Origin of the sequence: Hydrogenophaga sedimenti (assembly GCF_051857515.1) — a bacterium.
In the GTDB taxonomy this organism is placed as follows: Bacteria; Pseudomonadota; Gammaproteobacteria; order Burkholderiales; family Burkholderiaceae_C; genus Hydrogenophaga.
In genome coordinates, this window is record NZ_JBPZHA010000001.1 from 1 (window position 1) to 54,443 (window position 54,443).

58 protein-coding genes (1 of these 58 running past the window's edge) are annotated in these 54,443 nt (G+C 67.7%); 26 read left to right on the plus strand and 32 right to left on the minus strand.

Annotation, left to right across the window (positions count from 1 at the left end; genetic code table 11):
* Window positions 1-155 precede the first annotated feature (155 nt).
* Window positions 156-521 carry a hypothetical protein gene (locus ACS5NL_RS00005; protein WP_439351444.1) on the plus strand — a complete coding sequence of 122 codons (366 nt, stop codon included), beginning with the start codon at window positions 156-158 and terminating at the stop codon, window positions 519-521.
* A 25-nt stretch (window positions 522-546) separates the two neighbouring features.
* Here ACS5NL_RS00005 and ACS5NL_RS00010 read toward each other — a convergent pair whose 3' ends face one another.
* From ACS5NL_RS00010 to ACS5NL_RS00020, 3 genes are all read right to left on the minus strand, one after another.
* Complete coding sequence (locus ACS5NL_RS00010; protein WP_439351445.1) at window positions 547-1,086, minus strand: NADPH-dependent FMN reductase; 540 nt, start codon at window positions 1,084-1,086, stop codon at window positions 547-549.
* 9 nt (window positions 1,087-1,095) lie between these two features.
* Complete coding sequence (locus ACS5NL_RS00015) at window positions 1,096-1,617, minus strand: DUF1993 domain-containing protein (RefSeq protein WP_439351446.1); 522 nt, start codon at window positions 1,615-1,617, stop codon at window positions 1,096-1,098.
* 68 nt (window positions 1,618-1,685) lie between these two features.
* On the minus strand, window positions 1,686-1,877 hold the full coding sequence (locus tag ACS5NL_RS00020; RefSeq protein WP_439351447.1) for a hypothetical protein: 192 nt from the start codon (window positions 1,875-1,877) through the stop codon (window positions 1,686-1,688).
* Between the two features lie 287 nt (window positions 1,878-2,164).
* Here ACS5NL_RS00020 and ACS5NL_RS00025 point away from each other — a divergent pair, with 287 nt between their 5' ends.
* Window positions 2,165-3,250 carry a helix-turn-helix transcriptional regulator gene (locus ACS5NL_RS00025; protein ID WP_439351448.1) on the plus strand — a complete coding sequence of 362 codons (1,086 nt, stop codon included), beginning with the start codon at window positions 2,165-2,167 and terminating at the stop codon, window positions 3,248-3,250.
* Between the two features lie 87 nt (window positions 3,251-3,337).
* Complete coding sequence (locus ACS5NL_RS00030) at window positions 3,338-5,014, plus strand: DUF1566 domain-containing protein (RefSeq protein WP_439351449.1); 1,677 nt, start codon at window positions 3,338-3,340, stop codon at window positions 5,012-5,014.
* Window positions 5,015-5,031: 17 nt separating this feature from the next.
* On the opposite strand, the gene ACS5NL_RS00035 is transcribed toward ACS5NL_RS00030, so the two are convergent.
* On the minus strand, window positions 5,032-7,134 hold the full coding sequence (locus ACS5NL_RS00035; protein ID WP_439351450.1) for an acetoacetate--CoA ligase: 2,103 nt from the start codon (window positions 7,132-7,134) through the stop codon (window positions 5,032-5,034).
* 128 nt (window positions 7,135-7,262) lie between these two features.
* On the opposite strand from ACS5NL_RS00035, the gene ACS5NL_RS00040 reads away from it, so the two are divergent.
* The 9 genes from ACS5NL_RS00040 (at window position 7,263) to ACS5NL_RS00080 (ending at window position 15,224) form a co-directional block, all read left to right on the plus strand.
* Window positions 7,263-7,982, plus strand: a complete 720-nt coding sequence (locus ACS5NL_RS00040) for a TetR/AcrR family transcriptional regulator (protein WP_439351451.1) — start codon at window positions 7,263-7,265, stop codon at window positions 7,980-7,982.
* Entirely contained in the window at window positions 7,979-8,920 is a 942-nt protein-coding gene (locus tag ACS5NL_RS00045; protein WP_439351452.1) for an ABC transporter substrate-binding protein, read from the plus strand. Before ACS5NL_RS00040 ends, ACS5NL_RS00045 begins: the two co-directional genes overlap by 4 nt.
* A 7-nt stretch (window positions 8,921-8,927) precedes the next feature.
* On the plus strand, window positions 8,928-9,698 hold the full coding sequence (locus tag ACS5NL_RS00050) for an ABC transporter ATP-binding protein (RefSeq protein ID WP_439351453.1): 771 nt from the start codon (window positions 8,928-8,930) through the stop codon (window positions 9,696-9,698).
* Window position 9,699: 1 nt separating this feature from the next.
* Window positions 9,700-10,455, plus strand: a complete 756-nt coding sequence (locus ACS5NL_RS00055) for an ABC transporter permease (protein ID WP_439351454.1) — start codon at window positions 9,700-9,702, stop codon at window positions 10,453-10,455.
* Window positions 10,456-10,460: 5 nt separating this feature from the next.
* A complete protein-coding gene (locus tag ACS5NL_RS00060) occupies window positions 10,461-11,231 on the plus strand; it encodes an ABC transporter permease (protein ID WP_439352028.1) in 771 nt (256 codons plus the stop codon).
* A gap of 27 nt (window positions 11,232-11,258) precedes the next feature.
* Window positions 11,259-12,065, plus strand: coding sequence for a cyclase family protein (locus ACS5NL_RS00065; RefSeq protein ID WP_439351455.1), 807 nt, complete (start codon window positions 11,259-11,261; stop codon window positions 12,063-12,065).
* A 14-nt stretch (window positions 12,066-12,079) separates the two neighbouring features.
* Complete coding sequence (fahA, locus tag ACS5NL_RS00070) at window positions 12,080-13,405, plus strand: fumarylacetoacetase (protein WP_439351456.1); 1,326 nt, start codon at window positions 12,080-12,082, stop codon at window positions 13,403-13,405.
* A gap of 107 nt (window positions 13,406-13,512) precedes the next feature.
* Window positions 13,513-14,802, plus strand: coding sequence for a solute carrier family 23 protein (locus ACS5NL_RS00075; protein WP_439351457.1), 1,290 nt, complete (start codon window positions 13,513-13,515; stop codon window positions 14,800-14,802).
* Window positions 14,799-15,224 carry a hotdog fold thioesterase gene (locus ACS5NL_RS00080; RefSeq protein ID WP_439351458.1) on the plus strand — a complete coding sequence of 142 codons (426 nt, stop codon included), beginning with the start codon at window positions 14,799-14,801 and terminating at the stop codon, window positions 15,222-15,224. Before ACS5NL_RS00075 ends, ACS5NL_RS00080 begins: the two co-directional genes overlap by 4 nt.
* A gap of 28 nt (window positions 15,225-15,252) precedes the next feature.
* Here ACS5NL_RS00080 and ACS5NL_RS00085 read toward each other — a convergent pair whose 3' ends face one another.
* The 3 genes from ACS5NL_RS00085 to ACS5NL_RS00095 all read right to left on the minus strand — a co-directional run bounded on the left by ACS5NL_RS00085 (window position 15,253) and on the right by ACS5NL_RS00095 (window position 16,488).
* Window positions 15,253-15,855 carry a DJ-1/PfpI family protein gene (locus ACS5NL_RS00085; RefSeq protein ID WP_439351459.1) on the minus strand — a complete coding sequence of 201 codons (603 nt, stop codon included), beginning with the start codon at window positions 15,853-15,855 and terminating at the stop codon, window positions 15,253-15,255.
* A complete protein-coding gene (locus ACS5NL_RS00090; protein WP_439352029.1) occupies window positions 15,804-16,097 on the minus strand; it encodes a DUF3079 domain-containing protein in 294 nt (97 codons plus the stop codon). The genes ACS5NL_RS00085 and ACS5NL_RS00090 overlap by 52 nt, the downstream gene beginning before the upstream one ends.
* A 112-nt stretch (window positions 16,098-16,209) precedes the next feature.
* Window positions 16,210-16,488 carry a hypothetical protein gene (locus ACS5NL_RS00095; protein ID WP_439351460.1) on the minus strand — a complete coding sequence of 93 codons (279 nt, stop codon included), beginning with the start codon at window positions 16,486-16,488 and terminating at the stop codon, window positions 16,210-16,212.
* A gap of 256 nt (window positions 16,489-16,744) precedes the next feature.
* On the opposite strand from ACS5NL_RS00095, the gene ACS5NL_RS00100 reads away from it, so the two are divergent.
* On the plus strand, window positions 16,745-17,332 hold the full coding sequence (locus ACS5NL_RS00100) for an OmpA family protein (RefSeq protein WP_439351461.1): 588 nt from the start codon (window positions 16,745-16,747) through the stop codon (window positions 17,330-17,332).
* A 2-nt stretch (window positions 17,333-17,334) separates the two neighbouring features.
* On the plus strand, window positions 17,335-18,228 hold the full coding sequence (locus tag ACS5NL_RS00105) for a patatin-like phospholipase family protein (protein WP_439351462.1): 894 nt from the start codon (window positions 17,335-17,337) through the stop codon (window positions 18,226-18,228).
* A gap of 112 nt (window positions 18,229-18,340) precedes the next feature.
* Here ACS5NL_RS00105 and boxB read toward each other — a convergent pair whose 3' ends face one another.
* The 3 genes from boxB to ACS5NL_RS00120 all read right to left on the minus strand — a co-directional run bounded on the left by boxB (window position 18,341) and on the right by ACS5NL_RS00120 (window position 20,873).
* The gene (gene boxB / locus ACS5NL_RS00110; protein ID WP_439352030.1) at window positions 18,341-19,831 is read right to left on the minus strand and encodes a benzoyl-CoA 2,3-epoxidase subunit BoxB; all 1,491 of its coding nucleotides are present in this window, start codon (window positions 19,829-19,831) and stop codon (window positions 18,341-18,343) included.
* 143 nt (window positions 19,832-19,974) lie between these two features.
* Window positions 19,975-20,310, minus strand: a complete 336-nt coding sequence (locus tag ACS5NL_RS00115) for a hypothetical protein (RefSeq protein WP_439351463.1) — start codon at window positions 20,308-20,310, stop codon at window positions 19,975-19,977.
* On the minus strand, window positions 20,307-20,873 hold the full coding sequence (locus ACS5NL_RS00120) for a cob(I)yrinic acid a,c-diamide adenosyltransferase (RefSeq protein WP_439351464.1): 567 nt from the start codon (window positions 20,871-20,873) through the stop codon (window positions 20,307-20,309). The genes ACS5NL_RS00115 and ACS5NL_RS00120 overlap by 4 nt, the downstream gene beginning before the upstream one ends.
* Window positions 20,874-21,092: 219 nt before the next feature.
* On the opposite strand from ACS5NL_RS00120, the gene ACS5NL_RS00125 reads away from it, so the two are divergent.
* The 6 genes from ACS5NL_RS00125 (at window position 21,093) to ACS5NL_RS00150 (ending at window position 27,602) form a co-directional block, all read left to right on the plus strand.
* Window positions 21,093-21,428 (plus strand): EF-hand domain-containing protein, encoded by a 336-nt coding sequence (locus tag ACS5NL_RS00125; RefSeq protein WP_439351465.1) that lies wholly within the window; start codon window positions 21,093-21,095, stop codon window positions 21,426-21,428.
* 118 nt (window positions 21,429-21,546) lie between these two features.
* A complete protein-coding gene (locus tag ACS5NL_RS00130; protein WP_439351466.1) occupies window positions 21,547-22,971 on the plus strand; it encodes an FAD-binding oxidoreductase in 1,425 nt (474 codons plus the stop codon).
* A gap of 134 nt (window positions 22,972-23,105) precedes the next feature.
* Window positions 23,106-24,854, plus strand: a complete 1,749-nt coding sequence (locus ACS5NL_RS00135; RefSeq protein WP_439351467.1) for a DUF1566 domain-containing protein — start codon at window positions 23,106-23,108, stop codon at window positions 24,852-24,854.
* An 84-nt stretch (window positions 24,855-24,938) separates the two neighbouring features.
* Window positions 24,939-25,994, plus strand: a complete 1,056-nt coding sequence (locus tag ACS5NL_RS00140; protein WP_439351468.1) for a 3-oxoacyl-ACP synthase III — start codon at window positions 24,939-24,941, stop codon at window positions 25,992-25,994.
* A 129-nt stretch (window positions 25,995-26,123) separates the two neighbouring features.
* Window positions 26,124-26,702 carry a tetratricopeptide repeat protein gene (locus tag ACS5NL_RS00145; protein ID WP_439351469.1) on the plus strand — a complete coding sequence of 193 codons (579 nt, stop codon included), beginning with the start codon at window positions 26,124-26,126 and terminating at the stop codon, window positions 26,700-26,702.
* Window positions 26,703-26,768: 66 nt separating this feature from the next.
* On the plus strand, window positions 26,769-27,602 hold the full coding sequence (locus ACS5NL_RS00150) for a hypothetical protein (RefSeq protein ID WP_439351470.1): 834 nt from the start codon (window positions 26,769-26,771) through the stop codon (window positions 27,600-27,602).
* A gap of 215 nt (window positions 27,603-27,817) precedes the next feature.
* Here ACS5NL_RS00150 and ACS5NL_RS00155 read toward each other — a convergent pair whose 3' ends face one another.
* The 8 genes from ACS5NL_RS00155 to mnmG all read right to left on the minus strand — a co-directional run bounded on the left by ACS5NL_RS00155 (window position 27,818) and on the right by mnmG (window position 35,892).
* On the minus strand, window positions 27,818-28,744 hold the full coding sequence (locus ACS5NL_RS00155) for a ParB/RepB/Spo0J family partition protein (protein ID WP_439351471.1): 927 nt from the start codon (window positions 28,742-28,744) through the stop codon (window positions 27,818-27,820).
* A 142-nt stretch (window positions 28,745-28,886) separates the two neighbouring features.
* Window positions 28,887-29,549 carry a DUF4276 family protein gene (locus ACS5NL_RS00160; protein WP_439351472.1) on the minus strand — a complete coding sequence of 221 codons (663 nt, stop codon included), beginning with the start codon at window positions 29,547-29,549 and terminating at the stop codon, window positions 28,887-28,889.
* A complete protein-coding gene (locus ACS5NL_RS00165) occupies window positions 29,546-30,646 on the minus strand; it encodes an AAA family ATPase (RefSeq protein WP_439351473.1) in 1,101 nt (366 codons plus the stop codon). The genes ACS5NL_RS00160 and ACS5NL_RS00165 overlap by 4 nt, the downstream gene beginning before the upstream one ends.
* 73 nt (window positions 30,647-30,719) lie before the next feature.
* Window positions 30,720-31,271, minus strand: a complete 552-nt coding sequence (locus ACS5NL_RS00170; RefSeq protein ID WP_439351474.1) for an RBBP9/YdeN family alpha/beta hydrolase — start codon at window positions 31,269-31,271, stop codon at window positions 30,720-30,722.
* A gap of 24 nt (window positions 31,272-31,295) precedes the next feature.
* On the minus strand, window positions 31,296-32,066 hold the full coding sequence (locus tag ACS5NL_RS00175; protein WP_439351475.1) for a ParA family protein: 771 nt from the start codon (window positions 32,064-32,066) through the stop codon (window positions 31,296-31,298).
* A gap of 18 nt (window positions 32,067-32,084) precedes the next feature.
* Window positions 32,085-32,699: a LysE family transporter gene (locus tag ACS5NL_RS00180; RefSeq protein WP_439351476.1), complete on the minus strand. Its 615-nt coding sequence runs from the start codon at window positions 32,697-32,699 to the stop codon at window positions 32,085-32,087.
* A 536-nt stretch (window positions 32,700-33,235) separates the two neighbouring features.
* Complete coding sequence (gene rsmG / locus ACS5NL_RS00185; protein ID WP_439351477.1) at window positions 33,236-33,898, minus strand: 16S rRNA (guanine(527)-N(7))-methyltransferase RsmG; 663 nt, start codon at window positions 33,896-33,898, stop codon at window positions 33,236-33,238.
* A complete protein-coding gene (mnmG, locus tag ACS5NL_RS00190; protein ID WP_439351478.1) occupies window positions 33,895-35,892 on the minus strand; it encodes a tRNA uridine-5-carboxymethylaminomethyl(34) synthesis enzyme MnmG in 1,998 nt (665 codons plus the stop codon). Before mnmG ends, rsmG begins: the two co-directional genes overlap by 4 nt.
* A gap of 131 nt (window positions 35,893-36,023) precedes the next feature.
* Between mnmG and ACS5NL_RS00195 the strand changes: the two genes are divergently transcribed.
* The 3 genes from ACS5NL_RS00195 to ACS5NL_RS00205 are packed head-to-tail and all read left to right on the plus strand — an operon-like array spanning window position 36,024 to window position 37,216.
* Complete coding sequence (locus tag ACS5NL_RS00195) at window positions 36,024-36,305, plus strand: TfoX/Sxy family protein (RefSeq protein WP_439351479.1); 282 nt, start codon at window positions 36,024-36,026, stop codon at window positions 36,303-36,305.
* Between the two features lie 48 nt (window positions 36,306-36,353).
* Window positions 36,354-36,944, plus strand: coding sequence for an NADPH-dependent FMN reductase (locus tag ACS5NL_RS00200; RefSeq protein WP_439351480.1), 591 nt, complete (start codon window positions 36,354-36,356; stop codon window positions 36,942-36,944).
* A 5-nt stretch (window positions 36,945-36,949) separates the two neighbouring features.
* Window positions 36,950-37,216, plus strand: coding sequence for a YkgJ family cysteine cluster protein (locus tag ACS5NL_RS00205; protein ID WP_439351481.1), 267 nt, complete (start codon window positions 36,950-36,952; stop codon window positions 37,214-37,216).
* On the opposite strand, the gene ACS5NL_RS00210 is transcribed toward ACS5NL_RS00205, so the two are convergent.
* The 4 genes from ACS5NL_RS00210 to ACS5NL_RS00225 all read right to left on the minus strand — a co-directional run bounded on the left by ACS5NL_RS00210 (window position 37,191) and on the right by ACS5NL_RS00225 (window position 39,960).
* Entirely contained in the window at window positions 37,191-38,096 is a 906-nt protein-coding gene (locus tag ACS5NL_RS00210; protein WP_439351482.1) for an alpha/beta fold hydrolase, read from the minus strand. The two genes, ACS5NL_RS00205 and ACS5NL_RS00210, sit on opposite strands and share 26 nt — an antisense overlap.
* 102 nt (window positions 38,097-38,198) lie before the next feature.
* Window positions 38,199-38,771, minus strand: coding sequence for a YceI family protein (locus ACS5NL_RS00215; RefSeq protein ID WP_439351483.1), 573 nt, complete (start codon window positions 38,769-38,771; stop codon window positions 38,199-38,201).
* 47 nt (window positions 38,772-38,818) lie between these two features.
* Window positions 38,819-39,382, minus strand: a complete 564-nt coding sequence (locus ACS5NL_RS00220; RefSeq protein ID WP_439351484.1) for a YceI family protein — start codon at window positions 39,380-39,382, stop codon at window positions 38,819-38,821.
* Window positions 39,383-39,402: 20 nt separating this feature from the next.
* Entirely contained in the window at window positions 39,403-39,960 is a 558-nt protein-coding gene (locus ACS5NL_RS00225; RefSeq protein ID WP_439351485.1) for a cytochrome b, read from the minus strand.
* A 137-nt stretch (window positions 39,961-40,097) separates the two neighbouring features.
* Between ACS5NL_RS00225 and ACS5NL_RS00230 the strand changes: the two genes are divergently transcribed.
* From ACS5NL_RS00230 to ACS5NL_RS00240, 3 genes are all read left to right on the plus strand, one after another.
* Window positions 40,098-40,751, plus strand: a complete 654-nt coding sequence (locus tag ACS5NL_RS00230; RefSeq protein WP_439351486.1) for a Crp/Fnr family transcriptional regulator — start codon at window positions 40,098-40,100, stop codon at window positions 40,749-40,751.
* Between the two features lie 113 nt (window positions 40,752-40,864).
* A complete protein-coding gene (locus tag ACS5NL_RS00235; protein ID WP_439351487.1) occupies window positions 40,865-41,056 on the plus strand; it encodes a YgaP family membrane protein in 192 nt (63 codons plus the stop codon).
* Window positions 41,057-41,251: 195 nt separating this feature from the next.
* The gene (locus ACS5NL_RS00240; protein ID WP_439351488.1) at window positions 41,252-42,025 is read left to right on the plus strand and encodes a class II aldolase/adducin family protein; all 774 of its coding nucleotides are present in this window, start codon (window positions 41,252-41,254) and stop codon (window positions 42,023-42,025) included.
* A 6-nt stretch (window positions 42,026-42,031) separates the two neighbouring features.
* On the opposite strand, the gene ACS5NL_RS00245 is transcribed toward ACS5NL_RS00240, so the two are convergent.
* The 10 genes from ACS5NL_RS00245 to ACS5NL_RS00290 all read right to left on the minus strand — a co-directional run.
* Window positions 42,032-43,360 carry a type III glutamate--ammonia ligase gene (locus tag ACS5NL_RS00245; protein WP_439351489.1) on the minus strand — a complete coding sequence of 443 codons (1,329 nt, stop codon included), beginning with the start codon at window positions 43,358-43,360 and terminating at the stop codon, window positions 42,032-42,034.
* Window positions 43,357-44,652 (minus strand): 4-aminobutyrate--2-oxoglutarate transaminase, encoded by a 1,296-nt coding sequence (gene gabT / locus ACS5NL_RS00250; protein WP_439351491.1) that lies wholly within the window; start codon window positions 44,650-44,652, stop codon window positions 43,357-43,359. The genes ACS5NL_RS00245 and gabT overlap by 4 nt, the downstream gene beginning before the upstream one ends.
* An 11-nt stretch (window positions 44,653-44,663) precedes the next feature.
* Window positions 44,664-46,142 (minus strand): aldehyde dehydrogenase, encoded by a 1,479-nt coding sequence (locus ACS5NL_RS00255; RefSeq protein ID WP_439351493.1) that lies wholly within the window; start codon window positions 46,140-46,142, stop codon window positions 44,664-44,666.
* 119 nt (window positions 46,143-46,261) lie between these two features.
* Window positions 46,262-47,611, minus strand: a complete 1,350-nt coding sequence (locus ACS5NL_RS00260) for a hypothetical protein (RefSeq protein WP_439351495.1) — start codon at window positions 47,609-47,611, stop codon at window positions 46,262-46,264.
* A gap of 112 nt (window positions 47,612-47,723) precedes the next feature.
* Window positions 47,724-48,584 (minus strand): ABC transporter permease, encoded by an 861-nt coding sequence (locus ACS5NL_RS00265; protein WP_439351496.1) that lies wholly within the window; start codon window positions 48,582-48,584, stop codon window positions 47,724-47,726.
* Window positions 48,584-49,489, minus strand: a complete 906-nt coding sequence (locus ACS5NL_RS00270; RefSeq protein WP_439351498.1) for an ABC transporter permease — start codon at window positions 49,487-49,489, stop codon at window positions 48,584-48,586. The genes ACS5NL_RS00265 and ACS5NL_RS00270 overlap by 1 nt, the downstream gene beginning before the upstream one ends.
* Before the next feature lie 21 nt (window positions 49,490-49,510).
* On the minus strand, window positions 49,511-50,614 hold the full coding sequence (locus ACS5NL_RS00275; protein WP_439351500.1) for an ABC transporter ATP-binding protein: 1,104 nt from the start codon (window positions 50,612-50,614) through the stop codon (window positions 49,511-49,513).
* Between the two features lie 111 nt (window positions 50,615-50,725).
* Complete coding sequence (locus ACS5NL_RS00280) at window positions 50,726-51,907, minus strand: extracellular solute-binding protein (protein WP_439351502.1); 1,182 nt, start codon at window positions 51,905-51,907, stop codon at window positions 50,726-50,728.
* A 153-nt stretch (window positions 51,908-52,060) separates the two neighbouring features.
* Window positions 52,061-53,500: an aspartate aminotransferase family protein gene (locus ACS5NL_RS00285; RefSeq protein WP_439351504.1), complete on the minus strand. Its 1,440-nt coding sequence runs from the start codon at window positions 53,498-53,500 to the stop codon at window positions 52,061-52,063.
* 21 nt (window positions 53,501-53,521) lie between these two features.
* Window positions 53,522-54,443, minus strand: partial view of a glutamine synthetase family protein gene (locus ACS5NL_RS00290; protein ID WP_439351506.1) — the 3' portion only. Its footprint extends 440 nt past the window's final position; 922 of the gene's 1,362 nt are visible here — the last part of the coding sequence; the start codon falls outside the window, past its right edge; the stop codon is at window positions 53,522-53,524.

Sequence of the window (54,443 nt, forward strand, 5' to 3'; positions counted from 1 at the left end):
ACCGAAAACGGGCGGTGCAAACGCAGAAACTGCGTTGAATTCGCTGATTCCGAGTCGCGCTGTTTCATGTCGTGGCAAGCCGCCCGCTATCGGCTGGCGCTAAACGTGTTTTGAACACCATCCCTAACTGATCGAAAAATCACAAAGGAGAGGAAATGCATTTCAAGAAAACAAACCGCCGCCAACTCATCATCGGTACATTGAGCCTGATGACCTTGACGGCCTGCGGCGGGGGGTCAAACGAGGCCCCCACATCGAACAGCCATCTCTACCAGTCCCTGCAGCAACTGCGGGTGGGCATGACGGTGCAGGATGCGTCGAACATCATTGGTCGTTGGCCAGACGAATCGGGGTCGCGGATGTTCCGTTGGCTCGAAGGCGATGAACGTCTGATCTTGACGAATGTGGTGGATTCCAGTTCGCCCTTGTCCTATCTGCAATGGACATGGGCCGGGGGCTCGGCCACCTATATTTTCAAAGGTGACTCCGGTTCCAAGCCCACGCTACTGACGACCATGTGAGAGCCCGGCCTGTGAACGCAGGATCTCAACCCGCCTGCTCGCCCGCGAGATGAGTTTCAAGCCCATCCAGGGCACTCCGTATCGCCCGGCTCACACCCGGGTCACCGAGCATGGCCTCTTCGGTGGTGCAGCCCCCGAGCAGTGGCAGGGTGGGCGACGCCGAGGAAACGACCGTCGCGGACATGGTCTTCAAGACCTCCCGCAGCGCCTCGTCCGCGTGACGGGCCCGTGGCGAGGCATTGAAGAGCGCGACCGGCTTGCCCACCGTGCCTTCGAAGCTGACCAGCCAGTCCAGGGCATTCTTCATCGGTCCCGCGATGCCGTGGGCGTACTCGGGGCTGGCAATGAGCAGCGCGTGCGCGCGCCCGACGGCGGAGCGCAATGCCTGCACTGGCCGTGGTGGGTCCGCTTCAAGGTCGGGGTTGAACAGCGGCAGGCCGCCCAGCCCGGGAAACACGGTCACGCGCAGGCCCGGCGGCGCCAGCCGCACCGCGGCCCGGCACAGCGCCGCGTTGATCGAGGCCGCACGCAGACTGCCTGCGAGGGCCAGCACCTCGAAGGTCATCGGACGCGATCAGGCCGCCGCCTGCTCGCCCGCCAGGTAGTCCGTCTTGCCGATGTCCACGCCGTTGTGGCGCAGCAGGGCGTAGGCGGTGGTGACGTGGAAGAACAGGTTGGGGATCGCCCAGTGCTTCAGGTAGGCCTCGCCCCGCATGGTGCGGGTCTTGTCGCGGCCGACCGGGAAGGTGATCTCGGCTTCTTCGCGGCCGTCGATGGACGCGGCGGGCACGGTGGCCAGCCAGTCCAGCGTCTTGCTGATGCGGGCCTGCAGCTCGGCGAAGGTGGTTTCGTTGTCTTCGAACTTCGGTGCCTCGATGCCGGCCAGGCGCGCGGTGCCGTTCTTGGCGGCGTCGCAGGCGATGCGGATCTGCGCCGCGAAGGGCAGCATGTCGGGCGCGAGGCGCATCGTGACGAACACGTTGGGGTCGAACTTGCGCGCGGCCGCGTTGGCCTCGGCCTTCTTCAGGCAGTGCAGCAGGTTGGACAGGGCGGTCTGGAAAACGGGCAGGCTGGCGGACGAGAGGGTGATGGACATGGGTGCGCAGTCGGGCAGTGATGGAGGAGCGTCATGCTACGCCACACCCCACGCCTCCGGGGGCGCCCTCAGGCCGCGAGGTCTGAGACGATCGGGCCGACTTGCTGGACCGCCACCGCGGTGTCCAGCCACTCTCCGTCGTCCAGGGTCTGCCAGTCGCTGGTCAGCAGGTCCATCAACGCATGGTCCAGGGTGTCCAGGTCGATGTCCAGGGGCTCCATCAGGTCTTGAGGCTGGACAAGAGAAGTACCGCGGTTCATCTGGGTCCTCCGATCTGATCGACGGCCGCCCGCCGGACGGGGCGAACAGCGACACGATCACCGTGAAGTGTTCAGCAAATCGGGCGCGTTGAACGTATCAAACGGTGTCAACATGTGCACGACCGGAGCGGCCCAGGCGGACTGCACAAGCACGAGGGACGCGAGGGCCTGCGCGATGGATCGGACCGGCGACATGAAAGCTTCTTGAGGGTGGGTACGGATGGTGGCGGATGCCAGGGCGGCGTTACATTCGCCACATCCTTCACATGAATGAAAGGCGCTGGCGCATGAGCACCTCGGTGGAGGACACCCTGCTGCTGCAGACCTACGACGCGGTGGGCGATCCCGCGGGCTGGGATGCGCTGCTGGGGCGCTGGGCCGCTGCGCTGGAAGCCGACTCTGGCCTGCTGTTCACCCCGGGTGACCAGTTCAGCCACCAGCCGATGCACGGCCATCGCTACGACTTCGAGACCGCGCAGGCCTATGGCGAGTACTACCACCTGCACGACGTGTGGACCCACAACGGGCGCGACCAGGGCCTGTTCGAATCCGGCCACGTGGGTTGCGGCGAGATGCTGGCCCCGCAGCAGCGCCTGCGGCAATCGCTGTTCTACAACGACTTCCTGCGCCGCATGGGGCAGGAGTGGCTGCTGTGCACCGTGCTGTTCAACCACGGCAACTCGGTCGCCGTGCCCGAGACCGTGCTCTCGTTCTACCGAGGCCCGCAGCGGCGCGCGTTCGGCCGCGGCGCCATGGCGACGCTGCAAAGGGCCGTGCCGCACCTGCAGCGCAGCCTGAAGCTGCACCACGAGTTGCTGCGCGCGCGCGCCGACCGGTCGCTGTTCGAGTCGGGCCTGGACCAGATCGGCATCGGCATGCTGCTGCTGGGCGCCGACGGCCGCGTGAGCTTCGCCAACCGGCGCGCCGAAGCGCTGCTGCAGCCCGCTGCGTCATCGCAGCCCCCGCTGCTGCCCGCCCTGCAGCAACTGGACCGCCAGGCCCGCCAGGGCCGCTACACCGGGCAGCGGATCGCCACGGCGCAAGGGCCGCTCTATGCGATGGCCACGCCCAACAACCGCCTGACCGCCAGCACCACCCACGTTCGCGGGCACGGTGCCGTGATCTGGCTGATCGACACGCAGCGCCACGGCGGCGGCGCGGTCGCGCTGGCGGCCAGCCTGTTCGGACTGACACGGGCCGAACAGAAGGTGCTGTCGCTGCTGATGGAAGACCAGGCGCCCAAGCAGATCGCGCACGCGCTGGGGGTCGGCCTGAGCACCGTGCGCTCGCAACTGTCGTCGCTGCTGCAGAAGACCGGTGTGCGCCGGCAGCAGGAACTGCTGCGCCTGATGGCGGCGTTTCCCCAGGGCTGAGCGCCGCGACCGCGCAGGCCCTCTCATTCGCACATCTCCTTCACATGAAGGATGCCGCGGGCAGGGGCGGTGCCTAGCATCGCCGGCATGTCATCACCCTCGATCTGCCGCCCCATGCTCGTGACCCTCCCCACCACGCGAGCGCGCTGGCGAATGCTGTGGTGTGCCCTGGTGATCGGTGCCCTGACGGCGTGTGGCGGCGGTGAGAACAGCGACAAGGTCGCTGCGGACCCGGCGACCACGGCCACCATCACCAACAAGAGCGCCGAAGTGCCGGTCACCAAGAGCGCGGCCTCGCGCGTGCCGGTCTACCGCTTCTTCAACACCCTGACCAGCGCGCACTTCTTCACCACCAGCGAGGCCGAGAAGGCCAGCGTGCAGGCGACGAAGCCGTTCATGACCTACGAAGGCCCGGCCTTCTACGCCAGCAGCACCGCCATCGCGGGCCTCAGCCCCGTGTACCGCCTCTACAACACGGCCACCGGCGTGCACTTCTACACCATCAGCGAGGCCGAGAAGAACAGCATCGTCGCGACCCTGCCGCAGTTCAGCTACGAAGGCGTCGCCTACTACGCCAGCACCCTGAGCGGCACCGGCTACACGCCGCTCTACCGCTTCTTCTACACGGCCAAGGGATTCCACTTCTATTCCAACAGCAGCACCGAGCGCGACAGCATCATCGCCACGCTGCCGCAGTACCACTACGAGGGCATCGGCTACTACGTGCTGGGCAGCGACTGGCAGACACCGGCAGTGCCACACACCGGCATCACCGGCGCGCAGTGTTACCAGGGGGGCGGCAATTTCACCCTGGGCAGCTGCGGCACCACCGGCGCGATCAACCTCAATCCGCAGCAGGACGGCCACCGGGCTGCCGTCAACCCGATGAGCTACGGCAGCGTCACTGTCGGCGCCACCACCTACCCCAACACCAGCTGCGTGAAGGACAACGTGACCGGGCTCATCTGGGAAGGCAAGGAGAGTGCTGCGCTGGCCCTTCGCTCCGGGTTCAAGCTCTACACGAATCTGGGCGGCAACAGCAGCAGCACCGACGCCAGCGCCTATGTCGTCGCCGTCAACGCCTTCAAGCTCTGCGGGTTCAACGACTGGCGCCTTCCCAACGTCGAGGAGCTTCAGGGGCTGGTGGACTACGGTCGCGCGGTGGGCGCCCGGTACAACACCACGGTGTTCCCGAATTCCCAGGGGGCGTACTACTGGACCAGCATGCCGAACGCAAACCCGGCCCTGGCCGCGGAAGCCTGGGTGGTCAACTTCTACAACGGCGCGGTTTTTCGTGCGCTTCGCGCCGATAGCCACTACGTCCGCCTCGTCCGGGGCGCTGCGTGGACCGGGCAGCGCCATCTCGTCACCACCCAGCCCTACCCCGGCGACAGCGCCAACAACGCCGTCATCGATCGCAAGACGGGGCTGACCTGGCGGCGTTGCCAGCAAGGGCGGACCTGGAACGGCAGCACCTGCACCGGTACGGCCAGCAGCTTCTTTCTGGAGGCCGCCCTGAGCCATGCCAGGAGCCAGGCCGGCTGGCGCATGCCCAACGTCAAGGAATTGAACAGCATCACCGACTATTCCAGGTACGTCCCCGCCCTGGACACCACCCTCTTTCCGGGCGACAACGGCCTCAACGTGTCATCCACGCCCTGGCTGGACAACAGCTCCTACACCTTCTACGTCCAGTCGATCGACGGCTACGTCGGATTCGGCGGTGGCGCCTCCACGCTGCGGCTGGTGGCGACCAGCCCCTGACCGGCACACCAGCCGGTTCAGCCCGCGGCCTGGCCGAGGTGCGCCGCCGCCAGCGCCACGTACCAGTCCAGGCAGCCCGGATTCGCCATCGCCTCGCGGTTGATCACCTTCTCCAGCGGCTGGCCGAGCATGAGCTTCTTGATCGGCAGCTCCTGCTTCTTGCCCGAGAGCGTGCGCGGGATCTCGGCGACCTGGAACACCTCGTTGGGCAGGAAACGCGGCGAGAGCGCGGTGCGGATCGCGTCGCTGATCTTCGCCTTCATCGGATCGTCGAGCGTCAGGCCTGGACGCAGCACGACGAACAGCGGCATGTAGCTCTCGCGCCCTAGGTATTCGAGGTCGACCACCATCGAGTCCAGCACCTCGGGCAAGGCCTCGACCGCGCTGTAGAGCTCGCTGGTGCCCATGCGCAGGCCGTGGCGGTTGATGGTGGCGTCGGAGCGGCCGTAGATCACGCACGAACCATCGGGATGGATGCGCAGCCAGTCGCCGTGGCGCCAGACCGCGCCGGCCTCGGCGGGAAGGTCGCCGCCACCGGGCTGGCGGCCGTGGCCCGGCGGGTACATGTCGAAGTAGCTGCCGAGCAGGCGCTCGTGGTTTTTGTCGCCGATGAAGTACAGCGGCATCGACGGAATCGGCTGCGCGCAGACCAGCTCGCCCACCGCGTCGATGACCGGCCGGCCCTGCTCGTCCCAGGACTCGACCGCGCAGCCCATGAGGCGGCACTGCATGCGGCCGGGCGTCTGCGGCAGTTCGCGGTTGCCGCCGATGAAGGCCCCGGCAAAGTCGGTGCCGCCGGAAATGTTGCACCACCAGATGTCTTTCTGGGCGTCGCTCTTTGCGATGGCCGCGAACTGAGCAGTTCCCCAGCGCTGCGCGTCTTCCGACAGCGGTGAGCCGGTCGTGCCGAGCGCGCGCACCGACGACAGGTCACCACAGGTCGACAGGTCCACACCCGACTTCAGACAGTTCGCAAAGAACGCTGCGCCCGCGCCGAAGAAGGTCACGCCTTCGCGCGCCGCGAAGCGCCAGAGCACGGTCCAGTCGGGCCGCTCCTTGCTGCCACCGGGGTTGCCGTCGTAGATCACGCAGGTGGTGCCGTTGAGCAGGCCGCTGGTCTGCGCGTTCCACATCACCCAGCCGGTCGAGCTGTACCAGTGGAAGCGTTCGCCGAAGCTGTTGGGCGCGTAGCTGCAGCCCACGTCGTTGTGCAGGATCTTGAGCGCCAGCGCGACGATGACGGTGCCGCCGTGGCCGTGCACGATGGGCTTGGGCAGGCCGGTGGTGCCGCTGCTGTAGACGATCCACAGCGGGTGGTCGAAGGGCAGCCACACCGGTTCGAAGGCCTGCACGGCGGCGTCGTGGCGGGCGATGGCGGTGCTGAACGCGGCACAAGGTTGCGCGGTCTCCAGCGCATGGTCCACGTCCGCCGGGTCCTGCGCGAGGTTGGCGTGCAGCACCACGTGGCGCACCGTCGGCAGCGCCGCGCGCAGCTCGGCCACCACGGCCAGGCGGTCGAAGTCCTTGCCGCCGTAGGTCACGCCGTCGCAGGCGATCAGCACCACCGGTTCGATCTGCTTGAAGCGGTCGAGCACGGCGTTGGTTCCCATGTCGGGCGCGCACACGCTCCAGACCGCGCCGATGCTGACCACCGCGAGGAACGCGACCATGGTCTCGGGAATGTTGGGCAGGTAGGCCGCGACGCGGTCACCGGGTTGCACGCCCTGCGCCTGCAGGTGCAGCGCGAGCGAGGCCACCTGTCGCCGCAGCTCGGGCCAGGACAGCTCGCGCCGCTGGCCCTTCTCGTTGTCGGCGATCACGGCCGGCAGACCCGCCGCGTGCGCCGCGTCGACGTGGCGGAACACCTGGTGCGCGTAGTTGGCCTGCGCGCCGGGAAACCAGCGCGCGCCCGGCATCACGTTGCGCTCCAGCACCGCCGTGTGCGGCGTCGGCGAGCGCAGGTCGAAGTAGGTCCAGATGCTCTGCCAGAACGCGTCGAGGTCGTTGACCGACCAGCGCCAGAGCGCGTCGTAGCTGTCGAAGTGCAGCCCGTGCCGCTCGGCCAGCCACTGCTGGTACAGACGGATCTGTGGCGTGAAGGGGGGCGTTTGTTCTGCCATGTCTTGTCTCCTGCGACGCAGGGTAGCAGCGCTCCCGCGGCGGCGCCTATCGCGCAGTTGTCAGCGCCGACCGCGCAAGGGTTTGCACGGATGTTCAAGTTTTTTGTACAACCGTTCAATACCGGTCCATGGTCACCAGCACCTCCCGTCCCCGCGCCGCCAAGGCCTCGCCACGCGCGGCATCGCGCCCCGACCGCCAGCAGGCCATCCTGCTGGCGGCCGAGAAGCTGTTCTCGCAGCACGGCTACCACGGCGTGACGATCCGGCAGATCGCCGAAGAAGCCGGCGTGCCGCTGGCGCTGGTGGGCTACTACTACGGCCCCAAACACGAGCTGTTCCACGCCATCTTTGCGCACTGGAACCAGACCATCGAGGAACGCCTGGCCGCGCTGGACGCGGCGGCGGTGGACCCGCAAGACCCGCAGACGCTGACCCGCATCGTCGAAGCCTTCGTCAAGCCGGTGATCCGCCTGCGGCACAGCGAAGAGGGCGCCTATTACGCGCAACTGGTGGGCCGCGAGCTGGCCTACGGCAGCGCCGAAGCCGACCGCGTGCTGCGCGAGTTCTTCGACCCGATGGCGCACCGCTTCATCGCCGCCATGCACGCCGCCCTGCCGCACGCCAGCCTGGGCGACGTGGCCTGGGGCTACCAGTTCGCGCTCGGCGCCCTGCTGCACCACCTGGTCGACGACCGGGTGACGCGGCTGTCGCAGAACCAGAACCGCGCCGGCGACCCCGAAGCCTCGGACCGTCTCGTGCGATTCATCGTGGGCGGCCTGCGCGCCGCCCTGCCCGCTCCCGCCCCGACCAGAAAACCAGCCATTCCATCCCGAAGGAGACAAGCATGAAAAGACGCACCGCCCTGGCCGCACTGGCCGCCATTCCCGCCGCCGCCAGCCTGCCCGCCCTCGGCCAGTCGTTGCCCAAGGTGGTGTTCGGCTACACCGCCGTGACCGACTTCGCCTCGGTGTTCGTCGCCATGGAGCAGGGCTTCTTCCAGAAGCGCGGGCTGGAGGTCGAGGCCAAGTTCATCCCGATCAACTCCACCATCCCCGCCGCGGTGCAGGCCGACTCGCTGCAGATCGGCGGCCCCACGCCCAGCGTGTTCCTGCAGTCGGTCGACGGCGGGCTGGACCATGTGGTGGTGGCCGGTGGCGGCGCCACCTCCAAGACCATCACCGGCTTCGGCCTGGTGGCCAAGGCGGGCAGCGGCATCCGTACCGCGCAGGACTGCCTGGGCAAGAAGATCGGCGTGCCGGGTCTGGGCGCCTTCCTGCACGTGACCTTCCGCGCCTGGCTCAAGTCGCAGGGCGTGGACTTCAAGAAGGTCAACTTCGTCGAGGCCTCGTTCCCGCAGCACGGCGACCTGCTGCGCGGCGGCTCGGTCGACGCGGTCGTCAGCGCCGACCCGTTCATGAGCCGCATCACCGATTCGGGCGCGGGCTACGTGGCCAGCTACTACTCGACCTTCCTGCCCGAGAACCAGCCGACCATCATCCACACCGCGCGGCGCGACTGGGCCGAGAAGAACCCCGGCGCGGTCAAGGCCTTCCGCGACGGCGTGCAGGAGGGTGCGGCCTTCATGCTGCAGCCCAAGAACAACGACGCCGTGCGCGCGGCCATCGGCAAGTACATCAAGCTGCCGCCCGAGGTGCTGGCCAAGGTGCAGATCTCGCCACCCTCCCCCATCGTCACCGAGAAGCAGCTGAACTACTGGGTCGGCCTGATGAAGGACCAGGAGATGCTCAAGACCACGCCCAACGTGGCCAAGCTGATCGTGAAGTGAGGCCCGGGTGTCCGAAACCGTCCTGCATTTCGACCGCGTCGCCATCACGCTCGGCGGCCGCGAGATCCTCTCGCCGACCGAGCTGAGAGTGCGCCGCGGCGAGTTCGTCTGCGTCATCGGCCCCTCGGGCTGCGGCAAGACCACGCTGCTGCGCGCGGCCGCCGGTTTCGTGGCGCCCAGCCGCGGCGCCGTGATGCGCCAGGGCAAGCCCATCACCGGCCCGAGCCGCGAGGTCGCCTTCGTGTTCCAGGACTATGGCCGTGCCCTGCTGCCCTGGCGCAGCGTGGCGGCCAACGTGAGCCTGGCGCTGGAGGCGGCGAAGGTGCCCGAGGCCGAGCGCCCGGCGCGCATCGCGAAGGTGCTCGACACCGTGGGCCTGGGCGCGCACGCGGGCAAGTACCCGGCCCAGCTCTCGGGCGGCATGCAGCAACGCGTGCAGATCGCGCGCTGCCTGGCGCAGCGGCCGGACGTGATGATGATGGACGAGCCCTTCGGCGCACTCGACGCGATGACGCGCGAGACGCTGCAGGACGAGCTGGCGCGGCTGGTGCGCGAGGAAGGGCTGACGGTCATGTTCGTCACCCACGACCTGGAGGAGGCGCTGTACCTGGGCGACCGCGTGATCGCGCTGCGCAGCAACCCGACCCCGGAGCGCCCCAGCCTGGCGGCCGTGATCGACGTGCCGCTGCCGCAGCCGCGCGAGCAGATCGGCACCAAGGAGCACCCGGAGTTCCTGCGCCTGCGCCGCGAGCTCTACCACTACCTGGGACATCACTGAGATGGCCTTCTCCCTCAAACCGCTGGTGTTTCCCGCCGTGCTGCTGGGCGCGCTGGAGCTGTGGACCCGCACCGCGGGCCAGGGCAGCGACGCCATCGCGCCGCCCACCGCGGCGCTGAAGGCGCTGGCCGGCGCGGCCACCGACGGTTCGCTCTGGAGCGCGACCGCCTTCACGCTCGGCAGCGCGGCGCTGGGCCTGCTGATCGGCGCGCTCGCCGGCGTGCTGCTGGGGACGCTGCTCGGCCTGTCGCGCCGCGCCGCGCGGGCGGCCTACCTGAGCGTGGAAGTCGCGCGGCCCATTCCGTCGGTCGCGCTGATTCCGCTGGCGATGCTGGTGTTCGGCTTCGGTCTGCGCATGGAGGTCAGCGTGGTCGCGTTCGCCTGCCTGTGGCCGATGCTGGTGCTGACGCAGGCGGCGGTGCAGCAGGTCGAGCCGCGGCTGCTGGAGGTGGCGCGCGCGCTGCAGCTCTCGCCGTGGCAGCGCTTCGTCTGGATCATCGGCCCGGCCATTGTGCCGCGCCTGTTCGTGGCGCTGCGACTGGGCGTGGCGATCGCGCTGGTGGTGGCGGTCACGGTGGAGATCGCGGCCAACCCCAACGGCATGGGCTACGCGATGATGATTGCGCAACAGAGCCTGGACCCGGCGCTGATGCTGGGCTGGCTGGCCTGGATCGGCGTGGTCGGCTACGCCATCAACGTCGGCGCGTCGGCGCTGCAGCAGCAGGTGGCACGCCGCATGGGGGAACAGACCGCATGAGCCGCATGAACCTGCGCCGCCTCGACGCCGCCACCGGCGCGCTGTCGTCGTTGTCCCTGCTGGCGGCCTTCATCGCCCTGTGGTGGTTCGCCAGCCGCAGCGGCTGGGTCAACCGCGCCTTCCTGCCCTCGCCGGCCGACACCGCCGCCAGCCTGGTCCAGGGCCTCGCCGGTGGCGAGCTGCTGGGCTACACCGGCGCCACGCTGGGCCGCATGCTGGCCGGCTGGGTGCTGGCCAGCGCGCTGGGCATCGCCCTGGGCGCGCTGATCGGCAGCTCGCAGCGCGCCCGCACCTGGATCGCGCCGACGCTGGAATTCATCCGCCCGCTGCCGGCCTCGGCGGTGATGCCGCTGGCCATCGCGCTGTTCGGCCTCTCGGGCGGCATGGTGCTGGCGGTGGTCGCCTTCGGCTCGATGTGGCCGGTGCTGCTGGCCACGCTGCACGGCCTGGCCGCCGTGCACCCGCGGCTGCGCGAGGTGGCGCAGGCGCTGCAGATGGGCCGCCTGTCCTTCATCACGCAAATCGGACTGCCCAACGCGATGCCCGACATCCTCTCGGGCATGCGGCTGTCGATGACGGTCTCGCTGATCGTCTCGGTGGTCGGCGAAATGATCGCCTCGCAGAACGGCCTGGGCCAGGCCATCCTGCTGGCCGCGCGCTCGTTCCAGGCCAGCGAGCTGTTCGCCGGCATCGTGCTGCTGGGCGCCATCGGCTTTGCGAGCAACGCCGTGCTGGCCCTGGCCGAACGCCGCCTGCTGCGCTGGCAGCGCCCCTGACCGTCCCACGCTTTCAAGGAGACCACCATGCCCCGCCAATTCGTCGACCTGTCGATCTTTCTCGAAAACGACGTCATCTCGGACCCACCCGCGTTCGCGCCCAAGATCCAGTACTTCGACCACAAGAACTCGTTCGAGCAGATGGCACCGTTCTTCCCCGGCCTGAAGCAGGAAGACCTGCCCGACGGCGACGTGTGGGCGGTCGAGATGATCCAGCTCTCGACCCACAACGGCACCCACCTGGACGCGCCCTACCACTTCCACAGCACCATGGACAAGGCGCTGGGCGAGAAGAAGAAGGCCTGGACCATCGACGAGGTGCCGCTGGAGTGGTGCTTCCAGCCCGGCGTGAAGCTGGACTTCCGCCACATGGCCGACGGCTACGTGGTGACCGCCGCCGACGTCGAGGCCGAGCTGGCGCGCATCGGCCACACGCTCTCGCCGCTGGAGATCGTGGTCGTCAACACCCGCGCCGGCAGCCGCTACGGCCACAACGACTTCGTCAGCGCCGGCTGCGGCATGGGCTACGACGCCACCATGTACCTGCTCGAACGCGGTGTGCGCCTGACCGGCACCGACGCCTGGAGCTGGGACGCGCCCTTCGTCTACACCGCGCAGAAGTACGCCGCCACGCAGGACGCCAGCCTGATCTGGGAAGGCCACAAGGCCGGCCGCGACATCGGCTACTGCCACCTGGAGAAGCTGCACAACCTCGAGGCCCTGCCGAGCAGCGGTTTCTACATCAGCTGCTTCCCGCACAAGATCCGTGGCGCCTCGGCCGGCTGGACGCGCGCGGTCGCCATTTTTGATGATTCGCTCATGGCCCCGAAGTGACCGGACCCCACACCATGGAACTGAACCACACCCACGACGCCAGCGTGAAGAGCTGGCTGGCCTCGGCCAACGAAGCCGGCGCCGACTTCCCGATCCAGAACCTGCCCTTCGGCGTGTTCCGCCGCCGGGGTTCCAGCGAGGCCTTCCGCGGCGGTGTCGCCATCGGCGACCAGATCGTCGATCTGGCGGCCGTGGCGGCGGCCGGGCTGTTCGAGGGCTTGCCGCAGGTGGCCGCGCAGGCCGGCGCCGCGCCGGTGCTCAACGAGCTGCTCGCCATGGGCCCGGTGGCCTGGCGCGCGCTGCGTCATGCGCTGTTCGCCGCGCTGCGCCACGACGCCGATGCGCGCACCGTCGGCACGCTGCACGGCTGCATGCTGCCGCAGGCCGAAGCGGAACACGCCGTGCCCACCCGCGTGGCCAACTACACCGACTTCTACACCTCGATCCACCACGCCCGCAACGTCGGCCGCGTGATGCGGCCCGACGACCCGCTCACGCCCAACTTCCAGTGGCTGCCGATCGCGTACCACGGCCGCGCCTCCAGCGTGGTGGTCAGCGGCACGCCGTTCCACCGCCCCATGGGCCAGGCCCTGCCGCCCGGCGCCACGGCCCCGGTCTACGGGCCCTGCGCGCGGCTGGACTTCGAGCTGGAGATGGGCTTCTACATCGGCCCGGGCAACGCCATGGGCGCACCGATCGCGCTGGACAAGGCGGAGGAGCACATCTTCGGCATGTGCCTGCTCAACGACTGGTCGGCGCGCGACCACCAGTTCTGGGAGATGGCGCCGCTGGGCCCCTTCCTGGGCAAGAACTTCTGCACCAGCGTCTCGCCCTGGATCGTGACCATGGAAGCGCTGGCGCCCTACCGCGTGCCCTTCGCGCACCCGGCCGACGAGCCGCAGCCGCTGGCCTACCTCGACAGCGCCGCCAACCGCGACCACGGCGGCGTGGACGTGCAGCTCGAAGTGCTGCTGGACACCGCCACGCACCGCGCGAAGGGCGTGGCGCCCGACCGGATCTCGGCCACCAGCTTTCGCCACCAGTACTGGACCATCGCGCAGATGGTCACGCAGCACACGGTCGGCGGCTGCAACCTCACGACCGGCGACCTGCTGGGCACGGGCACCATCTCGGGCCCGACCCCGCCGGAGGCCGGCGCCATCGTCGAACTGAGCCGCGGCGGCACGGTCGCGATCGATCTGCCCGGCACCGGCGAGCAGCGCCGCTTCCTGGAAGACGGCGACACGGTGGTGCTGCACGGCTGGTGCGAGAAGCCCGGCGCGGCGCGCATCGGCTTCGGCCGCTGCAGCGGCCAGGTGCTGCCGGCGATCGCCGCCTGAGACCGGGGTCCGGGACCGGCACCGCGGCCTTGTCCCGCACCGGATCGGTGCGAACGCCGATTTGCGCGCAGAATGCCGGCCCATCGACCACCACAGAAGGAGATCACATGGGCCTGTTGAACTGGACCGAAAAATCCCCCACCACCCTCGCCAACGGCGGCGTCATCGGCCCCGATGAACGCCTGCCCTGGCCGCAGACCGCCGTGATGGGCGTGCAGCACCTGATCGCCATGTTCGGCGCCACGGTGCTCGCCCCCATTCTCATGGGCTTCGACCCCAACGTCGCCATCCTCATGAGCGGCATCGGCACCCTGATCTTCTTCCTCATCACCGGCGGCAAGGTGCCCAGCTACCTGGGTTCGAGCTTCGCCTTCATCGGCGTGGTGATCGCGGCCAGCGGCTACGCCGGCCAGGGCCCGAACGCCAACATCGGCGTGGCGCTGGGCGGCATCATCGCCTGCGGCATCGTCTACACCCTGATCGGCGTGGTGGTGCAGGCCATCGGCACCGGCTGGATCGAGCGCTTCATGCCGCCGGTCGTCACCGGCGCGGTGGTGGCCGTGATCGGCCTGAACCTGGCCGGCATCCCGATCAAGAACATGGCGCCGACCGACTTCGACAAGTGGATGCAGGGCATCACCTTCGTCTGCGTCGCCCTGGTCGCGGTGTTCAGCAGCGGCATGGTGCAGCGCCTGCTGATCCTGGTCGGCCTGATCGTCGCCAGCATCGTCTACGCCGTGCTGACCAACGGCCTCGGGTTCGGCAAGCCGCTGGACCTCTCGGGCATCGCCAACGCCGCCTGGTTCGGTGCGCCGCACTTCACCTCGCCGGTGTTCAGCGGCAGCGCCATGCTGCTGATCGCGCCGGTCGCGATCATCCTGGTGGCCGAGAACCTGGGCCACATCAAGGCCGTGACCGCCATGACCGGCAAGAACCTGGACCAGTACATGGGCCGCGCCTTCATCGGCGACGGCGTCGCCACCATCGTGGCCGGCAGCGCGGGCGGCACCGGCGTGACCACCTACGCCGAGAACATCGGCGTCATGGCCGCGACCAAGATCTACTCGACCGCCGTGTTCCTGGTGGCCGGGCTGATGGCCGTGCTGCTGGGCTTTTCGCCCAAGTTCGGCGCGCTGATCCAGGCGATCCCGCTGCCGGTGATGGGCGGCGTGTCCATCGTGGTGTTCGGCCTGATCGCGATCGCCGGCGCCAAGATCTGGGTCGACAACAAGGTCGACTTCTCGGAGAACCGCAACCTGCTGGTCGCCGCCATCACCCTGGTGCTGGGCACCGGCGACTACACGCTCAAGTTCGGCGGCTTCGCGCTGGGTGGCATCGGTACCGCGACCTTCGGCGCGATCCTGCTGTGGGCCCTGATCGGAGGCAGGAAGTCGTGAGCCGCGTCTGGACGCAGGACATCTCGGTGCAGGTGCTGACGGACATCCACGTCGGCACCGCCGTGCAGCACCTGGGCATGGAGTTCCTGGAGGTCGGCGACGACTTCATCACCGCGCGCGTGCCGGTGGACACCCGCACGAAACAGCCCTATGGCCTGCTGCATGGCGGCGTGAGCGTGGTGCTGGCGGAGACGCTGGGCAGCTGCGGCGCCGCCTTCAGCTGCCCGCCCGGCCACCGCGCGGTGGGCCTGGACATCAACGCCAACCACCTCAAGGGCGCGACCAGCGGCTGGGTCACCGGCACCACGCGCCCGGTGCACATCGGCCGCACCACCCAGGTCTGGCAGATCGACCTGAAGAACGACGCGGGCGAACTGACCTGCGTCTCGCGCATCACGATGGCGGTGCTGGCGCCCAGATAGCCCGCGCGCGCCGGCGCCTGCGTCAGACTCAGGCCGGCAGGTAGGGCGTGATGCGGCCAAGCGCGTTGGCGACGAAGCTTTCCTTCTCGCCCACCGGCGCCACGTAGTGCAGCGCCGACGCGGCGGCTTCCAGGCCTTCGGTGCGCGCAATCACCCAGGCGGCCAGGTAGGACGAGGCCAGGCAGCCGCCGGCGGTGGCCACGTTGCCACGCGCAAAGAACGGCTGGTTCAGCACCTCGACCCCGGCCTCTTCCACCCAGGGCTTGGTGAGCAGGTCGGTGCAGGCCGGCACGCCGCTGACCAGGCCCAGCTTCGCCAGCACCAGCGTGCCCGAGCACTGCGCGCCGATCAGCTGGCGCTGCGGGTCCAGCGACAGGCGCGCCATCAGCGCCGGGTCGGCCACCACCTCGCGCGTGCGCATGCCGCTGCCGACCAGCACCGCGTCGGCTGTCGCGGCCTCTTCCAGCGTGGACTGCGCCCGCACGGTCACGCCGTTCATGGAGGTGACCTCCGGCTCGGGGCAGCAGAGCGTGACGCGCCAGCCGGGTTGTCTGATGCGGTTGAGCACGCCCAGCGCGATCAGCGAGTCGAGTTCGTTGAAGCCCTGGAAGGTGAGGATGGCGATGTGCATCCGCCGATTGTGCGCGGGCCGGCGGTGTCTGCCGCGGGGGGCGCTCCGTCCTGCAGCACCGCGCCGGGTTCGACCGGCGCCACCCAATCCGCCCAGTCCGGCCCGAACAGCTCGGCCGGGTGCTGGGTGCGCTCGGAACCGTTGCCGCACAGCATGCCGCTGGCCGCGCAATAGCGGTCACAGCCCCAGCAGTTGCGCTCGGGGTGGGGCGGGTTGTCGGGAAAGCGCTTGGGTTTCGGAATCACGGTGGCCAGTGTCCGCGGGGATGGCTCCGCGAACCCTGACGCAGATCAGAACCTGAGGGAAGTGACCAGCCCCCCACGACCTCCGTGGGCACAGCGGGCCGAACGGACCTCAGACGTCCTTGGTCTCGGTGGTGAATTCGAAGCCGCCGGTGAAGCGCACCATCAGGTTGTAGAAGGCACAGGCCACCAGCGTCATCAGGTAGCCCAAGACCAGGTAGGCGACCGGCATCACCAACAACATGGTCCAGGGAAACGACGCCCCGGAAGGCATCATGGCGGTCGAGATCACCATGAAGGGCAGCATGAACACCAGGGAGCCGAGGGTCATGATGACGGCGAACACCTTGGCGTTCTGATGCGGGGACAGGTGCCGGATCTCGATTTTCATGGCGTGGCGCCTCCCGGTCGCCGGTTCGATTGGACTGAAGCGATGGGCATCCTAACGCAGACAGCGGCGTGCCGACCCGGTGGCTTGCGCCGTGCGTGGCAGGTGCCGCAGACCGCGCAGCCCCGGTGGCGACCGAGCGACAGGCGCGGCAATAGCGCACGTTTACCGCCAAATCCCGCCCGGCCGCTGTGACCCGGGAGCCACCCGCGCCTAAGCTGGCGCCGGTCCCTCCGACAACCGACTTCCGCCACCCACCATGCTCCGACGCACCTTCGCCCAACGGCTCCTGCTGCCCGCCCTGACCGCCACCCTGCTGGCGGCCTGCCAGACCACGCCCGCCCCCGCGCCCTACCGCGGCCCGGTGCTGCCGATCCAGCAGGCCGAACGCGGCGTGGAAATCTTCCTGCCCAGCGCGGCGCTGTTCGAGACCGGCAAGAGCGCGCTCAACGCCGCCGAGGCCGGCCCCTACCTCGACCGCATCGCGCAGCTGGTGACGACCAAGAGCGACAAAGCGATCGCCCTCGAAGGCCACGCCGACAACGTCGGTGCGGCCGAGCTGAACCAGAAGCTGTCCGAAGAACGCGCGGCCGAGATCGGCAAGGCGCTGGTCGCACGCGGCGTGCCCTTGGCACGCATCAAGACCGCCGGCTTCGCCGCCCGCCGCCCGGTGGCCTCGAACACGACCGACGAAGGCCGCCGCCTGAACCGCCGCGTCGAGGTGGTGCTGCTGGAAGAAAAGATCGAGAACATCACCAAGGGCGAACCGGCGGGCGCGTTCGCCTCGGCCTGGGACCAGCTCAAGGCGCTGATCGACCAGGGCCTGGTCAAGCCGGTGGAGAAATGAGCATGGACATGCAACGCAGGCAATGGCTGGCGCTGGGCGCCGGTCTGGCGGGTTCGGGTCTGGTGCGCGCGCAAGCCGGTGGCAAGCCAGCGCCTCATGCGGCGGCCATCGCCCGGCCCGTCGCCGGCAAGACCATCGGCATTGCGCTGGGCGGTGGCTCGGCGCGCGGCTTCGCGCACATCGGCGTGCTGCAGGCGCTGGACGAGGCGAAGATTCCCGTGAGCATCGTCGCGGGCACCAGCGCGGGTTCGCTGGTCGGCGCGTTCTACGCCGCGGGCTTTTCGCCCTGGAAGATGCAGGAGGTTGCGCTCAAGGTGAAGGACATCGACGTGGCCGACCTGTCCTCGGGCAACAAGCGCGGGATGATGGGCGGCGCGGCGCTCAAGCGCCTGGTCAACGGCTTCCTGGAGAACATGCCGATCGAGAAGATGCCGCGCCGCTTCGCGGCCGTGGCGACCGACCTGGCGACCGGCGAGAAGGTCGCGATCCAGCGCGGCGACACCGGTGCGGCGGTGGTCGCCTCGTGCTCGATCCCGGGCGTGTTCATTCCGGCCACCTTCGAGGGCCGTGAGCTGGTCGACGGTGGTCTGACCAGCCCGGTGCCGGTCGGCGTGGCGCGCCAGCTCGGCGCCGACCTGGTGATCGCCGTCGACGTGGGCGGCAAGCCGACCACCAAGCCGCGCAGCGGCCTCTACGAAATCATCCTGCAGTCGTTCGAGATCATGGGCCGTTCGCTGGCCCAGCTCGAAGGCAAGACCGCGAACGTCCTGATCCAGCCGCGCACCGACGAGTTCGACAGCTCCGACTTCTCGGCGCGCCGGGAAATGATCGAAGCCGGCTACGCCGCCGGCCAGGCCGCCCTGCCCGAGCTGCGCCGCAAGCTGGGCATCGCCTGAAACAGCGGCGGAGCGTGGGGGCAACACCGACCCCGCCGCCGGGCCGCCCCAAGGCGGGGTCAGCCCCCTCGGGGGGCAGCGACCCGCGCAGCGGCGGAGCGTGGGGGCACATTCAATCAATCTTGACGTACTCGTAGTCCACCGGCTGCTGGTTGATGCCCATGCGCGGGGGCGCGATCCAGCTGGCGTACTGGCCCGGTTCGTGGTGGGCCTTCATCAGGGAATGGATGAAGTCCAGGTCTTCGCCGTTGGGCAGCCACTCCTCGCAGCTGGAGGCCCAGACTTCTTCACTCAACAGTTCACCGCTGGGGCTGATGCGGTGGCCGGCAAATTCGCCGATGCGGCGGTTGAAGCCCTTGTGCGGCTGGGTGATCTTGAAGTCGATGCCGGCCTTCTCGATGGTCTTGTTCCAGCGGTCGATGCCGCCCTGGCAGTCGGCGATGTAGTCGTCCAGCAGGCGGCTGTTGATGGCGCGCAGGGCCGGCACGTCTTCCCACACCAGCTGGCCGTTCACCACGCGCTGCACGGCGTAGGTCGCGTCCTGCAGCTGGTGGTCGTCGCCGGTCAGCTTGGCCTCGTTGAAGCGGCCCTTGAGACCGGTGTTGAAGGCGTCGGCGCCGTTGGAAGAAATCTCGCTGCCGAACAGGTCGCGCGTCACGCTCATGTGGAAGTTGGCCTTGCGCTGCAGCAGCGGCAGGTCGACCACGCCCAGGGCGCGGATGGCCTCGGTGTCGTAGGGGTCGGTGATGCCGGCCTTGTTCATCGCGGCGCAGGTGGCTTCGACCGTGCGGCCGACGCCGGTCTCGCCCACGAACAGGTGGTGCGCCTCTTCGGTCAGCATGAAGCGGCAGCTGCGGCTCAGCGGGTCGAAGCCGCTCTCGGCCAGCGCGGCCAGCTGCATCTTGCCGTCGCGGTCGGTGAAGTAGGTGAACATGAAAAAGCTCAGCCAGTCGGGCGTCTTCTCGTTGAAGGCGCCCAGGATGCGCGGGTTGTCCTGGTGGCCGCTGCGGCGCTCCAGCAGGGCCTGGGCCTCTTCACGGCCGTCCTTGCCGAAGTACTTGACCAGCAGGTAGACCATGGCCCACAGGTGGCGGCCCTCTTCCACGTTGACCTGGAACAGGTTGCGCATGTCGTACAGGCTGGGCGCGGTGGCGCCGAGCCAGCGCTGCTGCTCCACCGAGGCCGGCTCGGTGTCGCCCTGCACCACGATCAGGCGCTTGAGCAGCGCGCGGTATTCGCCCGGCACTTCCTGCCAGACCGGCTCGCCCTTGTGTTTGCCGTGCGGAATCGTGCGGCCCTCGACCTTGGGCGCCAGCAGGATGCCCCAGCGGTAGTCGGGCATCTTCACGTAGCCGAACTTGGCCCAGCCGGCCGGGTCGACGCCGACCGCCGTGCGCAGGTAGACCTCGGCGTTCTGGAAGCCCTCCGGGCCCATTTCCTTCCACCAGTCCACGTAGTTGGGCTGCCAGCTTTCCAGCGCGCGCTGCAGCTGGCGGTCGGAGGACAGGTCGACGTTGTTGGGGATGCGGTCGTCGTAGTTGACCTCGACGAAGTTGTCGCCCTGGATCGATTCGCGGTCTTCGACCAGGCTGTCGGCGTTCAGTTGGCTCACGGCGGTCTTCTTGAAATGTACTTTACTGCATGTTGTTGAACAAGAAAATGCAGTATCGTGCTTGCATTGGGCCGTCGATTTGCGCCAGATCAAACGCTGGCCAGACCGGGTTCAGGGTGAACCCTAGGAGGTGCCTAGGGGGTGCGCTCGCAGTGGCCCTGTGACTGGGCCAGGCCGCGGAAATCGCTCTGCCAGGAGGGCGCGGCGGCGTCGATCTGGATGCGTTCGTTGTCCACCGCGGTGAGGATCACCGTGCCCGTGACCGAGAAGCTGTAGACGGTGACGCCGTCGATGCGCACCGCCGTCACCTTGCGCTGGTCGTAGTCGATCTCGACCTGGCGGGACCAGGTCGAGCGGGCCGGCAGGTACACCGCCTCGCACACCAGCGCGACGTGGTGGCGCGCCGGCGCCGCCGCCTGCACGCTGCCGGCCAGCGCACTCAGCAGCAGGGCCGGCAGCCGCGGGTTCACGGGGTTTCGCCCTGGGCCAGCCGCTCGCTCTTCCAGTAGACGTCGTCGCCGCCGTGCATGCGGTTGAGCACGCGCGCGAGCACGAACATCAGGTCCGACAGGCGGTTGAGGTACTGGCGCGGACCTTCCTTGATCGCCTCTTCGTTGCCCAGCGCGACCAGCGCACGTTCGGCGCGGCGCGCCACGGTGCGGCAGACGTGGGCCAGCGAGGCCGCCCGGTTGCCGGCCGGCAGGATGAATTCCTGCAGCCGCGGCAGCTGCGCGTTGTGGCGCTCCAGCGCGTCGTCCAGCGCGGCCACGGCCTCGGGCTTGAGCAGTTCGTAGCCAGGGATCGAGAGTTCGCCGCCGAGGTTGAACAGCTGGTGCTGGATCTCGACCAGCAGCGTGCGCACGTCGGCGGGCAGCTCTTCGCACAGCAGCACGCCGATCTGCGAATTGAGTTCGTCGACGTCGCCCATCGCGTGCACGCGCAGGCTGTTCTTGGACACGCGGCTGTTGTCTCCGAGGCCGGTGGTGCCGGCGTCGCCGGTGCGGGTGGCGATCTGTGTGAGGCGGTTGCCCATGAAGTCTCCTGCGGGGCGGCGCATCCGGTCGCGCGCCGCGTGGAAGGATTGTCCGTGAAAGCCGGTCTGCGGGCGGCGAAGACCCTGATGTAAGGAAACACAGGGAAATGTGTCTCAGGCAAGCAGAGGGTGCGTGAGGAAACAGCAGGCAAAAGCGCTCGCATCGGGGCGCGATCGACGGTGCAATGGCGGTCCTTTCAACTGTTCAAGGAGTCACCCATGACGCAACGCCACACCCGATTCACCGCCTTCGAAGCCCGCAGCCTGATGCTGATCGCCAGCGTCACCCTCGGCGTGGCAGGCAGCGCCTACGCCCAGAGCACCGCGGCCCCGGCCGCCCCTGCCACCTCGGCAGCCCCAGCCGCCCCGGCCACACCCGCCAGCGATGCCGAGATCACGGCCGCCTTCACCAAGGCCGACAAGAACAGCGACGGCAAGCTCAGCCGCGAAGAAGCGGCCTCCCTGCCGGCGGTCGCGGTCAGCTTCGACCGCATCGACAGCAACAAGGACGGCGCGGTCAGCAGCGCGGAGTTCACCAAGGCGATGAAGATGTGATGCCGCCGGTGGGGGCAGTCGCCGCGGTGGCCCCCACCGCGGCGGTGCCCGGACTACACTGCCGGATCCCCCGCCCGCGGCCCGCCGCCGCGGCGCAGAACGATCCAGGAGACCGTCCATGAACGCCCCCACCGAACACCACCACCTCGCGCCGCAACTGCAGCTGCGCGAGGTTCCCGCCGCCCTGATCGAAGCCCTTCAGCAGCGTTTCGGCGCGCAGTGCTCCACCGCGCTGGTGGTGCGCGAGCAGCACGGCCGCGACGAGTCGATCTTCAGCGTGCCGCCCCCCTCGGCCGTGGTGTTCGCGCAGTCCACGCTGGACGTGGCCGATGCGGTCAAGCTCGCGGCGTCGCACAAGATTCCCGTCATTCCCTTCGGCGTCGGCTCCTCGCTCGAAGGCCATTTGCTGGCCGTGCAGGGCGGCATCAGCATCGACGTCAGCCGCATGGACCAGGTGCTGTCGGTCAACGCCGAAGACCTGACCGTGACGGTGCAGCCGGGCATCACCCGCTCGGCCGTGAACAACGCCGTGAAAAGCGAAGGCCTGTTCTTCCCGATCGACCCGGGCGCCGACGCGTCCATCGGCGGCATGACCGCCACCCGCGCCAGCGGCACCAACGCCGTGCGCTACGGCACCATGCGCGAGAACGTGCTGGCGCTCGAAGTCGTGACCGCCCAGGGCAACTTGATCCGCACCGGCACCCGCGCCAAGAAGAGCAGCGCCGGCTACGACCTGACGCGCCTGATGGTGGGCAGCGAAGGCACGCTGGGCGTGATCACCGAGGTGACGCTCAAGCTCTACCCGCTGCCCGAGGCGATCTCGGCCGCGACCTGCTCGTTCCCGACCATCGAAGCCGCGGTGCGCACCGTGATCCAGGTGATCCAGCTGGGCGTGCCGATCGCGCGCTGCGAGCTGATCGACGCCAACACCGTGCGCATGGTGAACGCCCACAGCAAACTCGGCCTGCGCGAAGAACACATGCTGCTGATGGAGTTCCACGGCTCGCCCGCGAGCGTGAAGGAACAGGCCGAGACGGTGCAGGAGATTGCCGCCGAATTCGGGGGCCAGGCCTTCCAGTGGGCGACCACGCCCGAGGAGCGCACCCGCCTGTGGACCGCGCGGCACAACGCCTACTTCGCCGCGATCCAGAGCAAGCCCGGCTGCCGCGCCATCAGCACCGACACCTGCGTGCCGATCAGCCGCCTGGCCGACTGCCTGCTCGACTCGGTCGCCGAGGCCGACGCCAGCGGCATCCCCTACTTCCTGGTCGGCCACGTGGGCGACGGCAACTTCCACTTCGGCTATCTGATCGACCCGGCCAAGCCGGAAGAACACCGCATCTCCGAAGCACTGAACCAGACCCTGGTGGCGCGCGCGCTCAAGCTCGGCGGCACCTGCACCGGCGAACACGGCGTGGGCCTGCACAAGATGGACTTCCTGCGCACCGAGGCCGGCGATGGCGCGGTCGACATGATGCGCACCATCAAGCGCGCGCTGGACCCGGACAACATCCTCAACCCGGGCAAGATCTTCGCGCTCTGAGCCCGCGGTCCCCGAGACAGTGACTTTTGGCACTGGCGTCCGGCCACCGGACGCCGGACAGTGCCTGTTCGATGCACCCATGCCCTCCCGGGCACCGGTGCGGACGGTCAACGCGGGTCTTGGAAGGGCCGATCATGAAGGCACGAACTGTTGTTGGCGGCGGCGCGAGGGGTTTCGGCGCCGCGGCGCTGCTGCTGTCCCTGCTGCTGTCCCTGCTGCTGGGGGTCGCCGGGTGTGGCGGCGGCCAGACCACCGATGCCGCCCCGGAACCGGTGGCCCGGAAAGCCGCGGCCGCCGATGAGAGCGCCGGCAGCACCGGCAGCACCAACAACACCGGCAGCGCCAGTGCCCCGATCCGCAAGGCCATCGCGACCCGCATTCCGGTCTACCGCTTCTACAACACCCGCACCGGCGCGCACTTCTACACCACCAGCGAAAGCGAGAAGAACACCCTGCTGTCCACGATGCCGCAGTTCAACTTCGACGGCACCGCCTTCCTCGCGGCCAGCGACTCCGCCCCCGGCCTGTCGCCGGTCTACCGCTTCTACAACACGCAGACCGGTGTGCACTTCTACACCATCAGCGAGGCCGAGAAAGCCAGCATCCAGGCCACCCGGCCCCAGTTCCAGCTGGAGGGCGTGGCCTATTACGCGAGCCCGGGCACGGGCCAGGGCCTGCTGCCGCTGTACCGCTTCTATGTGCCGACCCGGGGCTTTCACTTCTACACCGCCAGTCCCGCCGAGAAAGACGCGCTGATCGCCAACACCGCCAGCGGCTACAGCTACGAGGGCATCGGCTACTACGTCATGGGCAGCAACTGGAATCCCAACAAGCTGCCCCACACCGGCCTGACCACCGCCCAGTGCTACGGCTACGACAACAACACCTCGGCGTTCGTCTTCGCCACCTGCACGGGCAACACGGTGTCGATGTCGTTCGGCCAGGACTCGGCCCGCACCGCCTTCAACCCGATGTCCTACAGCACGGTGCGGCGCCCCGCCGGCATGTTCTTCATCCTTGAGCCCCTGACCAACTGCGTCTACGACAACGTCACCGGCCTGGTCTGGGAAGGCAAGACCGACGACGGCGGCCTGCGCGACAAGGACAACAACTACACCAACTGGGGCAACAACGCCGCCGGAGATGCCAGCGGCCATGTGGCGGCGGTCAACGCGGCCAACCTGTGCGGCTACAACGACTGGCGGCTGCCCACCACGCTGGAGATGGTCACACTGGTCAACTACAGCAGCGCCGCCGGCCCCTCCTATGTGGACGCGAACTGGCTGGTGAACATGCCCTTTGGCCAGTACTGGAGCCGCGAAGTGCGCACGATCACGACCGCGTGGGCCTTCTACCTGTCCCAGGACCGCTGGGAAGCGGAAGTTCCCCGCGGCACCCTGGCCAAGGTCCGCCTGGTGCGCGGCAGCATGGGCAACACCGCGGGCGGCCGCTACAGCTACATCTCGGTGCCCTACGGCACCGACGCCGCCAACAACGTGGTCAACGACCAACTGACCGGCCTGCAGTGGCGGCGCTGCCTGGAGGGGCAGGTCTGGAACGGCACGGCCTGCACCGGCACCTACCTGGGCTTCACCCACGTCCAGGCCCTGGCCTACGCCGAGAACCCGGGCCTGACCGCGCGCGGCTGGCGCCTGCCCAACGTGAAGGAAGGCGCCAGCCTGCTGGACAAGTCGGCGACGGCACCGCCGTACATGAACACGGCGGCCTTCCCGGTGGGCTCGCCCTCGGCCGGGCGCGTCTGGACCAGCACCGCCTATGTGGTGGATCCGCTCAACTTTGCCTACGACGTGTCGGTGGGGGCCGGGTACCTGGACCACAGCACGCGCAGCATCGACTGGATCGCCATCCGGCTGGTGCGTTGAGATCCGGCGAACCCGCCTCCCTAGAATGTGCCGGCGCCCCACCCGATCCGGGTGGGAGAAGACGACACATTCAGGAGGAACGGCATGCATGCCAAGCCCAGTCACGCCCCTGCGGGGATCTCCATCGCCGGCATCGAGGTGCTGGAAGCCGAAACCGCCCTCAGCAGCGCCACGCTGTCCGAGACCCTGCTCCCCACCGTGCGGCACCTGCTGCCGCCCGCGATGCAGGACCCCTCGTTCCTGCAACAGCTCACCGGCATCCGCGAGCGCCGCATGTGGGCCGACCGCACCCACACCCCCAGCCAGGCGGCGGCCCGCGTCGCCGACCGCCTGCTGTCGCGGCTGGGCCTGGCCCTCAGCGAGGTGGAACTGGTGATCAGCTGCTCGGTCACGCGCGACTTCATCGAACCCTCGGTGGCCGCCCTGGTCCACGGCGAGCTGGGGCTGCCCGACACCTGCCAGTGCTTCGACCTGTCCAACGCCTGTGTGGGCATGGTCAACGGCATCGATGTCGCGACCCAGATGATCGCCAGCGGCCGCGTGGACAACGCCCTGATCGTCTGCGCGGAGAACACCCACGAGTTGATCGACGGTGCGCTGCGTTCCCTCGGCACGGGGGCACCGGACACGGCCCGGTTCGAGTCGCTGCTGCCGGGCCTGACGCTGGGTTGCGGCGCGGTGGCGGTGTGGCTCACGCGCGATACCGGTGTACCCGGCGCCCTGCTCGTGCGTGGCGCGGCCTCGCTCGCGGCCACCAGCCAGGGACGCAACACCCTGTGCACCGCGCAGCGCGACCTGATCACCACCCAGAGCCGCGGGCTGCTGCGCCACGGCCTGATGCTCGCCGCGCGCACCCTGGTGCGGCTCGAAGCGAAGCTGGGTGTCCGGCGGGAGCAGTTCGACCTGTTCGTCTGCCACCAGGTGTCCGAGACCCATGCCCAGGGCGTGGCCAAGGTCTGGGGCATGCCGTTCGAGCGCTTCCACCACATCTACCCGACGCACGGAAACATGGGTCTGGTGGCGGTGATCTACTGCCTGCACGAGGCAGCGCGGGCCGGCAGGATTGCGCAGGGCAGCCAGGTGCTGCTCGGCGGCATCGGCAGCGGCCTCAACTGCACACTCATGCACCTCTCGGCCTGAACCCACCTCCACCGGACGAGGGAACAATTGCTTGCCAATTTCGCCGTGCCTTGACCGGCGCCGGTTGCCCCGGCACGGCGCCCGGCAGTACACTTTTTTGCTGATGTCACACTCCCACAGGCCCGTCCTATGAAACACCTCTGCCTTTCCCTGCTGCTGCTCTCCGGCGCCGCCATGGCCGAAGACACGATCCGCATCTGCGACAACACCGGCTGTTCCGACCGCCCGCGCAGCACCGCCAACTTCGAGGCCGAACTGGCGGCCAAGGCGGACCCGGCGCAGGACGCCAAGGTGGCTGCGCTCGAAGCGATGGCCGCCAAGGACCCGCGCGCGGCCTACGACCTGGGCCTGCGCTATTTCCGCGGCGATGGCGTGAAGAAGGACAGTTACCTGGCGATCAAGTGGATGCGTGACGCGGGCGAACGCGGCAACTTCAAGGCCGCGCAGGCGCTGGGCCGCTTCTATCTGGTCGGCCTGGAAGAGATGGGTCCCGATCCCGCCGAAGCCGAGCGCTGGCTCATGATGGCCGCCGACAAGGGCGACAAGGAAGCCAAGAAGCTGCTCACCCAGGCCCGCAAAGCCAAGACCGAGGCCCAGGCCGACTATCAGTGGCGCGAAAGTGTGCGCAAGAATGGCTGGTTCGCCGGCTGGTACAGCGGATATGCTTACACGAGTTACTGGCGCGACGGCCGCTGGTGGTTCTACTGACCGCTCGCAGGCCTGCGCGCGCCCGTCACTCTCTGTTTTTGTTCTCTTGATATCCAGGAAGGTCCTATGAAACTCAACACCACCACCCTGCGCCTGGCGGCGGCCCTGACAGTGGGCGTGAGCCTCACCGCCTGTGGCGGCGGTCGCGTGTCCACCGGCTCCAGCCCGACCGCCACCACCGGCGCCGCCGCCGGCGGCACCAGCGTCGGCGCCAACTCGTCGCTGGAACGTTGCGCTGCCCCGCTGGGCACGCTGGCCGTGGACGATGGCCGCGACAAAGAATGGTGGGGCAGCTTCGGCGCCGCCACCCAGATCACGACCATCGAGCCGCTGATCCGCCTGGCCGTGGCGCAGTCCAACTGCTTCGTGATCACCTCGGTCGGCAACAACCGCACCGAAGGCAAGCTCTCGGCCATCACCGACAAGCAGCGCAACTCGGGCGAATTCCGCGCCGGCTCGCAGCAACAGAAGGGGCAGCGCGTCGCCGCCGACTACTACCTGGAGCCCGCGATCATCATCGACAACGAGTCGACCGGCCAGGTGGTGGGTGCCCTGGGCGGCCTGCTTGGTGCCAAGAACAAGAATCTGGGCGCCCTCGCCGGTGGTCTGGAAAGCAAGGCCTCGGTCGTGACGCTGACCATGTTCGACATCCGCTCGGGCGTGCAGATCGCGATCTCCGAAGGCAATGCCACCGCCACCAACTACGGTGCGGCCCTGAGCGTGTTCGGCCCGACCGCCGCCGGTTCGCTGGGTGGCTTCTCGCGCTCTCCTGCCGGCAAGGCCACCGTGGCCGCGTTCACCGACGCGTACAACAGCATGGTCATCGCCCTGCGCAACTACAAGGCACAGGAAGTCAAGGGCGGCCTGGGCAAGGGCGGCCAGCTGAAGGTGGGTAATTAACTCCCCCCTGCGCCGCTGCGCGGCTTCCCCCCAGGGGGACAACGCTGGCGGCCCGGCAGAGCCGGTTCCGCGGCGTTCTTGACGCTGGCGCGACGCCACGAAAAAGGCCTCCACTTGGAGGCCTTTTCTTTTCAAGCACTCACCGCGGAACTGGCTCTGCCAGGCCGCAGGTGGGGTCCCCCTGGGGGGAAGCCGCGCAGCGGCGCAGGGGGGACCTATTCCCTCCGCAGCTTGTCGATCAGGCCGTTGAGTTCTTCGATCGAACCGAACTGGATCGCGAGTTCGCCCATCTCCTCGACGCGGCCGTGGCGCTTGACGCGCTTCTTGATGCGCACCTCGACCTCGGCGGTCAGCAGGTCGGCCAGCTCTTCTTCCACCCGGCGGATGTCGCGCGACTTTTCCTTCTTGGGCTGCTGCGGCACCAGGTTGAATTCGGCGCCCAGCTTCTTGACCAGGCTCTCGGCCTCACGCACCGACATCTTTTTGGCCGCGATCTGGTTGGCCGCCGTGATCTGCGCCACCTTCTCCAGCGCCAGCAGCGCGCGCGCGTGGCCCATGTCGATGTCGCCCGCCATCAGCATGGTCTGCACCGGCTCGGCCAGCTGCAAGAGGCGCAGCAGGTTGGACGCCGCCGAACGCGAACGGCCCACGGCCTGCGCGGCCTGTTCGTGCGTCAGGCCGAATTCCTTGACCAGGCGCTGCAGGCCCTGCGCCTCTTCCAGCGGATTCAGGTCTTCGCGCTGGATGTTCTCGATCAGCGCCATCGCGGCGGCGGCCTCGTTCGGCACGTCGCGCACCAGCACCGGCACCTCGCTCAGGCCCGCCAGCTTGGAGGCGCGAAAGCGCCGCTCGCCCGCGATGATTTCGTACTTGCCGGCGTTCGGCCCGTCGAGCAGCTGGCGCACCAGGATGGGCTGCATGATGCCCTGCGCCTTGATCGACTCGGCCAGCTCGTAGAGCGCGCCCTCGTCCATGCGCGTGCGCGGTTGGTAGACGCCCGCCACCAGCTCGGTCAGCGGCAGGCTGTTGGGCGTGGCGTTGCGCGCGTTGTCCTGCGCGTCGGGCGAAGCGGCTTCCGCCACCTTTGGCCCCAGCAGGGCTTCGAGTCCGCGGCCGAGGCCCTTGGGTTTTTTGGTGACCATTTGAAATCAACTCTTTTAAAACAAAACTTCAACAGATCGGTGAATCCAAGTAGATCGAAGCAGACCATTCACCCGGTCGGAGAATGGTGGGTTCAGCCATGGCAAGCGTGCTTGGAGGATTCGGTGCAGTCTTTTTGCCGGGTTAGGCATTCAGGGGCTTGAAGCCTTCGAGCCTTGCGAGCCATGCATTGAAGTGGGGGCAAGCCAGGCGCATGGCGTCCAGCCCAATCTCGCAGGCGATCAACGGCCCGTGAAATGTCTTCTGGTACTCGGGCATTACCGCGAGCACCCGCTTGGACGGCGCAGTCTGCGGACTGTCATTGATGTCCTCGGGCGCGCTGCCTTGAACCGCTGAAGCCAGTGCCGTGACGACCTCGGCGTCGTCGGTCCACTCCGCAAACTTTTGTGGCGCGGTGAACAGCAAGGCCTCGAATTCATGCACCAACAAATTGGGCAGGAAATTGGGTTCGTTGATGTCCTGCTGCAACCGGGCTTCAAGGTAGTTGGCCTTTTGTACGCCCGTCCCGTTGGCTGGATAGCCGGCGTCGGCCTTGCCAGGAAAATCAGTGGGCAAGGCGTACAGGTCGAACAGGGTGCTGACCTTGGCCCGAGCATCCTGTCGGCATAGTCGAATGATCTGAGGTTTGATCTTCGCGTAGCTCACCACACCGCCTCTGTGACCCGGACTGGTGCTGACAATGATCGGCGTGAGGTAGAGACCGATGCGAGCGTAGTGCGGCGTCAATAACTCGCCCACAAACGCCTCTTCGGTTTGACCTTCAACGAGGAGGTAGATGCGACTCATCGGGTCGGCCTCCCGCCCAGAACATTCTTCTTCCAGAGTTCCCCTAGGCTGTATTCGCTCAGCCATTCCGTGAGTGCGGCCGTGTCAAGGCGCTTGAATGTAGAAGCGCCGCCCTGCTTGTCCACCACGATGAGGTCTTCAGCATCGAATTCGTTGACGAGCTCCACGGACTGGGTAGAAACGATCAGCTGGTGCTGCTGGGCCGTAGCCTTCATCATGCCGCCCAAGACAGCGATGGCAAAGGGATGCAGGCCCAGCTCCGGCTCGTCAATCAGGATGGTCGCAGGCATGAATTCTTCGGGCTGCAGCAGCACAGTGGCCAAACACATGAACCGCAGCGTGCCGTCAGACAGGGCACTGGCGCTAAATGGAACGTCCTGCCCCGCTTCGGTCCATTCAAGCTGGATGGTCTCTTTGTTGTCTACAGCCGGCCGCAAATGGAAATCGCCAAAGAAGGGCGCCACCATCTGGATGGACTTGACGATGCGCTTGTACTGCGCCTCGTGATGGTGCTTCAGGCGGTACACAAAAGCAGCCAGGTTGCGAGCGTCATCGCGCAGGTATTCGTTGTCGTTGATGCTGTGGAACTGCTTGACCAAGGCGCTGCGGCTGGTGTCATGGAAGTGGTAGACGCGCCAGCTGCGCATGGCGGGGACTGTATACGCCCAGATGAGGCTGAATCCTCTACCTTCCTTGAAGCGTGTCTCGAAGTGACCCGAACCAGTATGGGAGTCCCCCTTCAGGTTCCACCACAGCGCCTCGTGCGCAAACATCATCCGGTTGTCTTGCGTAGGCTTGAGTCTGAAGTTGTAGCCGTTGTTGCCAAAGCGAAGGTCCGCCTTGAGTTCTTCGGTCTTCTTTCGGCCAAAGTGAAGCACCGCATCGGGCCCCCCCGCTTCGCTCACATACACCTGCAGTTGTTCGTCTAGCAAGCGGTTAATCAACCGAAAAAAGCCGATGAAGTTGGACTTGCCTGCGCCGTTGGCGCCGATCAGCACATTCAGGCTGCCCAGCACAAGATCACACTGCGCAATGGACTTGTAGCCCGTGAGTACCAGCTTGGACAGCTGGTTGGAGTTGGTCAAATTCTTGAACATGTTGAACCTTCATGGCCTGGCAATGTGGCCGGGCACCCTCAGTAGGGACATGGCCACCGCAGTTTGTTCTCTGCTAGGACCGATATGGTGATTGGCTGACGTCTATCAGTAGCTGAACTCCCTGCGCCCAATCCCCCATCCCTGAGTCCGCATTGATGTGGCCGCGCTCGCCAAGGTCCACGAAGCGCGATCCCCAGCTGTGTGCCAGCGACTGGGCTTTCTCGAACGTGCAATACGGGTCGTTGCGGCTGCCGACCAGCACGCTGGGAAACGGCAGGCGCTGGCGGACGATGGGCGCCCAGCTGGGCAGCAGGGGGCGCAACTCTTCGCGCTCCGGGTCGCCCGGCGCCACCAGCAGCGCGCCCTGCACGCGGCCGGTGCTGCGGGAGACCTCGGCCCAGGCGGCGGTGAGGATGCAGCCCAGGCTGTGCGCGACCAGCACCACCGGACCGTCGATGCCCAGGATCACGTCTTCCAGCCGGGCGATCCAGTCACCGCGGCGCGGGGTCATCCAGTCGTGCTGGTCCACACGGCGGTAGCCATGCCGCGCTTCCCAGCGGCTCTGCCAGTGCGCGGGCCCGCTGTTCTGCCAGCCCGGCAGGATCAATACGTTCTCAGGTTTCATCAGCCATTCCACAGAAGCCGGCGCTCACATCGAATGGATGCGGGCCACCATCTCGGTGGCGAAGGCCACGAAGGCCTGGCTGCCGCGGGCCGACGGGTCGAACACGACCCCCGGCAGGCCGTAGCTGGGCGCTTCGGCCAGGCGCACGTTGCGCGGGATCACCGTGTCGAACACCTTGTCGCCGAAGTGGGCCTTGAGCTGGTCGCTCACCTGCTGCTGCAGGGTGATGCGCGGGTCGAACATGACGCGCAGCAGGCCGATGATCTGCAGGTCGGGGTTGAGGTTGGCGTGCACCTGCTTGATGGTGTTGACCAGATCGGTCAGGCCTTCGAGCGCGAAGTACTCGCACTGCATGGGCACGATCACGCCGTGGGCCGAGCACAGGCCGTTGAGCGTGAGCATGCTCAGGGACGGCGGGCAATCGATCAGCACGAAGTCATAGTCGGCATCGACCGCGGCCAGGGCGGCCTTGAGGCGCTTGTCGCGGCGTTCCAGTTCCACCAGTTCGACCTCGGCGCCGGCCAGTTCGCGGTTGGCGCCGAGCACGGAATAGCCGCATTTCTCCGACCGGATCGCCGCTTCGGCGACCGTGGCCGATTCCAGCAGCACGTCGTAGACCGAGAGCTCCATGCTGCGCTTGTCCACGCCCGACCCCATGGTGGCGTTGCCCTGCGGGTCGAGGTCGACCATGAGCACGCGCTGTCCGACCTTGGCCAGGCCCGCGGCGAGGTTGACGGTGGTGGTGGTCTTGCCGACGCCGCCCTTCTGGTTGGCGACGCAGAAAATCTTGGCCATGTGGTCGGACCCGGTCGGTTACTTGGAAAGCGCCAGCTTGATGCCGAAGCCGATGAGGAACACGCCGGCCAGTTTTTCCAGCGTGCGCCCGATCTTCGGGTTGGCGCGCATGCGCTCGGCCAGGAAGTGGGTGAGCAGCACCGCGGTCAGGCCGTAGAGGAAGGTGAGGAAGGCGACGGTGACGGCCATGGCGCCGAAGGTGACCAGGCCCTGGTGGCGGGCGGGGTCGACGAACAGCGGGAAGAAGGCCATGTAGAAGACGATGGCCTTGGGGTTGAGCAGGGTGATGGTGAAGGCCTGCTGGAAGTACTGGCGCGGGCGGATGTTGAGCACCGGTGCGCTGCCGGGTTTGGCGGTGAGCATCTTGAAGCCCAGCCAGGCGAGGTAGGCGGCGCCCAGCCACTGGACGGCGTGGAAAGCGGCCGGGTAGGCGGTCAGCAGCGCGGCGACGCCGGCGACGGCGGCCCACATCAGAACCTGGTCACCCGCGATGACGCCGAAGGTGGCGCCGAGGCCACCTTTGATGCCGCCTTTGCTGGTGGAGGTGATGAGCGCCAGGTTGCCGGGGCCGGGGATGGCGAGGAACAGGATGATGGCGGCGACGAAGGCGCCGTAGTCAGCGATTCCGAACATGGTGTGGGCTTTCTCTTCTCTCGGGTGGAACGGTCGAGTTTACGTGAGGGGTCTTTTTCTTCGGCTGGCTTTGTGGGTTCAAGGCGTCTGTTTTCGCTGGACCGTTGCTTCTTGGGGCTGCCGTTTCTGCCGTGCTCTGCTGTCCAACGTTGCCTCTGAGGGGGCTGTGGCGTGTGGCTGGGCTCTGGTCCAGCTCGCGGTCATGTGGATCTGTGCGCTGGCGTTGCTTCGTCAATGACGCGCCGGCCTGCCCGCTCAGTGGCAACCGCGAATCGTCCCGCCGCCCATCCACACGCCACAACCCCCTACGGCGACACGTCGGCGCACCACCCGTGGTACACCAACATCACTTCTCACAGGTCGTTGGCCATGGGCGCGGGCAGAGGCCCCATTCGCGGTTGCGACTGAGCAGGCGAGCCGGCGCGTCTTTGACGAAATGCCCTGGGCAAACAGACCAGTCGGCCCGCGAGGTGGGCCGGAGCCCGCGCCCATGGCCAACGCCCTGGCGCGAGGTCAACGAGCGAAACGCACCGAACTCAAGAGACCGCAGGCCGAAGCCACACGATGCACCGCTCGGCATCCAACCCAGGCACCTTCAACTGTTCCACGTGAAACACCGACACATCGGAAGCCAGAGCAGCCAACTCATCCGCGGGGTGTTTGCCCTTCATCGCCATCCACACCGCCCCCGGCTTCAGCGCCGATCGCGACCAGGAAGTGAAGTCCACCAGCGAGGCAAAGGCCCGGGAGCAGACCACGTCGTAGCCACTGCCCTCTTCCGCTTTCAGCGACTCCACCCGCGCATGGATGCCGCGCAGGTTCGGCAGCCGCAGCGACGCCGCCACCTGCTGGATGAAGGTCGCCTTCTTGAGCACGGTGTCCACGCAATGCACCTCGATCTGTGGGCAGGTGATGGCGATCACCACGCCCGGCAGGCCACCGCCCGAACCGACGTCGAGCAGCTTCACCGACTCCCCGCCCGTCTGGCGCAGCAGCGGCGGAATGGCGGCCAGGCTGTCCAGCAGGTGGTGCGTCAGCATCTCCTGCGGATCGCGCACCGCCGTCAGGTTGTAGACCTTGTTCCACTTGGCGATCAGGTCCTGGTAGGCCAGCAACTGGTCAATCTGGGTCTCGGACAGACTCAGGCCAAGTTCGTGCAACCCGGCAATCAGTGCCGGCTTCAGGTCCGCCGCGCTCATGCGCCCTGCTCTTCCGTGGTCCGAGCGAAGCCCTTGAAGCCGCCCTTTTTGAGGTGAATCATCAGCAGCGAGATGCTGGCCGGCGTGATGCCCGAGATGCGTGCGGCCTGGCCCAGGGTTTCCGGCCGGTGCTTGGCCAGCTTCTGCCGTGCCTCAAAGGACAGGGCCGTGACCTGCGCGTAGTCCAGGTCTGGCGGCAACTTCAGGTGTTCGTAGTGCGCGGCGCGCTCCACCTCGTCCTTCTGGCGATCGATGTAGCCCGAGTACTTGGCCGCGATCTCGACCTGCTCCACCACGGCATCGTGCAGCGCACCCAGTGTTTCACGTGAAACCACGGGGCGGGTGTCTTCATCACCCGCCTTGGCCACCGGGTGGTACTTGCCGCCATCCATGCCCAGCAGGTCAGCGTAGCCCACGCCGGGCCGGCGCAGCAGGTCGAACAGGTTGTGTTCGTGTTCGATGGCCTTGCCCAGCACCCGCTCGCTCTCGGCCGCCGGCAGGTTGCGCGGATTCACCCAGGTGGATTTGAGGCGCTCTGTTTCACGTGAAACCGCGTCGCGCTTGCGGCTGAACGCGTCCCAGCGCACATCGTCCACCAGCCCCATCGCCCGGCCCTGCTCGGTCAGGCGCATGTCGGCGTTGTCCTCGCGCAGCTGCAGGCGGAACTCGGCCCGGCTGGTGAACATGCGGTAGGGCTCGGTCACGCCCTGGGTCACCAGGTCGTCCACCAGCACGCCGAGGTAGGCCTCGTCGCGGCGCGGCAGCCAGGCGTCCTTGCCCTGGCACTGCAGCGCGGCGTTGAGGCCGGCGAACAGGCCCTGGGCGGCCGCCTCTTCGTAGCCGGTGGTGCCGTTGATCTGGCCGGCGAAGAACAGGCCCTGGATCTGCTTCGTCTCAAAGCTGTTCTTGAGCGAGCGCGGATCGAAGTAGTCGTATTCGATGGCGTAGCCCGGCCGCAGGATGTGGGCGTTTTCCAGCCCCGGCATGCTGCGCACCAGCGCGTACTGGATGTCGAACGGCAGGCTGGTGCTGATGCCGTTGGGGTAGACCTCATGCGTGGTCAGGCCCTCGGGCTCCAGGAAGATCTGGTGGCTGTCCTTGTCGGCGAAGCGGTTGATCTTGTCTTCCACGCTGGGGCAGTAGCGCGGGCCCACGCCCTCGATCTTGCCGGTGAACATGGGGCTGCGGTCGAAGCCGCTGCGGATGATGTCGTGCGTGCGCTGGTTGGTGTGGGTGATCCAGCACGGCACCTGTTTCGGGTGCGACACCGATTGCCCCATGAAGCTGAACACCGGCACCGGCAGGTGTGCGTTCATGCCGCCGGGCACGCCGTCGCCGGGCTGCTCCTGGCACTTGGAATAGTCGATGCTGCGGCCGTCCAGGCGCGGCGGCGTGCCGGTTTTCAGACGGCCCTGCGGCAGTTTCAGTTCCTTCAGCCGCGCACTCAGCGACACGGCGGGCGGATCGCCCGCGCGGCCGGCGGCGTAGTTGTTCAGGCCGACGTGGATCTTGCCGTCCAGGAAAGTGCCTGCGGTCAGCACCACGGTGCGGCTGCGAAAGCGGATGCCGACCTGCGTCACCGCCCCCACCACGCGATCGCCCTCGACCATCAGGTCGTCCACCGCCTGCTGGAACAGCCAGAGGTTGGGCTGGTTTTCCAGCATGCGGCGGATCGCGGCCTTGTAGAGGATGCGGTCGGCCTGGGCGCGGGTGGCGCGCACGGCCGGGCCCTTGCTGCTGTTGAGGATGCGGAACTGGATGCCGCCCTCGTCCGTGGCCAGCGCCATCGCGCCGCCCAGCGCGTCCACCTCTTTGACCAGGTGGCCCTTGCCGATGCCGCCGATGCTGGGGTTGCAGCTCATCTGGCCCAGCGTCTCGATGTTGTGGGTGAGCAGCAGCGTGGCGCAGCCCATGCGCGCGGCGGCGAGCGCGGCTTCCGTGCCGGCATGGCCGCCGCCGACGACGATGACGTCAAATTCCTGTGGGTACAACATGTGAGAGCGCTCCAGGGCCACAACCATCCCGGCCGGCCCGACAATGCAAAGGCTGTTTCACGTGAAACAGTGGCTGCAGGCCTGCCCCGGCCCGCGCGAACCCCGTATTGTCCTAGATCACGTCCGCCGCCGTGCCCAAGACCTCAACGCCCCCGCGCAACGACCTGCCCGGCCTCGGCCCCAAGTCCCTGGCCATGCTTGCCGCCGCCGGCATCCACGGCCGGGCCGACCTCGAACGCCTGGGCTCGGTGCGGGCCTGGCTGCGGGTCAAGGCTGCCGGGCAGCCCGCGAGCCTCAACCTGCTCTGGGCCATGGAAGGCGCGCTGACCGGCAAAGACTGGCGGGTGGTGGCCCGCGAACACCGCACCAGTCTGCTGCTGGCGCTGGAAACGGCGCAGCAGACCACGCCCTGAAACCCCCACGCAGGAATCCTGCGGGAACCCGCTGCCACAATGGACCGCATGAGCACCCCCACCCCCCTCCTCGTCTTCGCGGGCAGCACGCGCGCCCAGTCCTTCAACCGCAAGCTGGCCACCGTCGCCGCCGGCCTCGGCCGCGAGGCCGGTGCCGCCGTGACCCACATCGAGCTGGCCGACTTCGACGTGCCGCTGTACAACGCCGACCTCGAAGCCAGGGGCACGCCGCGCGACGTGGTGCGCCTGAAGGAAATCTTCTTCGCCCACCCGGCCTGGATCGTGGTCTCGCCCGAGTACAACGGCAGCTACACCGGCCTGATGAAAAACACCATCGACTGGGTCTCCAGCCCCATCAAGGGCGACCCGGTCTGGTCCAGCGGCACCAAGCCCTTCGCCGGCAAGGTGGTCGGCATGCTCGCGGCCTCGCCCGGCGCGCTGGGCGGCCTGCGCAGCCTGAGCCATCTCGCGCCGCTGCTGATGAACCTGCAGTGCTGGGTGTCGCCGAAACAGTTCGCCCTGTCCAAGGCCGGCGAGGCCTTCACGCCCGACGGCCAGCTGGCGGCCGAGCCGGCGCGCGAGAACGTGCGCGGCGTGGTCGAGCAGGTGCTCTGGGCGGCCAGGAAATTCCAGGGCTGAGTCCCGTGGACTGCCGCCCCGATTGCGCGGCCTGCTGCATCGCACCCTCGATCAGCAGCCCCATGCCCGGCCTGCCGGACGGCAAGCCGGCGGGCGTGCCCTGCCCGCACCTGGACGAGGCCTTGCGCTGCCGCCTGTTTGGTTTGCCCGAGCGGCCGACGGTGTGCGGTTCATTGCCACCGAGCCGGGAGATGTGCGGCGAGCGGCGCGAGCATGCGCTACATTTTTTAGAGCAACTGGAACAAGCTACCCGGCCGTCCCTGCCCCGATGAACGCCGCCACCTGAGCGCCGACCGGTGCCGCCAGCGCATCGGGCAGCAGGTGCCCCATGTCCAGCACCGCGAGCCGGGCACCGGGAATCAGCTGCGCCAGCGCCTGGCCATGGGCCAGCGGCAGGCAGGGGTCTTGGGCGCCGTGCAGCACCAGGGTGGGCAGGTTCAGCTGCGGCAACCAGGCCATGCGGGGCTGTGCGCGATCCACCGCGAGCGCGTGGTGCATGGCGGCCAGCGGCTGGTGCCCGTCGGCCAGCGCGGCCCGGGCCTGCTGGCGCACCCGCTCGGCCGGAAATGGCAACGACCCGCCGTGGAACACGGCCCAGCCATCCACCGCCACGTCCTCCGGCGCCCGGTTGAACGCGCCGACCGAAGCCGCCATCAGGGCCGGCAGAAAGCCCGCCACCGGCCCGGGCAGGCCATCGGTGGGCACCGGCCGCCCCAGCGTGGCGGCCATGTAGGGCCGGTGATCGGGCGAGCTGGCCAGCAGCACCAGATGGCTCACGCGGGCCGGGTGTTCAAAGGCCAGGTGCTGCGCGATGTAGCCGCCCATGGACCAGCCGACCACCGCCGCGCGGGGCAGGCCCCAGGCATCCAGCACACGCAGCGCGTCGGCCACCAGATCGTCCAGCCCGTAGGGCGGCGCATCCGGCGGCATGACGAAGGAACGGCCGGTGTCGCGGTGGTCGTAGCGCAGCACCCGGCAGCCGGCCCCCACCAGCGCCGCCACCAGGTCCGCCGGCCAGAAATGGCCCGGGTTCATCGCCCCCATCACCAGCAGCACCGGCTGGCCGTCGGCCGGACCAACGGCCTCGCTGAAGAGCTCGCCCAGCCCGGGCACGGGGACGCTCCGCGCCGTCCAGTGGATGGAGGTGTTCATGGCCCTTTGTACCGCGGACACCCGATCGTTTCCACCCGGAATGACAAAGGCCCGCCAGAGCGGGCCTTTGTCATTGCTGCCGCGAGGCGGCGCAGGGGAAGCTTATTGCTTGACGGCTTCGACCTGGAGCACCAGGCGCACGTTCTTCGGGAAGCCCCAGTCCACGCCGTAGTTCACGCCGAAGGCGGTGCGGTCGATGGTGGCTTCGAAGTCGCCGCCGCAGACTTCGCGCTTGACCATCGGGCTGTCGTAGCAGGCGAACTGGTTGGCCTTCAGGGTCACGGGCTGGGTCTTGCCGGCGATGGTCAGGTTGCCATCGACCGAGGCGACCTTGTCACCGTTGAACACGAACTTGCTGGACACGAAGGTGGCCTTGGGGTTCTTGGCAGCGTCCAGGATCTCGGCGCTTTGCAGATGCTTGTCGAACATGGCGGTGCCGGAGTTCACCGAAGCGATGTCCAGGCTGATCTCGACCTTGCCGGTCTTGGCGGCCTTGTCGAAGGAAACCTTGCCTTCTTTCTTGTCGAAACGGGCGCGGTTCGTGGTGGCGCCGAAGTGGCCGATCTCGAAGGTGGCGAAGGTGTGGGTCGGGTCGATCGCGTAGTCGGCGGCCTGGGCGAAGCCGGCGGTGGACAGAACAGCGGCCGCGGCCAGCAGGGACAGGGACTTGCGCATGGAGGAACTCCTGGATTGAGGTTGGAAAGGAAAAAGAGAAAAGGGCATCAGAGCTTTGGAACACCCGTGAGGGCGATCTTGAACTTGACCTGCACCTCGTCGGCGACCATCGAGGTGTCGGCCCACTCCTTCTCGCCAATGCGGAAGGACAGGCGCTTGATCGGGAACACGCCGCTGGCGACCGTCGTGGCGCCGTTCTGCGCCAGCGTGACCGGCACGACCACGTCGCTGCTCACGCCCTTGATCGCCAGCTTGCCGGCGACTTCGTACTTGGTGGCGTCCAGTTTCTTGATGCTGCTGGAGGTGAAGGTGGCCTTGGGGAACTGGGCGACGTTGAACCAGGCCGCCTTGGGCAGCTCGGCGTTGGCCTCGCGGCTGATGTCGGCGCTGCCGGTGTCGACCGTGAAGGCGATCTTGCTGGTGGCCAGCTTGGCCGGGTCGAAGGCGACCTGGGCGCTGAAGCTCTTGAACTTGCCCTCCACCGGCACGCCCATCTGGCGGCTGGTGAAACCGACCTCGCTCTGGGCGGGCACGAGCGCCTGCTGGGCCTGCGCGGCCAGCGGGGAGAAGCTTGCGGCGACCAGCGCCAGGGAAAGGAGACGGGTGTTCATGAAAAACTCCTGAAAATCAATCAGCTGCGGCCAAAGCCCATGCGGTTCATCAGACCGTCGCGGTCGACGACCTGGTGCTTGACCGCGCCGGCCACGTGCAGCAGCACCAGGGCGGCCATCGCGAACGCGGTCAGCTCGTGGGCTTCCTTGAGCACGTCGGCCAGCGACTCGCTCACCGGCACGAAATCGGGCAGCGGCAGCACGCCGAACAGCACGATGGGGAAGCCGGCGGCCGAGCTGAAGGCCCAGCCGGTCAGCGGCACGGCAAAGAACAGCGCGTACAGACCGATGTGCGTGGCGTGGTGCGCCAGCTTCTGCCAGCCGGGCATGGCGGCCTCGATGTGCTGCGGCATGGCCGGCGGCGGGGACATCAGGCGAGTCAGGGCACGGAATGCAGAGAAAGCGAGCACCAACACTCCGGCCCATTTGTGCCAGCTGTAGTACTGCAGGCGGGCGGGTGAGAACGGCAGGTCGGCCATGTAGACGCCGAGCAAGAAGTTGCCGACGATGGCCAGCGCCAGAACCCAGTGCAGGGCACGGGCCAGCGGGTGATAGCGGGTGACAATGGCTTGAGACATGGCGGCAGTTTAGGGATGGGCGGCGACCGGCAGGTCAAAACGGCTTGAAGCCTCCATTCAAATAAATCGAATGAACTTTGGCTGGCCGTTCGCATCCACCCACCGCTCCAGACACCCCCGCGCCTACAATGCGCCGCATGTCCCAGACCGCCCCGCCCGACCTGCTGACGCTGTATCCGGCGCTGGCGGCATTGCCGGCGCCGGTGACGCAGCTGACCCCCATGACCGTGCCCGCCGGCACGCGGCTGTTCCGCGAGAACGACCCCTGCCAGGGGTTTCCGCTGGTGCTCGACGGTGAGGTGCGGGTCTCGCGCAGCGCCGCCAACGGCCGCGAACTGGAGCTCTACCGGGTGTCTCCGGGCGAGATGTGCCTGGTTTCGTCGGCCAGCCTGTTCGCCCACCAGCCGATGACGGCCCACGGCGTGACCACCAGCGACACCACGCTGTGCCTGCTGGCGCCGCCGGCGTTCGAGGCCGCGCTGGCCGACCCGGACTTCCGCCGCTACGTGCTGGGCCTGTTCGCCGCGCGCATGGCCGACCTCACGGCCCTGATCGAGGCGATCGCCTTCCAGCGGCTGGACAGCCGCCTGGCCAGCGCCCTGCTCGGCCACGGGCAGCAGCTCAGGACCACGCACCAGGCGCTGGCCGACGAGCTGGGCACGGTGCGCGAGATCGTGACGCGGCTGCTGCACCGCTTCGAGCGCGACGGCCTGGTCGAACTCTCGCGCGAGAGCATCACGATCCGCGACAGCGCCGGTCTGCGCGCCATCGCCGCCGGGCCGGCCGGCTGATCCCTCGCCGGGTCTGCGCCGGCGCTCCGCCCTGTGTGACCGCGGTCACAGACCGATCGGGCCGCCCAGGCTCCAATGCGTCTGCACCCTCTTTCACTCACAGGAGCATTCACATGACCAAGAACGTTGGCGGCATCGACCGCACCCTGCGCATCGTCGCCGGCCTCGCCCTCATTGCCGCCGCCGCCACCGGCACGGTCGGCGTCTGGGGCTACATCGGCATCGTGCCGCTGGCCACCGGCCTGATGGGCTGGTGCCCGCCCTACGCGATGCTGGGCTTCAACACCTGCAGCGTGAAGAAGTAACCCCCCTGCGCCGCTGCGCGGCTTCCCCCTGAGGGGGGACATCACGAGCGGCCCGGCGGAGCCGGTTCCGCCGTGATTGCTGGAAAAGGCACTTCTCGCCGGGCGGCCTTGTCTGCCGTGAGACAGCCTGCCTGCCGTGTCCGCGCGACCATGTCGACCCAGCCGCGCATCCCGACGCGGCGCAGGAGACACGGCATGCTCAACATCCCTTCGCTCCAGGGCGCGGTCAGCGCCGAGGAATGGCAGATCCGCTGCGACCTCGCGGCCTGCTACCGGCTGGTCGCCGCCTACGGCTGGTCCGACCTGGTCTTCACCCACATCAGCGCCAAGCTGCCCGACAGCATCACCGGCGGCGAGCACCAGTTCCTGATCAACCCCTACGGACTGATGTTCGACGAGATCACGGCGTCCAGCCTGGTCAAGGTCGACATGGCCTGCAACAAGCTGATCGACTCGCCCTTCCCGGTCAACCCGGCCGGCTTCGTGATCCACAGCGCCGTGCACGAGGCGCGGCCCGAGGTGCAGTGCGTGCTGCACACCCACACCCGCGCGGGCGTGGCGGTCAGCGCACAGAAGGCCGGCATCCTGCCGATCAGCCAGCAGAGCACCTTCGTGCTGGCCTCGCTGGCGTACCACGGCTACGAAGGCGTGGCCTTCCGGCCCGACGAGAAGCCGCGCCTGCAGGCCGACCTGGGCACGGCGAACTTCCTCGTGCTGCGCAACCACGGCCTGCTGACCGTCGGCAGCTCGATCCCCGACGCCTTCCTCTCGATGTACACCTTCGAGAACACCTGCCGCATCCAGATCGACGCACAGGCCGGCGGCGGCGAGCTCACCCAGGTGGACCCGCGCATCCTGGCCGGCATGGCGGAAGTGATGAAGATCGCCACCGCGGGCATGGGCGCGATGCTGGCGTGGCCGGCGCTGCTGCGCAAGCTCGACCGCAGCGACCCGTCGTACAAGACCTGAGCGGCCTCAGAAACTGTCCGCGTAGCGCTCCAGTTCCCAGTCACCGACCTGCTGCGCCCAGGCGTCCCACTCGGCCTGCTTGAGCGCGAGGAACTGGTCGCAGAAAGCCACGCCCACGTCGTCGCGCAGGATCGCGTCGGCGCGCAAGGCCGCGCAGGCGTCGTGCAGGTCGCGCGGCAGCCGCGGCGGCATGGATTCGCCGGCCGCGTGGCGCTGGTACAGGTCGGCGTCGATGGCCTCGGGCGCCGGCAGCTCGCGGTCGATGCCGTCCAGCCCGGCGGCCAGCGTCGCCGCCAGCGCCACATAGGCGTTGCACGAGGCGTCGGGCAGGCGCCACTCGATGCGCCCGGCCACCGTGCGCACGAGGCAGGTGCGGTTGTTGTCGCCCGCCGCCTTCCACACCGGTGACCAGGTCGTGCCGGAGGCGCTGTCGCTGACCGCCAGCCGCTTGTAGCTGTTGACCGTGGGCGCACAGAGGGCCGCGAGCGCGTCGCCGTGTTCGAGCAGGCCGGCGGCGAACTGCAGTCCCGTCGCGTTCAGCCCCATCGGGCCATCGGCGTCGGCCATCACCGGGCAGCCGAGTTCGTCGGTCAGGCTCAGGTGGAAATGCAGGCCGCTGCCCGGCGCACCCGCCAGCGGCTTGGGCATGCAGGAGAACACCATGCCGCGCTGGTCGGCGACGGCGTGCGCGGTCAGCTTGAACAGCTGGTAGCGGTCGGCCGCGGCCAGGGCCTCGTCGTGGCGGTAGTTGATTTCGTACTGCCCGGTCGCGTCCTCGTGGTCCATCTGCTGCAGCGCGAAGCCCAGGGCCGTGAGATGGCGCCGCATGTCGTCCAGAAAGCCGTGGTTGCGCACGATGGCCTTGAGGTCGTAGGACGGTTTGCCCAGCCGGTCCTCGCCGTCGGCCACGCCCCAGCGCCCGTCCTCACCGCGGCGCAGCAGGAAGAACTCGGGCTCGATACCGACATGAAACGTCCAGCCGCGCTGACGCAGGCGGGCGAGCTGCCGCCGCAGCAGCTGCCGCGAGCAGGTCTCCAGCGGCTCGCCACCCGCGAAACCGTCGCAGACCGCGTGCGCCACGCCGGGCAGCCAGGGCAGCGGCCGCAGGCTCTCGGGCACCACGCGGCCGTGGTACTCGCTGCGCGCGCCCATGCGCGGCAGGCCGGTGCCCACGATGCTCGGGCCCGCGAAACCCGCGCCGCTGTCCACCGCCGACGGCAGCGCCTCCAGCGGCACCAGCTTGCCCTTGGGCACGCCGTGCAGGTCGGTGAAGGTGGCCATCACCGTGTGGACGCCCTGCTCGCGCAGGGTCGCCATGCGGTGTTCCAGCGTCAAGCGAGCACCTCGGCCAGCGCGGCGTCGAGCACGCCCAGCGCTTCGGCAAAGACGCTGTCTTCAATCGTCAGCGGAAACAGGAAGCGGATCACGTTGCCGTACACGCCGCAGGTCAGCAGCAGCAGACCGCGCTGGAGCGCCGCGGCCTGGATCTTCCTGGTGGTGTCGGCGTCGGGCGCACCGGCTGCGTCCACGAACTCGGCCGCCACCATCGCGCCCAGACCACGCACGTCGCCGAAACGCGGCTGCTTCGCCTGGTGCGCCTTGAGGTGCGCGACCAACCGGTCGCCCAGCACCTGGGCCCGCTCGGGCAGCTTCTCTTCGGCCATCACGTCCAGCACCGCGTGCGAGGCCGCGATCGCCAGCGGATTGCCCGCGTAGGTGCCGCCCAGGCCACCGGGGGCCGGGCCGTCCATGATGGCGGCCTTGCCGCTCACGGCCGACAGCGTGGTGCCGCCGGCCATGCTCTTGGCCATGGTGATCAGGTCCGGCCGGGCGCCGTAGTGCTCCATCGCGAACAGCTTGCCGGTGCGCGCGAAGCCGGTCTGCACCTCGTCGGCGATCAGCAGGATGCCGTGCTGGTCGCACAGCGCGCGCAGCCACAGCACGGCCTCTTTCTGGATGGCGTTGAAACCGCCCTCGCCCTGCACCGGCTCGAACACGATGGCCGCCACGCGGGAAGGATCGATGTCGCACTTGAACACATGCTCCATCGCCTTCTTCGTGTCGTCCAGTGACGCGCCCTCGGCGGGGAAGGGCACGTGGTAGATCTCGGGCGGGAAGGGGCCGAAGCCCGTCTTGTAGGGCTGGACCTTGCCGGTCAGCGCGACCGCGAACAGGCTGCGGCCGTGGAAGGCCGCGCCGAAGGCGATCACGCCGCTGCGGCCGGTGGACGAGCGCGCGATCTTGATGGCGTTCTCGATCGCCTCGGCACCGGTCGAAAAGAAAGCCGTCTTGGCCGGTCCTTCGATGGGCACGAGGGCGTTGATGCGCTCGGCCAACGCCACGTACTCGGTGTACGGCACGACCTGGTAGCAGCTGTGCGTGAAGCGCTGCAGCTGCGCCGCGATCGCCGCCTGCACCTTGGGATGCACGTGGCCGGTGTTGAGCACCGCAATGCCGCCCGCGAAGTCGATGAAGCGCCGCCCCTCGATGTCCCAGAACTCGGCGTTCTTGGCGCGCTCGATGAAGAAGTCGCCCATCACGCCCACGCCGCGCGGCGTGGCCGCCTGCCGGCGCGCGTGCCAGGCGGCGTTGGTGTGGTCGGTTTTGAGGTCGTTGATGGCGTTCATGGGTATCTCCTTCAGATCGGGCTGTCGATGCGAATCCACGTGGTCTTGCACTCGGTGTACTTGTCGAACGCGTGCAGCGACTTGTCGCGCCCCACCCCGCTCTGCTTGAAGCCACCGAAGGGCACGGTGATGTCGTCCTCGTCGTAGGAGTTGACGTGCACGGTGCCCGCGCGCAGCGCGCGCGCCACGCCGTGCGCCTTGTTGATGTCGCGCGTCCACACGGCGGCCTGCAGGCCATAGATGTTGGCGTTGGCCTGCTTCACCACGTCGGCCGCGTCGGTGAACGAGAGCACCGACAGCACCGGGCCGAAGATCTCCTCGCGCGCAATCGTCATGCTGTTGGTCACGCCGTCGAAGATGGTCGGCTGCACGTAGCAGCCGCCGGCCACAGGCGCCACGCGCTCGCCGCCCGCGAGCAGCTTGGCGCCTTCGCTCTGACCCAGGCCGATGTAACGCATGACGTTGTCGAGCTGCACCTGGTCCACGATGGCGCCCATCACCGTGTTCTTGTCCAGCGGATTCGCCGGCTGGTACTGCGGCACCAGCTTCAAAGCCTTCTCCAGGAACGCGTCCTTGATCGAGGCCTCGACGAACAGGCGCGAGGGCGCGTTGCAGCTCTCGCCCTGGTTGAAGAAGATGCTGCCCACCGAGGCCTCGACCGCCTTGTCCAGGTCGGGGCAATCGGCGAACACGATGTTGGGCGACTTGCCGCCCAGCTCGGTCCAGGCGCGCTTGAGGTTGCTCTGCCCGGCCATCACGTGGATCTGCTTGCCCACGCGCGTGCTGCCGGTGAAGGCGATGCAGTCCACGTCCATGTGCAGCGCCAGCGGGCTGCCGGCTTCGGGGCCGTAACCCGGCACCACGTTGAACACGCCCGCCGGGATGCCGGCTTCCAGCGCCAGCTCGGCCAGCTTGAGCGCGGTGAGCGGGCTTTTCTCGGACGGCTTGAGCACCACCGAATTGCCCGCGGCCAGGGCCGGCGCGATCTTCCACGCCGCCATGATCATCGGGTAGTTCCAGGGCACGATCACGCCGACCACACCCACCGGCTCGCGGGTGATGAGCGCCAGCGCCGTGTCGGGCGTGGGTGCGATCTCGTCGTAGACCTTGTCCACCGCCTCGCCGTACCAGCGCACGCAGTTGGCCGCGCTGTTGACGTCCACGCCCTTGGCGTACTTGACCGGCTTGCCCATGTCGAGCGCTTCGGTCAGCGCCAGCAGATCGCCATTCGCCTGGATCAGTTCGGCGAACTTGATCATCACCCGCTTGCGCACGGCGGGCGCCTTGCCGGCCCAGCGGCGGTCTTCGAAGGCGGCGCGGGCGGCCGCCACGGCGGCGTCGATGTCGGCCTGGCCGCAGCGCGCCACCTGGGTCAGCAGGCGGCCGTCGACCGGCGAGATGCAATCAAAGGTCTGGCCGTCGCGGGCGGCGATCCGTTCGCCGTTGATGACGGCGCGGCCGTCGAAACTGGGGGTGGGGGTGTCGGACATGGGCACGGGTCTCCACAATGAAGTGGCACCATGCTACGGCAGCTTCCCGTCCAATGTTGCGTCCACTTTGCCCCACCTCGCGGGCCGAGTGGACTCAGCGCCGGAGCCTGGGGGCCACGTCAGCGGGGAACGCCCTGGGCGAACCGGTCCTTGAGCCAGGTCCGCCGTTCGTGGTTGGTCTGCAGCACCGGCACGCCGTACTGGCCGTGGCAGCCATAGGCCAGCGCGTCGTTGCGGCCTTCGAGCACGAAATACGGCTCCTTGGACTCGCGCCACCAGCCACCGATTTCCTCGCAGTTGGCTTGCAGCCATTCGAAGGTGATCGGCGGCACCGTCGAGGGCAGGCTGGCCATGTGCGGCGCCACGTGCATCAGGCGGTACAGCTGCACACCGGTGAGCACGGTGACCGCCACAAGCCCGGCCAGGCCGACCCGCAGGGCCCCGGCACCCGCCGTGACCGCCCCAGACCGGGGCGCTGCAGCCAGCCCGACCCGCCGCCCCAGCAGCAACACGCCCAGGAACGGCAGCGGAAGCATCATCCGGTAGACCGAGAAGAACGGCGACTTGCTGTTGAACTCGACGATCTTGTTGTTGGCCACCATCAGCACGATCGCGGCCGCCACGGCCCCCAGGCACAGCACCCAGGGCAGCACATCGCGCCGCTGCCAGGGACGCGACCCCGGCAGCAGCACCAGGGCGCAGACCACCCCGGTCAGCGCCGTGAGATGAAACACCGCGGCGCGGATCTCTTCGACGCCGATGTTGTGCACCAGATAACCGGGCTTGAAGAACAGGCGCGGGAAGAGATGGACGATGTGGTCCGGGTGCAGCTTGTAGAACAGGCCCACCGCCTTGAACAGCGCAAAGCCGACCAGCAGGCCCAGGCCCGCCAGCCCGCGCTGGTGCCGGGTCGGCAGCCAGACCAGCACCGGCAGCATCAGCGCGATGCTCATGTAGGAGCCGGTGCAGAAGCCCACGCCGGCCGCGATCGCCAGGGTTGCGGCCGACGGCAGACCTTCGCGCCGCAGCAGCACCCACAGCCCGGCCCAGGCCAGCGCGGTGCCGGCGATGAAGCCGCGCGGCATGCCCGCGCTCAGCGTGTATTCCGGGTGCAGACCGATGAACAGCGCCGCCACGCCCAGCGCGGCCCAGGGCCGCTCCCCGGCCAGCACCCAGGCCGCCCAGACAAAGGGCAGGTAGAGGCTGGCCGCCGCCACCGCCTTGACCGCCGCGATCGGCCAGACCCCGAGCCAGATCAGCGGCACCGCCAGGTACGACTCGAACGGCAGCAGGTAGGACTGGCCGAAGAAGAAGGGCTCGTGGAATTCGCCGCGCGCCATCCACGACGCCTGGTCGGCGATCACCAGCTGGTCCGAGTCGAGCCAGACCGACTGGAAGCCCGCGAGATGGACCGCGGCGTGCACGAGGAAGAGGCCCAGCAGCCAGAGCCGGGTGTGGCGGAGATTCATGGAGCGCAATGACCGCGGGCGGCATGCCCGCGCGTTCGTGAGGTGCGGCAGCTTACCCGACCCGATCGCCCCGGAGCCTGACACCCCCGCCCTGGCGGGCGGGGGAAAGGCATCAGCTCGCCGACAGCGCCGCCAGTTCGGCCCGCGTGGCGGCCTGGATCTCGCGCTCGCGCTTGCGCGTCTGGCGCGCGACCCAGATCGAGTAGCCCACGATCACCAGCGTCACCGTGGTGATCAGCAGCGTGGCCGCGGCGTAGATGGTCGGGTTGATGCCGCGGCGGGCGTAGCCGAAGATCACCTGCGGCAGCGTCGAGACGCCGGGGCCGGAGAGGAACTCGGAGATCACCACGTCGTCGAACGAGAGCGTGAACGAGAGCAGGAAGGCCGCCAGGATGCCCTGGAAGATGTTGGGCAGGGTGATCAGGAAGAACACCTCGTGCGGCCGGGCACCCAGGTCCATCGCGGCTTCCTCGATGCTGCGGTTCATCTCCATCAGCCGGCTCTGGATCACCACCATGCCGTAGGCCATGCCCAGCAGCGTGTGGCCCAGGATGATGGTCAGCATGCCGCGCTCGGGCCAGCCGAAGGCGTTCTGCGCGCCCACCATCAGCAGCAGCAGCGACAGGCCGATCACCACCTCGGGCATCACCAGCGGCGCGTTGACCATGCCCGAGAAGACCGTGCGGCCCGGGAACTTGCGGTAGCGCACCAGCACGAAGGCCGCGAAGGTGCCCAGGATGGCCGACATCACGCCCGTGACCGCGGCGACCTTCACCGACAGCCAGAAGCCCTCGACGATCTTGGTGTCCTTGGTCAGGGCTTCGTACCAGCGCAGCGAGAAGCCGGTGAAGTTCGCGTCCTGCCGGGTGCTGTTGAAGCTGAACACGATCATGAAGAACAGCGGCAGGTACAGGAACAGGTAGACCAGCGCCATCCAGGCCTTGCCGAAGTGCTTTTCGAGGAGGGCTTTCATCACTTGGTCTCCTCGGCGGTGTAGTGGTAGTAGATCGCCAGCGGCACGATGATCAGCGCGATCATCACCACGGCCAGCGCCGAGGCGCGCGGCCAGTTGTTGCTGGTGAACATCTCGTCCCAGACCACGCGGCCGATCATGATGTTCTCCGGGCCGCCCAGCAGCGAGGGGATCACGAACTCGCCCACCGCCGGGATGAAGACCAGCATGAAGCCCGCGATGATGCCGGCCTTGGACAGCGGCACCGTCACCAGCCAGAAGGCCTTGAACGGCGAGGTGCCCAGGTCGTACGCCGCTTCGAGCAGGCGGAAGTCCATCTTCACCAGGTTGGCGTACAGCGGCAGGATCATGAAGGGCAGGTAGACGTAGGTCATGCCCACCAGCATCGACACGTTGGTGTAGAGCATCTGGATCGGCTCGCTCGTGATGCCCAGCGCCATCAGCAGGTGGTTGAGCACGCCCTGGTCGGCCAGGATGCCCTTCCAGGCGTAGACCCGCAGCAGGAACGAGGTCCAGAACGGCAGCATCACCATCATCAGCAGGGCCGGTCGCACCGAGGCGGGCGAGCGCGCGATGAAGTAGGCGAACGGGTAACCGATCAGCAGGCACAGCAGCGCGGTCAGCAGCGCATACCAGATCGAGCGCAGGTAGGCCTCGATGTAGATGGTCTTGAACAGCGCCCCGCCCTCGTCGTCGCGGAAGATGGTCCAGTAGTTCTCGTACTTGAGCGCGAGGATGCCGGTCTCGGGGTCCCAGATCGGCTTGAACGGGTTGATGCTCTCGCCCATGTCCACGAAGCTGATGTACATCAGGATCAGGAAGGGCAGCAGGAAGAAGACGAACAGCCAGACATAGGGCACGCCGATGACGAAGCGCTTGCCTGGAACCGGAAGGGATGAAGCCATGGTGGTGCTCCTCGTTCGGGTTCAGTCGCGCAGGACGACAGCGTCCAGGTCGTCCCACCAGAAGAACACGTCGTCCTCCCAGGTGATGTCCAGCAGTTCGTGGCGCGAGCCGTTGGGCTCGGTGATCTTCACCTTGGTGCCCTGCGGGGTCACCACGATGTAGTTGTTGTAGGAGCCGAAGTAGCCGATCTCCTTGACGCGGCCGGCGAACAGGTTGTGCGTCACGCTGGCGGGGCGCTCCTTGGCGATCTCGATCTTCTCGGGCCGCACCGCCACCGCCACCGGCATGTCGACCGCGCCGCTGATGCCGTGGCCGACATGGACCTCGCCGATCGCCGTGCCGACCGCGCAGCGGTCGGGCTCGTCCAGCGTCAGCTTGCCGTCGAACAGGTTGACGTTGCCGATGAAGTCGGCCACGAAGCGGTTGGCCGGGTATTCGTAGATCTGCTTGGGCGAGCCGACCTGCAGCACGCGGCCCTTGCTCATGATCGCGATGCGGTTGGCCATGGTCATGGCCTCTTCCTGGTCGTGCGTCACCATCACACAGGTCACGCCGACCTTCTCGATGATGTTGACCAGCTCGAACTGGGTCTGCTCGCGCAGCTTCTTGTCCAGTGCGCCCAGCGGCTCGTCCAGCAGCAGCAGCTTGGGCTTCTTGGCCAGGCTGCGCGCCAGCGCCACACGCTGCTGCTGACCGCCCGAGAGCTGGTGCGGCTTGCGCTTGGCGTAGGGCGTGAGCTGCACCAGGCCCAGCATCTCGTCGGTGCGCCGGGTCACCTCGTCCTTGGGCAGGCCCTCGCGCTTCAGACCGAAGGCGACGTTCTCCCAGATGTTCAGGTGCGGGAACAGCGCGTAGCTCTGGAACATCATGTTCACCGGCCGTTGGTAGGGCGGCATGTTGGCCACGTCCTGCCCACCCAGCAGGATGCGGCCCTTGGTCGGGGTCTCGAAACCGGCCAGCATGCGCAACAGCGTCGACTTGCCGCAGCCCGAGCTGCCCAGCAGGGCGAAGATCTCGCCCTTGCCGATGGACAGCGAGACCTCGTCGACGGCCACGGCCTCATCGAAACGCTTGACCAGTTTTTCCGTGACCAGATAGCCCTCTTGCGTGCCGGCAGCTGCCATGGTGACCCCTCGTGTGGTTTGTGGTTGTCAGAAACAAAAAGGGCTGTTCATACGCTGGGTACGAACAGCCCGGTTCACGTCTCGCTGGTGGGCGAACGCGGCCGAAGGCGCTTACTTGCCCTTCTTGAAGCTGTTGTAGGCGTTGGCCATGGCTTCACGCGCTTCGTTGGTGAAGCTGCTGGGCGGGATCATCTTGGCGAAGTAGTCGGACTCCACGAAGATCGTCTTGTTGCCGGCGATCTCGGGCTTGACCTGGGCCACACCCGCCTTGTTGCCGGTGGGATAGCCCATGGTGTTGGCCATCGCGGCCGAGTTCTCGGGGCGCAGGTAGAAGTCGATGAACGCGGCGGCGTTGTTCGGGTGCTTGGCGTCCTTGGTGACGGCCATGGTGTCGGCGAACAGCAGGGCACCGGTGGTCGGCAGCAGGGCTTCGATCACGTCCTTGGAGCCGTTTTCCTTGGCACGGGCGGCGGCCTGGTTGACGTCGCCGGACCAGCCGATCGCCACGCAGGCCTTGCCGCCGGCGATGTCGTCGATCATGGTCGAGCTGAACAGGCGCACGTCCTTGCGCACCTTGGCCAGCATCGCGGTCGCCGCCTTGTAGTCCTCGGGGTTGTTCGAGTAGGCGTCCTTGCCGAGGTAGTGCAGCGCGACCGGCAGGATTTCGGTCGGCGAATCCAGGTAGGCGATGCCGCAGGACTTGAGCTTGCTGGTGTACTCGGGCTTGAACACCAGGTCCCAGGCGTTCTCCGGCATGGCCATGCCGCCCAGGGCCTTCTCGGCCTTGGTCTTGTTGATGCCGACGGTGGTGAAGCCCCAGGCCCACGGCACCAGGTGCTTGTTGCCCGGGTCGGCCTTGGTCAGGACCTGCATGATGGCCGGGTCCAGGTTGGCCAGGTTGGCGATCTGGTCCTTCTTCAGCTCCTGCAGCAGGCCGCCTTCGATCTGGCCCTTGGCGAACACGGTGCCGGGCACGACGATGTCATAACCGGTGTTGCCGGCCACCAGCTTGGCGTGCAGCGCCTCGTTGGTCTCGAAGGTGTCGTAGTTGACCTTGATGCCGGTCTCTTTCTCGAACGTGGCGATCATGCCTTCGGGCACGTAGTCGGGCCAGTTGTAGATGTTCAGGACCTTCTCGTCGTCGAATTTCGGACCGGCCGGCTTGGCGGGCTCGGCAGCAGGCGCAGGGGCTGCAGCGACCGGTGCGGCCGGGGCCGCAGGCGCCTCTTCTTTTTTGCCACAGGCGGCCAGCAGGATCGCCGAAATGGCCAAGGCCAGAACTTGCTTCTTCATGGTGAGGATCGCTCCAGGTTTGAGGGGTTTATCCCGACTATTGATGCACAGACATCCTGCTTGTGCGCTTGCTCGCTGACAAGCAAATAGCAGACCAGATTTATCCCCTGTTTGGGGCATCTTTTACTGTAACAAACAAACGGGTTCGCGCCGTCACGCCAGCAGCCCTTTCTGCCCGAGGTCCGCCAGGGTGGCGTCCAGACATTGCCGGATCAGGCCCACCATCTCGTCGATCTGCGCCCGGGTCATCACCAGCGGCGGCGCGATGATCATGCGGTCGCCCACGGCGCGCATGATCAGGCCGTTCTTGAAGCAGTGGCCGCGGCAGACCATGCCCACGCCCAGGTCGGGGTCGAACATGGTGCGCCTGACCTTGTCCTTGACCAGCACCAGGCCGGCGACGAAACCGCAGGTCTCGGCCTCGCCCACCAGCGGATGCGCCTTGAGTTCGGCAAAGCGCTCGGCCAGGTAAGGGCCGGTGTCGTTCTTGACCCGCTCGACCAGGCCCTCGCGCTCCATCAGCTCCAGGTTGGCCAGCGCCACCGCGCAGGCCACCGGGTGGCCACTGTAGGTGTAGCCGTGGTTGAACTCGCCGCCCTTGCCGATCAGCACGTCCGCCACGCGGTTGCCCACCATCACGCCGCCCAGCGGGATATAGCCGCTGGTCACGCCCTTGGCGAAGGTCACCAGGTCGGGCTTCATGCCGAACTTCTCGTAGGCGAACCAGTGGCCCAGGCGGCCGAAGGCGCAGATCACCTCGTCGGCGATCAGCAGGATGCCGTACTTGTCGACGATGCGCTGGATCTCCGGCCAGTAGGTCTCGGGCGGAATGATCACGCCGCCGGCGCCCTGCACCGGCTCGCCGATGAAGGCGGCCACCTTGTTGGGGCCGATCTCCAGGATCTTCTCTTCCAGCCAGCGCGCCGCGCGCAGGCCGAAGTCGGCCTTGCTCTCGTCGCCGCCGCCGTTCTCCCAGTAGTGCGGCTGCTCGATGTGGGTGATGTTGGGGATCGGCAGGTCACCCTGTGCGTGCATGCCGCTCATGCCGCCCAGCGAGGCGCCGGCCATGGTCGAGCCGTGGTACGCGTTGTGGCGGCTGATGATGACCTTGCGCTGCGGCTGGCCCATCAGGTCCCAGTAGCGGCGCGCCATGCGCACATTGGTGTCGTTGCTCTCACTGCCGCTGCTGCTGAAGAACACGTGGTTGAACGTGCGGTCGCCCACCTTGGGCGCCAGCGACGCCAGCTTGGCCGCCAGCTGCACCGCCGGCACGTTGGTGGTCTGGAAGAAGCTGTTGTAGAACGGCAGCGTCATCATCTGCTGGTAGGCCGCGTCCGCCAGTTCCTTGCGGCCATAGCCCGCGTTGACGCACCACAGGCCGCTCATCGCGTCCAGCACCTTCTTGCCTTCGGAATCCCAGACGTAGATGTTGTCGGCGTGGGTCATCACGCGCGAGCCGCGCGTGGCCAGGTCACCGTGGTCGGTGAAGGGGTGGATGTAGTGCGCGCTGTCGAGCGCCTGGATGGCCTTGGTGTCCTGCTGTTCGGCGCGGCGGACCAGGGCGGGCGGGGCGATGAGGGTGGAAGTGTTCATGGCGTTTCGCTTGTCAACGGGTCAAACATGCAGAAGGAGGTGCTCGCGTTCCCAGGGGGAGATCACCTTCATGAATTCCTCGAACTCCAGTTCCTTGATCTCGGTGTAAATGGTCACGAACTCCTTGCCCAGCACGTCGTGCAGGTCGGTCTCGCGGCGCAGCCAGTCCAGCGCCTCGCCCAGGCTGCGCGGCAGCGCGTAGGGCGACAGGTAGGCGTCGCCCTTCATCTCCGACTTGGGCTTGATCTGGTTCTTCATGCCGAGGTAGCCGCAAGCCAGCGTCATCGCCATCGCCACGTACGGGTTGGCGTCGGCACCGATCACGCGGTTTTCCACCCGGCGCGCGGCCGGGCTGGAGATCGGCGAGCGGATGCCCACCGTGCGGTTGTCGTAGCCCCACTCGATATTGATCGGCGCGGCCGTGTGGCGCGACAGGCGCCGGTAGCTGTTCACGTAGGGCGCGACCAGCGCCATCGCGGCCGGGATGTAGCGCTGCAGGCCGCCGATGTAGTGGAAGAACGCGTCGGAGGCGCTGCCGTCTTCCTTGCTGAAGATGTTCTTGCCGGTCTTCTTGTCGATCACGCTCTGGTGGATGTGCATGGCGCTGCCCGGCTCGCCGGCGATCGGCTTGGCCATGAAGGTGGCGTACATGTCGTGGCGCAGCGCGGCCTCGCGCACCGTGCGCTTGAAGAAGAACACCTCGTCGGCCAGCCCCAGCGGGTGGTCGTGGAAGAAGTTGATCTCCATCTGGCCGGCGCCGATCTCGTGGATCAGCGTGTCCACGTTCAGCTGCATCTTGTCGCAGTAGTCGTAGATCTCTTCGAACAGCGGGTCGAACTCGTTCACCGCGTCGATCGAATAGGCCTGGCGCGAGGTCTCGGCGCGGCCGCTGCGGCCGATCGGCGGGCGCAGCAGGGTGTTCGGGTCGGTGTTGCGCGCCGTC

Bases quoted from the DNA above. Each gene is read 5' to 3' on its own strand.
- ACS5NL_RS00005 (WP_439351444.1), top strand. From the start codon at position 156: ATGCATTTCAAGAAAACAAACCGCCGCCAACTCATCATCGGTACATTG.
- ACS5NL_RS00010 (WP_439351445.1), bottom strand. From the start codon at position 1,086: ATGACCTTCGAGGTGCTGGCCCTCGCAGGCAGTCTGCGTGCGGCCTCG.
- ACS5NL_RS00015 (WP_439351446.1), bottom strand. From the start codon at position 1,617: ATGTCCATCACCCTCTCGTCCGCCAGCCTGCCCGTTTTCCAGACCGCC.
- ACS5NL_RS00020 (WP_439351447.1), bottom strand. From the start codon at position 1,877: ATGAACCGCGGTACTTCTCTTGTCCAGCCTCAAGACCTGATGGAGCCC.
- ACS5NL_RS00025 (WP_439351448.1), top strand. From the start codon at position 2,165: ATGAGCACCTCGGTGGAGGACACCCTGCTGCTGCAGACCTACGACGCG.
- ACS5NL_RS00030 (WP_439351449.1), top strand. From the start codon at position 3,338: ATGTCATCACCCTCGATCTGCCGCCCCATGCTCGTGACCCTCCCCACC.
- ACS5NL_RS00035 (WP_439351450.1), bottom strand. From the start codon at position 7,134: ATGGCAGAACAAACGCCCCCCTTCACGCCACAGATCCGTCTGTACCAG.
- ACS5NL_RS00040 (WP_439351451.1), top strand. From the start codon at position 7,263: ATGGTCACCAGCACCTCCCGTCCCCGCGCCGCCAAGGCCTCGCCACGC.
- ACS5NL_RS00045 (WP_439351452.1), top strand. From the start codon at position 7,979: ATGAAAAGACGCACCGCCCTGGCCGCACTGGCCGCCATTCCCGCCGCC.
- ACS5NL_RS00055 (WP_439351454.1), top strand. From the start codon at position 9,700: ATGGCCTTCTCCCTCAAACCGCTGGTGTTTCCCGCCGTGCTGCTGGGC.
- ACS5NL_RS00060 (WP_439352028.1), top strand. From the start codon at position 10,461: ATGAACCTGCGCCGCCTCGACGCCGCCACCGGCGCGCTGTCGTCGTTG.
- ACS5NL_RS00065 (WP_439351455.1), top strand. From the start codon at position 11,259: ATGCCCCGCCAATTCGTCGACCTGTCGATCTTTCTCGAAAACGACGTC.
- fahA (WP_439351456.1), top strand. From the start codon at position 12,080: ATGGAACTGAACCACACCCACGACGCCAGCGTGAAGAGCTGGCTGGCC.
- ACS5NL_RS00075 (WP_439351457.1), top strand. From the start codon at position 13,513: ATGGGCCTGTTGAACTGGACCGAAAAATCCCCCACCACCCTCGCCAAC.
- ACS5NL_RS00085 (WP_439351459.1), bottom strand. From the start codon at position 15,855: ATGCACATCGCCATCCTCACCTTCCAGGGCTTCAACGAACTCGACTCG.
- ACS5NL_RS00095 (WP_439351460.1), bottom strand. From the start codon at position 16,488: ATGAAAATCGAGATCCGGCACCTGTCCCCGCATCAGAACGCCAAGGTG.
- ACS5NL_RS00100 (WP_439351461.1), top strand. From the start codon at position 16,745: ATGCTCCGACGCACCTTCGCCCAACGGCTCCTGCTGCCCGCCCTGACC.
- ACS5NL_RS00105 (WP_439351462.1), top strand. From the start codon at position 17,335: ATGGACATGCAACGCAGGCAATGGCTGGCGCTGGGCGCCGGTCTGGCG.
- ACS5NL_RS00120 (WP_439351464.1), bottom strand. From the start codon at position 20,873: ATGGGCAACCGCCTCACACAGATCGCCACCCGCACCGGCGACGCCGGC.
- ACS5NL_RS00125 (WP_439351465.1), top strand. From the start codon at position 21,093: ATGACGCAACGCCACACCCGATTCACCGCCTTCGAAGCCCGCAGCCTG.
- ACS5NL_RS00130 (WP_439351466.1), top strand. From the start codon at position 21,547: ATGAACGCCCCCACCGAACACCACCACCTCGCGCCGCAACTGCAGCTG.
- ACS5NL_RS00135 (WP_439351467.1), top strand. From the start codon at position 23,106: ATGAAGGCACGAACTGTTGTTGGCGGCGGCGCGAGGGGTTTCGGCGCC.
- ACS5NL_RS00140 (WP_439351468.1), top strand. From the start codon at position 24,939: ATGCATGCCAAGCCCAGTCACGCCCCTGCGGGGATCTCCATCGCCGGC.
- ACS5NL_RS00145 (WP_439351469.1), top strand. From the start codon at position 26,124: ATGAAACACCTCTGCCTTTCCCTGCTGCTGCTCTCCGGCGCCGCCATG.
- ACS5NL_RS00150 (WP_439351470.1), top strand. From the start codon at position 26,769: ATGAAACTCAACACCACCACCCTGCGCCTGGCGGCGGCCCTGACAGTG.
- ACS5NL_RS00155 (WP_439351471.1), bottom strand. From the start codon at position 28,744: ATGGTCACCAAAAAACCCAAGGGCCTCGGCCGCGGACTCGAAGCCCTG.
- ACS5NL_RS00160 (WP_439351472.1), bottom strand. From the start codon at position 29,549: ATGAGTCGCATCTACCTCCTCGTTGAAGGTCAAACCGAAGAGGCGTTT.
- ACS5NL_RS00165 (WP_439351473.1), bottom strand. From the start codon at position 30,646: ATGTTCAAGAATTTGACCAACTCCAACCAGCTGTCCAAGCTGGTACTC.
- ACS5NL_RS00170 (WP_439351474.1), bottom strand. From the start codon at position 31,271: ATGAAACCTGAGAACGTATTGATCCTGCCGGGCTGGCAGAACAGCGGG.
- ACS5NL_RS00175 (WP_439351475.1), bottom strand. From the start codon at position 32,066: ATGGCCAAGATTTTCTGCGTCGCCAACCAGAAGGGCGGCGTCGGCAAG.
- ACS5NL_RS00180 (WP_439351476.1), bottom strand. From the start codon at position 32,699: ATGTTCGGAATCGCTGACTACGGCGCCTTCGTCGCCGCCATCATCCTG.
- rsmG (WP_439351477.1), bottom strand. From the start codon at position 33,898: ATGAGCGCGGCGGACCTGAAGCCGGCACTGATTGCCGGGTTGCACGAA.
- mnmG (WP_439351478.1), bottom strand. From the start codon at position 35,892: ATGTTGTACCCACAGGAATTTGACGTCATCGTCGTCGGCGGCGGCCAT.
- ACS5NL_RS00200 (WP_439351480.1), top strand. From the start codon at position 36,354: ATGAGCACCCCCACCCCCCTCCTCGTCTTCGCGGGCAGCACGCGCGCC.
- ACS5NL_RS00210 (WP_439351482.1), bottom strand. From the start codon at position 38,096: ATGAACACCTCCATCCACTGGACGGCGCGGAGCGTCCCCGTGCCCGGG.
- ACS5NL_RS00215 (WP_439351483.1), bottom strand. From the start codon at position 38,771: ATGCGCAAGTCCCTGTCCCTGCTGGCCGCGGCCGCTGTTCTGTCCACC.
- ACS5NL_RS00220 (WP_439351484.1), bottom strand. From the start codon at position 39,382: ATGAACACCCGTCTCCTTTCCCTGGCGCTGGTCGCCGCAAGCTTCTCC.
- ACS5NL_RS00225 (WP_439351485.1), bottom strand. From the start codon at position 39,960: ATGTCTCAAGCCATTGTCACCCGCTATCACCCGCTGGCCCGTGCCCTG.
- ACS5NL_RS00230 (WP_439351486.1), top strand. From the start codon at position 40,098: ATGTCCCAGACCGCCCCGCCCGACCTGCTGACGCTGTATCCGGCGCTG.
- ACS5NL_RS00235 (WP_439351487.1), top strand. From the start codon at position 40,865: ATGACCAAGAACGTTGGCGGCATCGACCGCACCCTGCGCATCGTCGCC.
- ACS5NL_RS00240 (WP_439351488.1), top strand. From the start codon at position 41,252: ATGCTCAACATCCCTTCGCTCCAGGGCGCGGTCAGCGCCGAGGAATGG.
- gabT (WP_439351491.1), bottom strand. From the start codon at position 44,652: ATGAACGCCATCAACGACCTCAAAACCGACCACACCAACGCCGCCTGG.
- ACS5NL_RS00255 (WP_439351493.1), bottom strand. From the start codon at position 46,142: ATGTCCGACACCCCCACCCCCAGTTTCGACGGCCGCGCCGTCATCAAC.
- ACS5NL_RS00260 (WP_439351495.1), bottom strand. From the start codon at position 47,611: ATGAATCTCCGCCACACCCGGCTCTGGCTGCTGGGCCTCTTCCTCGTG.
- ACS5NL_RS00265 (WP_439351496.1), bottom strand. From the start codon at position 48,584: ATGAAAGCCCTCCTCGAAAAGCACTTCGGCAAGGCCTGGATGGCGCTG.
- ACS5NL_RS00270 (WP_439351498.1), bottom strand. From the start codon at position 49,489: ATGGCTTCATCCCTTCCGGTTCCAGGCAAGCGCTTCGTCATCGGCGTG.
- ACS5NL_RS00275 (WP_439351500.1), bottom strand. From the start codon at position 50,614: ATGGCAGCTGCCGGCACGCAAGAGGGCTATCTGGTCACGGAAAAACTG.
- ACS5NL_RS00280 (WP_439351502.1), bottom strand. From the start codon at position 51,907: ATGAAGAAGCAAGTTCTGGCCTTGGCCATTTCGGCGATCCTGCTGGCC.
- ACS5NL_RS00285 (WP_439351504.1), bottom strand. From the start codon at position 53,500: ATGAACACTTCCACCCTCATCGCCCCGCCCGCCCTGGTCCGCCGCGCC.